Annotated in this window: 57 protein-coding genes (1 of these 57 running past the window's edge); 26 read left to right on the plus strand and 31 right to left on the minus strand. The window is 55.4% G+C overall.

What is annotated here, in order from left to right; translation table 11 throughout:
• Nucleotides 1-162: 162 nt before the first annotated feature.
• On the minus strand, nt 163-1,950 hold the full coding sequence (locus ACRZ91_RS12815; protein WP_480905912.1) for an adenylate/guanylate cyclase domain-containing protein: 1,788 nt from the start codon (nt 1,948-1,950) through the stop codon (nt 163-165).
• A 179-nt stretch (nt 1,951-2,129) separates the two neighbouring features.
• On the opposite strand from ACRZ91_RS12815, the gene ACRZ91_RS12820 reads away from it, so the two are divergent.
• Nucleotides 2,130-2,492 (plus strand): hypothetical protein, encoded by a 363-nt coding sequence (locus ACRZ91_RS12820; RefSeq protein WP_480905914.1) that lies wholly within the window; start codon nt 2,130-2,132, stop codon nt 2,490-2,492.
• Between the two features lie 394 nt (nt 2,493-2,886).
• On the opposite strand, the gene ACRZ91_RS12825 is transcribed toward ACRZ91_RS12820, so the two are convergent.
• Nucleotides 2,887-3,189, minus strand: coding sequence for a DUF1330 domain-containing protein (locus tag ACRZ91_RS12825; RefSeq protein WP_170771790.1), 303 nt, complete (start codon nt 3,187-3,189; stop codon nt 2,887-2,889).
• A 100-nt stretch (nt 3,190-3,289) separates the two neighbouring features.
• Here ACRZ91_RS12825 and ACRZ91_RS12830 point away from each other — a divergent pair, with 100 nt between their 5' ends.
• Nucleotides 3,290-3,661 (plus strand): winged helix-turn-helix transcriptional regulator, encoded by a 372-nt coding sequence (locus ACRZ91_RS12830; protein WP_480905917.1) that lies wholly within the window; start codon nt 3,290-3,292, stop codon nt 3,659-3,661.
• Nucleotides 3,662-3,795: 134 nt separating this feature from the next.
• Here the strand turns inward: ACRZ91_RS12830 and ACRZ91_RS12835 are convergent, their stop codons facing one another.
• Nucleotides 3,796-4,695, minus strand: coding sequence for a LysR family transcriptional regulator (locus ACRZ91_RS12835; protein WP_480905920.1), 900 nt, complete (start codon nt 4,693-4,695; stop codon nt 3,796-3,798).
• 101 nt (nt 4,696-4,796) lie between these two features.
• On the opposite strand from ACRZ91_RS12835, the gene ACRZ91_RS12840 reads away from it, so the two are divergent.
• From ACRZ91_RS12840 to ACRZ91_RS12850, 3 genes are all read left to right on the plus strand, one after another.
• On the plus strand, nt 4,797-5,993 hold the full coding sequence (locus tag ACRZ91_RS12840; RefSeq protein WP_480905923.1) for an NADH:flavin oxidoreductase/NADH oxidase family protein: 1,197 nt from the start codon (nt 4,797-4,799) through the stop codon (nt 5,991-5,993).
• A 118-nt stretch (nt 5,994-6,111) separates the two neighbouring features.
• Nucleotides 6,112-6,300, plus strand: coding sequence for a TOBE domain-containing protein (locus tag ACRZ91_RS12845; protein ID WP_480906342.1), 189 nt, complete (start codon nt 6,112-6,114; stop codon nt 6,298-6,300).
• A 55-nt stretch (nt 6,301-6,355) separates the two neighbouring features.
• Entirely contained in the window at nt 6,356-6,952 is a 597-nt protein-coding gene (locus ACRZ91_RS12850; protein WP_480905926.1) for an HAD family hydrolase, read from the plus strand.
• 373 nt (nt 6,953-7,325) lie between these two features.
• On the opposite strand, the gene ACRZ91_RS12855 is transcribed toward ACRZ91_RS12850, so the two are convergent.
• From ACRZ91_RS12855 to ACRZ91_RS12880, 6 genes are all read right to left on the minus strand, one after another.
• Nucleotides 7,326-10,910 (minus strand): hydantoinase B/oxoprolinase family protein, encoded by a 3,585-nt coding sequence (locus ACRZ91_RS12855; RefSeq protein WP_480905929.1) that lies wholly within the window; start codon nt 10,908-10,910, stop codon nt 7,326-7,328.
• Nucleotides 10,911-10,980: 70 nt separating this feature from the next.
• Complete coding sequence (locus tag ACRZ91_RS12860) at nt 10,981-12,264, minus strand: TRAP transporter large permease (RefSeq protein WP_480905932.1); 1,284 nt, start codon at nt 12,262-12,264, stop codon at nt 10,981-10,983.
• Between the two features lie 4 nt (nt 12,265-12,268).
• Entirely contained in the window at nt 12,269-12,832 is a 564-nt protein-coding gene (locus tag ACRZ91_RS12865; protein WP_480905936.1) for a TRAP transporter small permease subunit, read from the minus strand.
• 64 nt (nt 12,833-12,896) lie between these two features.
• Complete coding sequence (locus ACRZ91_RS12870) at nt 12,897-13,934, minus strand: TRAP transporter substrate-binding protein (protein WP_480905939.1); 1,038 nt, start codon at nt 13,932-13,934, stop codon at nt 12,897-12,899.
• Between the two features lie 20 nt (nt 13,935-13,954).
• Nucleotides 13,955-14,770: a putative hydro-lyase gene (locus ACRZ91_RS12875; protein ID WP_480905942.1), complete on the minus strand. Its 816-nt coding sequence runs from the start codon at nt 14,768-14,770 to the stop codon at nt 13,955-13,957.
• An 87-nt stretch (nt 14,771-14,857) separates the two neighbouring features.
• Complete coding sequence (locus ACRZ91_RS12880) at nt 14,858-15,739, minus strand: LysR family transcriptional regulator (protein ID WP_480905944.1); 882 nt, start codon at nt 15,737-15,739, stop codon at nt 14,858-14,860.
• Nucleotides 15,740-15,990: 251 nt separating this feature from the next.
• Between ACRZ91_RS12880 and ACRZ91_RS12885 the strand changes: the two genes are divergently transcribed.
• Nucleotides 15,991-17,634, plus strand: a complete 1,644-nt coding sequence (locus ACRZ91_RS12885; protein WP_480905947.1) for a hypothetical protein — start codon at nt 15,991-15,993, stop codon at nt 17,632-17,634.
• A 169-nt stretch (nt 17,635-17,803) separates the two neighbouring features.
• A complete protein-coding gene (locus tag ACRZ91_RS12890) occupies nt 17,804-19,693 on the plus strand; it encodes a PhoX family protein (RefSeq protein WP_480905950.1) in 1,890 nt (629 codons plus the stop codon).
• A gap of 60 nt (nt 19,694-19,753) precedes the next feature.
• On the opposite strand, the gene ACRZ91_RS12895 is transcribed toward ACRZ91_RS12890, so the two are convergent.
• Together ACRZ91_RS12895 and ACRZ91_RS12900 are read right to left on the minus strand one after the other, a co-directional pair.
• Nucleotides 19,754-20,311, minus strand: a complete 558-nt coding sequence (locus ACRZ91_RS12895; RefSeq protein ID WP_480905953.1) for a tetratricopeptide repeat protein — start codon at nt 20,309-20,311, stop codon at nt 19,754-19,756.
• 31 nt (nt 20,312-20,342) lie between these two features.
• Nucleotides 20,343-20,828, minus strand: coding sequence for an Lrp/AsnC family transcriptional regulator (locus tag ACRZ91_RS12900; RefSeq protein ID WP_260022948.1), 486 nt, complete (start codon nt 20,826-20,828; stop codon nt 20,343-20,345).
• Between the two features lie 103 nt (nt 20,829-20,931).
• Between ACRZ91_RS12900 and putA the strand changes: the two genes are divergently transcribed.
• Together putA and ACRZ91_RS12910 are read left to right on the plus strand one after the other, a co-directional pair.
• A complete protein-coding gene (gene putA / locus ACRZ91_RS12905) occupies nt 20,932-24,330 on the plus strand; it encodes a bifunctional proline dehydrogenase/L-glutamate gamma-semialdehyde dehydrogenase PutA (protein WP_480905956.1) in 3,399 nt (1,132 codons plus the stop codon).
• A gap of 42 nt (nt 24,331-24,372) precedes the next feature.
• Nucleotides 24,373-25,116 (plus strand): rhomboid family intramembrane serine protease, encoded by a 744-nt coding sequence (locus ACRZ91_RS12910; protein ID WP_480905959.1) that lies wholly within the window; start codon nt 24,373-24,375, stop codon nt 25,114-25,116.
• Nucleotides 25,117-25,123: 7 nt separating this feature from the next.
• Here ACRZ91_RS12910 and ACRZ91_RS12915 read toward each other — a convergent pair whose 3' ends face one another.
• Complete coding sequence (locus tag ACRZ91_RS12915; protein ID WP_170472781.1) at nt 25,124-25,945, minus strand: IclR family transcriptional regulator; 822 nt, start codon at nt 25,943-25,945, stop codon at nt 25,124-25,126.
• A 203-nt stretch (nt 25,946-26,148) separates the two neighbouring features.
• Between ACRZ91_RS12915 and bhcA the strand changes: the two genes are divergently transcribed.
• From bhcA to bhcD, 4 genes are all read left to right on the plus strand, one after another.
• On the plus strand, nt 26,149-27,339 hold the full coding sequence (gene bhcA / locus ACRZ91_RS12920) for an L-aspartate--glyoxylate aminotransferase BhcA (protein WP_480905962.1): 1,191 nt from the start codon (nt 26,149-26,151) through the stop codon (nt 27,337-27,339).
• 11 nt (nt 27,340-27,350) lie between these two features.
• Nucleotides 27,351-28,322, plus strand: coding sequence for a beta-hydroxyaspartate dehydratase BhcB (gene bhcB / locus ACRZ91_RS12925; RefSeq protein ID WP_480905965.1), 972 nt, complete (start codon nt 27,351-27,353; stop codon nt 28,320-28,322).
• Nucleotides 28,323-28,333: 11 nt separating this feature from the next.
• On the plus strand, nt 28,334-29,497 hold the full coding sequence (gene bhcC / locus ACRZ91_RS12930) for a 3-hydroxy-D-aspartate aldolase BhcC (RefSeq protein ID WP_319545027.1): 1,164 nt from the start codon (nt 28,334-28,336) through the stop codon (nt 29,495-29,497).
• A gap of 75 nt (nt 29,498-29,572) precedes the next feature.
• Nucleotides 29,573-30,538, plus strand: coding sequence for an iminosuccinate reductase BhcD (bhcD, locus tag ACRZ91_RS12935; protein ID WP_480905968.1), 966 nt, complete (start codon nt 29,573-29,575; stop codon nt 30,536-30,538).
• A gap of 56 nt (nt 30,539-30,594) precedes the next feature.
• Here the strand turns inward: bhcD and ACRZ91_RS12940 are convergent, their stop codons facing one another.
• Nucleotides 30,595-31,380 (minus strand): inositol monophosphatase family protein, encoded by a 786-nt coding sequence (locus ACRZ91_RS12940; protein WP_010441847.1) that lies wholly within the window; start codon nt 31,378-31,380, stop codon nt 30,595-30,597.
• Nucleotides 31,381-31,475: 95 nt separating this feature from the next.
• Nucleotides 31,476-32,381, minus strand: a complete 906-nt coding sequence (locus tag ACRZ91_RS12945; protein WP_170541201.1) for a LysR family transcriptional regulator — start codon at nt 32,379-32,381, stop codon at nt 31,476-31,478.
• A gap of 94 nt (nt 32,382-32,475) precedes the next feature.
• Between ACRZ91_RS12945 and metF the strand changes: the two genes are divergently transcribed.
• Nucleotides 32,476-33,342: a methylenetetrahydrofolate reductase [NAD(P)H] gene (gene metF / locus ACRZ91_RS12950; protein ID WP_480905972.1), complete on the plus strand. Its 867-nt coding sequence runs from the start codon at nt 32,476-32,478 to the stop codon at nt 33,340-33,342.
• A 203-nt stretch (nt 33,343-33,545) separates the two neighbouring features.
• Nucleotides 33,546-34,208 (plus strand): J domain-containing protein, encoded by a 663-nt coding sequence (locus ACRZ91_RS12955; protein WP_480906345.1) that lies wholly within the window; start codon nt 33,546-33,548, stop codon nt 34,206-34,208.
• A 60-nt stretch (nt 34,209-34,268) separates the two neighbouring features.
• Here the strand turns inward: ACRZ91_RS12955 and ACRZ91_RS12960 are convergent, their stop codons facing one another.
• The gene (locus tag ACRZ91_RS12960; protein ID WP_010441843.1) at nt 34,269-34,787 is read right to left on the minus strand and encodes a YHS domain-containing (seleno)protein; all 519 of its coding nucleotides are present in this window, start codon (nt 34,785-34,787) and stop codon (nt 34,269-34,271) included.
• A gap of 243 nt (nt 34,788-35,030) precedes the next feature.
• Here ACRZ91_RS12960 and yghU point away from each other — a divergent pair, with 243 nt between their 5' ends.
• A complete protein-coding gene (yghU, locus tag ACRZ91_RS12965; RefSeq protein WP_480905975.1) occupies nt 35,031-35,906 on the plus strand; it encodes a glutathione-dependent disulfide-bond oxidoreductase in 876 nt (291 codons plus the stop codon).
• A gap of 9 nt (nt 35,907-35,915) precedes the next feature.
• Here the strand turns inward: yghU and ACRZ91_RS12970 are convergent, their stop codons facing one another.
• Together ACRZ91_RS12970 and ACRZ91_RS12975 are read right to left on the minus strand one after the other, a co-directional pair.
• Nucleotides 35,916-36,704, minus strand: coding sequence for an SseB family protein (locus ACRZ91_RS12970; RefSeq protein WP_480905978.1), 789 nt, complete (start codon nt 36,702-36,704; stop codon nt 35,916-35,918).
• Complete coding sequence (locus ACRZ91_RS12975; protein WP_480905980.1) at nt 36,697-37,284, minus strand: uracil-DNA glycosylase family protein; 588 nt, start codon at nt 37,282-37,284, stop codon at nt 36,697-36,699. The genes ACRZ91_RS12970 and ACRZ91_RS12975 overlap by 8 nt, the downstream gene beginning before the upstream one ends.
• 209 nt (nt 37,285-37,493) lie before the next feature.
• Between ACRZ91_RS12975 and ACRZ91_RS12980 the strand changes: the two genes are divergently transcribed.
• From ACRZ91_RS12980 to ACRZ91_RS12995, 4 genes are read left to right on the plus strand one after another with little or no spacing between them, the layout of a single operon-like run.
• Nucleotides 37,494-38,153: an ABC transporter ATP-binding protein gene (locus ACRZ91_RS12980; protein WP_010441839.1), complete on the plus strand. Its 660-nt coding sequence runs from the start codon at nt 37,494-37,496 to the stop codon at nt 38,151-38,153.
• A complete protein-coding gene (locus ACRZ91_RS12985; RefSeq protein WP_480905984.1) occupies nt 38,131-39,717 on the plus strand; it encodes a KpsE/RkpR family capsule polysaccharide export protein in 1,587 nt (528 codons plus the stop codon). Before ACRZ91_RS12980 ends, ACRZ91_RS12985 begins: the two co-directional genes overlap by 23 nt.
• Nucleotides 39,718-39,722: 5 nt before the next feature.
• Nucleotides 39,723-40,556, plus strand: coding sequence for a 3-deoxy-8-phosphooctulonate synthase (gene kdsA, locus ACRZ91_RS12990; protein WP_480905986.1), 834 nt, complete (start codon nt 39,723-39,725; stop codon nt 40,554-40,556).
• 15 nt (nt 40,557-40,571) lie between these two features.
• Nucleotides 40,572-42,068, plus strand: a complete 1,497-nt coding sequence (locus ACRZ91_RS12995; protein WP_480905989.1) for a phosphomannomutase/phosphoglucomutase — start codon at nt 40,572-40,574, stop codon at nt 42,066-42,068.
• A gap of 45 nt (nt 42,069-42,113) precedes the next feature.
• Here ACRZ91_RS12995 and ACRZ91_RS13000 read toward each other — a convergent pair whose 3' ends face one another.
• The gene (locus ACRZ91_RS13000; protein WP_480905992.1) at nt 42,114-44,045 is read right to left on the minus strand and encodes an AsmA family protein; all 1,932 of its coding nucleotides are present in this window, start codon (nt 44,043-44,045) and stop codon (nt 42,114-42,116) included.
• 93 nt (nt 44,046-44,138) lie between these two features.
• Here ACRZ91_RS13000 and rimO point away from each other — a divergent pair, with 93 nt between their 5' ends.
• Complete coding sequence (gene rimO, locus ACRZ91_RS13005) at nt 44,139-45,536, plus strand: 30S ribosomal protein S12 methylthiotransferase RimO (protein WP_480905995.1); 1,398 nt, start codon at nt 44,139-44,141, stop codon at nt 45,534-45,536.
• Nucleotides 45,537-45,548: 12 nt separating this feature from the next.
• Here the strand turns inward: rimO and ACRZ91_RS13010 are convergent, their stop codons facing one another.
• Nucleotides 45,549-45,905, minus strand: coding sequence for a diacylglycerol kinase (locus ACRZ91_RS13010; protein WP_319545039.1), 357 nt, complete (start codon nt 45,903-45,905; stop codon nt 45,549-45,551).
• A gap of 134 nt (nt 45,906-46,039) precedes the next feature.
• Nucleotides 46,040-46,228, minus strand: a complete 189-nt coding sequence (locus ACRZ91_RS13015) for a hypothetical protein (RefSeq protein WP_010441832.1) — start codon at nt 46,226-46,228, stop codon at nt 46,040-46,042.
• A gap of 215 nt (nt 46,229-46,443) precedes the next feature.
• Between ACRZ91_RS13015 and ACRZ91_RS13020 the strand changes: the two genes are divergently transcribed.
• Nucleotides 46,444-46,686, plus strand: coding sequence for a CDGSH iron-sulfur domain-containing protein (locus tag ACRZ91_RS13020; RefSeq protein ID WP_480905999.1), 243 nt, complete (start codon nt 46,444-46,446; stop codon nt 46,684-46,686).
• 3 nt (nt 46,687-46,689) lie between these two features.
• On the opposite strand, the gene ACRZ91_RS13025 is transcribed toward ACRZ91_RS13020, so the two are convergent.
• From ACRZ91_RS13025 to ACRZ91_RS13045, 5 genes are all read right to left on the minus strand, one after another.
• Entirely contained in the window at nt 46,690-46,959 is a 270-nt protein-coding gene (locus ACRZ91_RS13025; protein WP_480906002.1) for a DUF6455 family protein, read from the minus strand.
• A complete protein-coding gene (locus ACRZ91_RS13030; protein WP_037321510.1) occupies nt 46,952-47,215 on the minus strand; it encodes a DUF6455 family protein in 264 nt (87 codons plus the stop codon). The genes ACRZ91_RS13025 and ACRZ91_RS13030 overlap by 8 nt, the downstream gene beginning before the upstream one ends.
• Nucleotides 47,216-47,230: 15 nt before the next feature.
• A complete protein-coding gene (locus ACRZ91_RS13035; RefSeq protein WP_170472838.1) occupies nt 47,231-47,482 on the minus strand; it encodes a DUF6455 family protein in 252 nt (83 codons plus the stop codon).
• Between the two features lie 67 nt (nt 47,483-47,549).
• Nucleotides 47,550-47,918, minus strand: a complete 369-nt coding sequence (locus ACRZ91_RS13040; protein WP_480906005.1) for a YigZ family protein — start codon at nt 47,916-47,918, stop codon at nt 47,550-47,552.
• Nucleotides 47,918-48,619 (minus strand): M48 family metallopeptidase, encoded by a 702-nt coding sequence (locus ACRZ91_RS13045; RefSeq protein ID WP_480906008.1) that lies wholly within the window; start codon nt 48,617-48,619, stop codon nt 47,918-47,920. Before ACRZ91_RS13045 ends, ACRZ91_RS13040 begins: the two co-directional genes overlap by 1 nt.
• 120 nt (nt 48,620-48,739) lie before the next feature.
• Between ACRZ91_RS13045 and ACRZ91_RS13050 the strand changes: the two genes are divergently transcribed.
• From ACRZ91_RS13050 to ACRZ91_RS13060, 3 genes are all read left to right on the plus strand, one after another.
• Entirely contained in the window at nt 48,740-48,988 is a 249-nt protein-coding gene (locus ACRZ91_RS13050; protein ID WP_170541244.1) for a hypothetical protein, read from the plus strand.
• 137 nt (nt 48,989-49,125) lie between these two features.
• Complete coding sequence (locus ACRZ91_RS13055; RefSeq protein WP_480906011.1) at nt 49,126-49,704, plus strand: nitroreductase family protein; 579 nt, start codon at nt 49,126-49,128, stop codon at nt 49,702-49,704.
• Complete coding sequence (locus ACRZ91_RS13060; protein ID WP_480906014.1) at nt 49,701-50,399, plus strand: EI24 domain-containing protein; 699 nt, start codon at nt 49,701-49,703, stop codon at nt 50,397-50,399. Before ACRZ91_RS13055 ends, ACRZ91_RS13060 begins: the two co-directional genes overlap by 4 nt.
• 1 nt (nt 50,400) lies before the next feature.
• Here ACRZ91_RS13060 and ACRZ91_RS13065 read toward each other — a convergent pair whose 3' ends face one another.
• Both ACRZ91_RS13065 and mce read right to left on the minus strand, forming a co-directional pair.
• The gene (locus tag ACRZ91_RS13065) at nt 50,401-50,676 is read right to left on the minus strand and encodes a DUF1467 family protein (RefSeq protein ID WP_170472854.1); all 276 of its coding nucleotides are present in this window, start codon (nt 50,674-50,676) and stop codon (nt 50,401-50,403) included.
• Between the two features lie 5 nt (nt 50,677-50,681).
• A complete protein-coding gene (gene mce / locus ACRZ91_RS13070; RefSeq protein WP_010441821.1) occupies nt 50,682-51,086 on the minus strand; it encodes a methylmalonyl-CoA epimerase in 405 nt (134 codons plus the stop codon).
• 135 nt (nt 51,087-51,221) lie between these two features.
• On the opposite strand from mce, the gene ACRZ91_RS13075 reads away from it, so the two are divergent.
• Entirely contained in the window at nt 51,222-51,938 is a 717-nt protein-coding gene (locus ACRZ91_RS13075) for a response regulator (RefSeq protein WP_480906019.1), read from the plus strand.
• Between the two features lie 232 nt (nt 51,939-52,170).
• Here ACRZ91_RS13075 and aspS read toward each other — a convergent pair whose 3' ends face one another.
• From aspS to ACRZ91_RS13095, 4 genes are all read right to left on the minus strand, one after another.
• Nucleotides 52,171-53,946 (minus strand): aspartate--tRNA ligase, encoded by a 1,776-nt coding sequence (gene aspS, locus ACRZ91_RS13080; RefSeq protein ID WP_480906022.1) that lies wholly within the window; start codon nt 53,944-53,946, stop codon nt 52,171-52,173.
• Between the two features lie 79 nt (nt 53,947-54,025).
• The gene (locus ACRZ91_RS13085) at nt 54,026-54,697 is read right to left on the minus strand and encodes a CPBP family intramembrane glutamic endopeptidase (protein ID WP_480906025.1); all 672 of its coding nucleotides are present in this window, start codon (nt 54,695-54,697) and stop codon (nt 54,026-54,028) included.
• Nucleotides 54,694-55,341: an aminotransferase class IV family protein gene (locus ACRZ91_RS13090; RefSeq protein ID WP_480906028.1), complete on the minus strand. Its 648-nt coding sequence runs from the start codon at nt 55,339-55,341 to the stop codon at nt 54,694-54,696. The genes ACRZ91_RS13085 and ACRZ91_RS13090 overlap by 4 nt, the downstream gene beginning before the upstream one ends.
• Nucleotides 55,296-55,646 carry the end of an aminodeoxychorismate synthase component I gene (locus ACRZ91_RS13095; protein WP_480906031.1) on the minus strand. Its footprint extends 777 nt past the window's final position, so only the last 351 of its 1,128 coding nucleotides appear in the window; its start codon lies beyond the right edge, outside the window; its stop codon occupies nt 55,296-55,298. The genes ACRZ91_RS13090 and ACRZ91_RS13095 overlap by 46 nt, the downstream gene beginning before the upstream one ends.

Raw genomic sequence — 55,646 nt, forward strand, 5'->3', positions numbered from 1 at the left:
CCGAAAACAGCAATTCTCAAGCGATAAGAATTCCGGCTTCCAGTTATTCGCCGAGATCGCAGGATAGGTGTATCCAGAAAGTCGCTGACTTTGGCCGTTCCAAATATTTGCGACACATCCAACGAAGCTTCCGGATTGGATCACTTTTTTGGTTTTGCTATCTCAGATTGGAAGGCCTGCATTTAACCATCCTTCCCGCCATTTCTCCGAGCATTCGGGAACGCTGAATATGGGCAGTCTCGTTTGCTCTTTGATGTCGAGATCTGGACGAAGTTCCTTCAGTTCAGCGACCGCAGCCGTTGCTGACTCAAGGTCTCCGTTTTGAGCCAGGGATGCGATGAGCATGAGATGCGTAATCACGAATTTCGCCCTAATGGCCAAGGCGTTTCGATTGGCATCTACAGCTTCGGCATAGCGCCCAAGTTGGAAAAATGAGGAGGCTTGCCCGACATAGGCTGCGTGCCGCATCGGATCTTTTGGACTGAGATTGATCGAGTGTGTAGCGTGTTCTAGGGCTTCTTCGGGTCTGTCGAGAAAATTCAGATTGATGCCAGCGAGCATATGAACGATCGCAGCGTTTGGATTTTCAGAGAGTGCTTGTTTGAAAACTGCGCGCGCGCGCGGCAGGTCTTGTGCAAGCATCGAGATCGAGTGTGCGGCGTAAGCCAACGCAATTCCATCCGCGCGATCACTTAATAATACACGTTCCGCTGCGGCGACGGCAGCCTTTGGCCCTTCGTCAATCGGTTTCAGCCCCTGCACCATCCTTTGGATATGCAACCACGCAAGCAATCCAGCTGCCGACGAATAATCAGGATCGCGCTCCAACGCCAGACGCGTAAGGCGAATGGCCTCACGGTTGTCTTCGTCCGTCAGCAGATGAAAGTGTGATTGAGCCTGAAGATAAAGTTCATAGGCATCCAGGTTTTCCGTCGGTTTCGCCCGAGCGCGGACCGTCTCGGCATGGCGAACGGACGGTTCGATCGCCGTGACAACTTCCTGTGTGACTTGATCTTGCAAGTCAAAAACATCGTCCAGCGTTCCATCGAAACGGTCAGCCCAAAGATGACTGCCATTCTCTGCATCAATTAACTGTCCTGTAATGCGAAGACGCTGGCCTGCTCGCCTTACCGACCCCTCGAGCACATATCTCACGCCGAGCGCCTGCCCGACTTCGCGAATGTCGGTACTCTTTCCTTTAAACGTGAAAGATGAGTTTCGCGCCACGACCATCAACCAACGAAATCGAGACAACTCTGTAATGATGTCCTCTGTAATTCCATCGGCAAAAAACTCTTGCTCAAGGTCGCCAGACATATTGTCAAACGGAAGCACAGCAATACCGGGTTTCTCAGATTTGACAGATGCACTTGTCATCGCCGAACCGACAGGCCACTGCCAGACACCAACGGGGCGAGTAATGTTTTTCAACTCAGTCTGCTGACCACCAGAGAACGACGCGGCGGCATTCCTGTCTAAGCTGTTATGTGCTGTGTCTGAAAGCAGTATCTGCCCCGGTTCTGCTAATGCCTCCAGGCGGGCAGCTATGTTGATACCGTCACCGAATATGTCCTCGCCTTCCGAAACGACTTCCCCGGTATGTATACCGATGCGGATTTGGATCTCCTTTGGTCGGTCAGCGAGCTGAACAGCAATCGCGAATTCTGTCGCGGCTGATGCGGAGCGAAACTCGACAATCCAGCCGTCACCCATGCTTTTGATCAGTTGTCCTTCATGAACTGCCAAAGCGGGTATCAGATGATCTTCACGGAAAATCTTCAGTGCTTTGAGCGTTCCGTCCCTGTCCTGATCCATCAACGCCGAGTATCCGGCGACATCAGCCGCCAGCACTGCAGCAAGCCTCTTTTCCATGTTTCTCCCCCCCGCTTGTTGGAAGCTAGCCAGAAGAAAGAGCACTGTCAGCCAGATATTTTGGCAAAGAGGTCCCATTGGGAAAGCGCAACCGCTTTTGGCTCGCTCCTACCTTAGGTGCATTGCAGCATCCGTATGCCAAGCTGATCCTTCGCAAACCCCCCACCAATAAACCGAATGACATGAACAACTAGCTGTAACACAATATGGTTGAGGAGAGTACTACGTGAGATGTATTTGACAGCATTTCAGACTGGTTGCAGAAGCTGGCCTTTTTCGATGGGGATATCGGTGGTTTAGTCCAGCAATTAAGCCATCGGTTGGTCGATGTTGGAGTTCCGGTCGCGCGTGTTTCACTTGGTCGTTTGATAATGCACCCCGTTATTGGACTGCTTGATGCGACTTGGGATGCTTCAAGCGATCGATTGGATTGGACTGTTATGCCATGGAGTTCGGTTACGGATGATCTTTTTGACAAAGCTCCATTTGGTGAAAACACCAAAGTAACAGAAAAACTCGCTAAGAAGATCATGAATACCGAGATTTGGGACTTGGTCGACAGCATGGATGGCGAATTTGAAATGATGCCGTCAATTCGCGCTGATCTCACTGATCCGTAGGTCTGGGAAAACTAACTAATATACCAAAAGCTTGCCGCATCGGGCATCACTGACTACCTCGTTTTTCTGCTCCGTTCGGAACACGCACGATGGTGCCTAAGTTAGCCGCTAAAACTAGGACACTCCGCCGAATGGCTCGGGCATTGCAGCCCGCAAAGCTGATAGGAACTTGGTTTGCGGAACCCATCAGGGCCAGAGGTCAAAACCGCTCAAACAGGCCGGACACATGACTGCTTCTGACGTATTCACAAATCGGATCAAAATTGTCTTGCTAAGCAGGAGCCACCCACACATGCCGTTCGCTGCGCCTGCGAGATATGCTGCAGAGCGAATTAACGCAAAGCGCAACAATGCTGGCCTTCGCTGCAGAAGCAGTGGAACGCCCAATGACGGTTTAGTTTGGCGCTGTTACACCTTCGAAAATGGCCAAATCACAGGATGCAACCCTGTCCAGTATTTCTTTGTATGGACGATGTTCCGGTCCAAGATAGTAGTCTTTGGCGACCTCTTTGCTGGGAAATTCCATCAAAATCAGGCGTCCTTTGGGCAGGTTTCCCTCGATCACTTCAAAATCCTCAGTAACAGCAAGAGGTTTACCGCCATATTTGAGCAAAATCGCGTGCGCCTCCGGAAGATAGTCTCGGGCGTGTGTTTCTGCATCTTTGACGCGGAGGAATGTCAGCATGTAGGCGGGCATGGTTTAATCCTTTGAAGGCCGGTGTATCTCTGGCTCACAAGCTGAACATTGGTTACAAAACATCAAGTAGGCACCTCGAGGTAACCATTGGAAAAGTGGAATGCGCCCGATCAGCAAAGAAGAATACGACCTGAAATGCTCCACGCGTCAGTTGTTTGAGCTAATGTCGGAGAAGTGGGTTCCAGGGTTGATATATACGCTGTCTCTTGGCCCCCAACGCCCCGGAAAGTTAGCAGGGCGGTTGCAGGGCATTTCAAAAAAGATGCTGACGCAAACCCTGCGCAATCTCGAAGACTGGGGTGTAGTTAAGCGTACGGTCTATGATGTGGTCCCGCCCCATGTGGAATACTCACTGACGTCGTTGGGGGAAAAGATGGTGGAGCCAATTGCGCTAATCCACGGCTGGGCTCAGCAAAACCGAGAAGACATTGCCAAAGTGTTTGCCCGACGGCAGGCTTCCAAGGAAACTTGAAGTCTATTCAGTCTTATCGTTGCTTATTAGCCGAGAACGTAGGCACATGCGGCCAATGTCCGGTCGCGCGCTATCCTGGATCAGTATTTCCCGTGTCTGAAGAAAATGGGTGAAGTTGTCAGGCATTCCCCGGTTCAGTCGGCTCGAATGCCAGGGAAGTGGTCCACCAGGAAATCGATCAAAACCCGCACCCGCCGCGGCAGGAAGGTTGTTTCCGGGCGTAGAATGAAGATCCCACCGCCAGCGTCTTGTTCAGTAAAATCAGTTAACACCGGCACCAGGTGGCCATTTGGCAGGTCTTGGGAGATGAGAAACTCTGGCAGCCAAGCAATGCCTCGCCCCGCGCAGCACGCTGCGTGGAGAGCTTCAAGACTGTTGCAAATGAAGCCGGGGCCAAGCCGCGCATGCCCGTGTGGTGCTCGGGCAAACCCCCAATCCGAAAGGTGCATCTCATGGCGCAGGCGCAGACATTTGTGTGTGGTAAGCTCTTCCGGTCGCTGAGGGGTGCCATACTGTTCGAGATAGGCAGTTGCAGCACATGGTACTCGCCGGTTGGTCATCAGTTTTCGCGAGACCAGGGACGAGTCGCGTAAGACACCGCTGCGGATCGCAAGGTCAAAACCTTCTCCGACCAAATCGACCGATTTGTCGGTCAGCAGCAATTCGATCTCAACCTCCGGATGTCGTTCCATGAATTCGATCGCAATGGGAACTACATGCAGGCGACCAAGAGCTGCGGCGCTTGTCACGCGGATTGTGCCGCGCAGCCTGTCGCCATCATCGGCAATATCCTCTTCAAGCGCTGTTAGGCGAGCAAGAAGACCCCGCGCTTCCTCCACATATCGCTGTCCTGCATCGGTTAAGGCCATGCGTCGGGTTGAGCGGACAAGAAGCGGCACCTTCAACCGCTCTTCCAGCTGGTGCACCCGTTTACCCACAGCGGACGGGGTGTATCCCAACACTCTAGCGGCGGCTGAGAAACTGCCGTGATCGACAACGGCCAGAAGGATCTCGATTTCTGTCTTATGTGTCATCTGTTCCAAAATCTATCAAGACGTGATCCAAATAGCCACCTTATCATGCAAAGTGATCCAAAGTATCTCAGGTTGAGATGAAAACTCCAAGGAAAACTGCTTTGAACACCGCTTCGAACTGTTCCCTTTTCTCGCCAATCACTTTGCCGAATGGGCGTTTATTGAAGAACCGGATCATCAAATCAGCGATGTCGGATTCGTTGGCGGATGGCCAGGGAAACCCAACTCCTTCTCAGATGCGGCTTTATGAACGCTGGGCTGAAGGAGGGCTTGCCGCGTCGATCATCGGCGAAGTGCAGGGTGATCCGAGGTACCCCGAGAAACCGGGCAATCTGGTTCTGGATGATGCAGCCGACCTGAAAGCGTTTCGCGACCTTGCGCGGCGCGGGTCGGCTAACGGAGCCCAATTGTGGTTGCAGCTTGGGCATGCTGGGGCAATGGCTCATCTTCCGATCAGCAAACCCAGAGGGCCAAGTGCCATCGACTTTCCTGATTTCCGCAGCGAAGCCATGTCAATCGCCGAGATAAGGGCCGTCCCAGATTGTTTTGCCCGCACCGCACTGCGTGCGGTGGAATTGGGATTTGGCGGCGTGCAAATCCATGCCGCACATGGCTTCCTCCTGAGCCAGTTTCTGTCGCCACTTTTTAATCGCCGAACTGATGCCTATGGCGGTTCGATAGAGGCGCGGATGCGGCTACTCATTGAAACAGTCGAAGCCGTTCGCGCGTCGGTCCCATCCGACTTTGTGGTAGCAGTAAAGCTGAATGCAACCGATCAACTCGACGGAGGTTTAACGGAAGACGAAGCACTCGAAGTCGTTGCAGGCCTTGAAGGCAAGGGTGTCGACCTTCTGGATATCAGCGGCGGAACCTATTTCCCCGGGGCACCTTCCAGCTCGGAACGCGCCACGAAGGGTCCCTACTTTGTCGAATTTGCACGCGCCGCGCGTCGACTGATTTCGGCTCCACTTATGGTCACCGGCGGCTTCAAACGCAAAGAGGAGGCTGAAGCTGCAGTCCGTTCAGGGGATGTGGATGTCGTGGGAGTGGCACGGGGTATTGTCCTCGATCCCTCCTTGCCCGCAAAATGGCGGACAGGTGAAAATGATCCCTCTTTCCCTCGCTTCGCCACCTTGCCGCCCGGAGGTATGACTGCTTGGTTTACCATGCGCATGACCGATCTCGGAGAAGATCGAGAGGATCAAGTTAACCGGGGCATCAGTGAAGCTATTACAGAATATGAGAAACGCGATGAATTGCGTGTCGTTCAGTGGAAGAGAAGGTTTTCTGTTCCGTAAGGTGTTCCAGCCCTGTAAGGGCGATTTTCCCCAAATCTGTCATTGACTCAATCTGCAGCGAAAGGCAGGCAACCACCCAATCTCAGGTGCTTCGACGGCCCATTCCTGCCGTTGGCCAATTGGTCAACCCGGCCTCAAAGGACAGATCAGCTATGCCGCTTATCTCGGAAAAGAGATGCAATACACGGTGGAAACATCGGTCGGATCTTTGTTTGTGATTGGTCCCGTCCAGGCACAGCCGTTTTTGCGCGGGGATAGCGTGTCTGTCGGCATCCTCGAAGATCAAGCGCGTTTGGTCTCCGCTTAACATGCGAATTCCGATTCTGCCGGCCATTCTTCACCACCGAGGGGACGCGCGCAGTGTGTCCAGCGATCAGTGGTTAAACCTCTTCGATGCACAGGAGTTTAGCGCAGCCATTTTTGATTGCGATGGCACATTGGTCGAAAGCGCGGAAGCGCATTTGGCTTCAATGCAATCCGCTGCGCAGGACCAAGGATTGGACATGCCCGCTAATTGGTATCACACACGCACCGGGCTGGACCGGCACAGCCTGTTCCGAGAGTTCCAAGCCACTACCGAAACCGCCTTCGACATCGACCGAGCATGTCACGTAAGCATTGCGTGTTTCTCGGACGCGGTTTCCCTTGTGAGACCCGTAACGCCGGTGTTGTGTTTTGCAAAAGCGCTGAGCAAACGAGGGATTTCATTAGCGGTCGCAACGAATGCGGAACGAAGCGTCGCTGAGCTGTCACTTGCAGCCGTAGGGATGAGGGATCTTTTCGACCATTTGATCAGTATCTCTGACGGCGTTCTGCCAAAACCTTCGCCAGAGTTATTCAAACTAGCGGCAAAACGTTTGGCGGTACCTCAAAACGACGTTTTGGTTATCGAGGATTCACCGCAAGGTGTTCAGGCAGCAATATACGCGGGCATGAGCGTCCTACAGCTTATCGATTGAAGCACGGGCATTTAATTGCCACCGTTGGTGTCAGGTATAGTCTATCTTCCACCAGTCCTTCGAAACGCAGCATTTTGCAGAATGGGTTCGATGCTGACCTCGGTGCCGGTGCAGCAAAGCCCCCTGCCCCGCAAATAACTGACACGGGGCGGCCCAGAGCGGCTTTTCAAACACCAATTCGACGCTTCAAAACCGAATCCCCAAAGCGGTCGTTCATAACACTAGCAATAGCCGATTGGCAGTGGGCCAGCGTCTCTGGACGAAGCTGGCCTCAGCTGTTTTTCCTGTCAAAAAAAACGTTTTCGCCACATCCCGAGCAAGTCAAGAGCACCCTTTTGCCACAACAGTCCCTATTTCATCATGTATCTCCAAATCACACCATTTTGTCTGGTTGGCCGAACCCACCTCCGCCTGGTGTCTCCATTACGAAAACATCTCCCGGAAGCAGTACTGACTGGTCGTTACCGCTAAGCTCTTGAACCAACCCGTTGCCGCGGACAATTGCGTTCTGTCCCGTCGCGCCCGGGGCGCCGCCAGAGGCACCGTGTGGATGGATATCCCGGTGGGACGAAAGGACGGTCACGGTTGTTTCTTCTAAGAACCGCAACCGCCTGCGGATACCATCGCCACCTTTGAACTCACCGGTCCCGCCCGAACCAGAGCGGATCGAAAACTCCTCCAACCGCACCGGGAACCGGCTTTCCAGTACCTCCGGGTCCGTCATGCGGGTGTTTGTCATGTGGCTGTGTACTGCACTGGTACCGTCAAAGCCCTTGCCAGCTCCGGTCCCTCCGCAGATGGTTTCGTAATTTTGATAGGTTGCATTGCCGTAGACAAAGTTGTTCATCGTGCCCTGGCTGCCTGCAACAACCCCAAGTGCACCATAAAGGGTGTCCGCAATGGCTTGCGAGACTTCAGTATTGCCGGAAATGACAGCCGCGGGCGCGTTGGGATTGATCATCGTTCCCGTCGGAACAATCAGATTCAGAGGTTTCATACAGCCTTCGTTCATCGGAATGTCGCTGCCGACCAACGTTCGGAACACGTACAAGACAACGGCACGGCAAATCGCCAGTGGCGCATTGTAGTTGAGCGGTGATTGGCCGGAAGTGCCCGAAAAATCGATGGTGGCGGTTCGGGATGCCTTGTCTACCGAAATTGCAACTTCGATTTTTGCCCCTCCGTCCAATGGGTAGGAAAAGCTGCAATCTCGCAGGACGTCGAGAACGCGTCGCACACTCTCCTCAGCGTTGTCCTGAACGTGCCCCATATAGGCGTGGACTGTTGGCAGACCAAACTGTGCCGATATCTTGCGCAGCTCGACCGCTCCGGTCTCGTTCGCGGCAATCTGCGCCGCAAGATCCGCCATGTTCTGATCGACATTGCGACACGGGTAACGCCCCGACGCCAACAGTTCGCGCGCCGCGACGTCACGCAATTCACCCCGATCGACCAACAAGAAGTTGTCGATCAACACGCCTTCCTCTTCTATGTGGTGACTATCAGGCGGAGCCGAGCCGGGGGTTTTACCGCCGATATCAGCGTGATGGCCGCGCGAGGCGACGGTGAACACAATTTTCTCACCCGCTTCGTCAAAAACTGGGGTGATAACGGTGACGTCGGGAAGGTGGGTGCCGCCGTTATAGGGGTTGTTCATCATGAATACGTCGCCTGGACGGATCTTACCCTTGTTTTGGCGCAGGATCGTTCGAACGCTTTCCGACATCGAGCCCAAGTGCACGGGCACATGCGGTGCGTTGGCAACCAGATCACCGTTTTGGTCAAATATCGCGCAGGAAAAGTCGTACCGTTCTTTGATATTCACTGAATACGCCGTATTGGCAAGGGTCGCCCCCATCTGTTCGGCGATAGACATGAAAAGGTTGTTGAACACTTCCAGCATAACCGGATCGACATTTGTGCCAACCGCCTCAACCCGCTGCAGTGGTATTTCGCGCGTCAGGACCAGGTTGCCACCGCTCAGACAGGTGGCGGTCCAGCCGGCTTCGACGACATTTGTCCCGGTGGGTTCGGTCAAGATCGCCGGACCTTTGATCGATTGGCCTATGCCAAGCTCCGTCCGATCGATAAGGGGAACCTGTTTGCGTTGCCCACTGCAATAAATCGTCACCGGAACCTGAGTGGCCTCGGCCGCGGTGTTGTCGGGCAAAGTGACCTGCTCACCCGTCTTTCCGATTGCCTCGGTCACCAGCATCTCGATGATCAGATCACTGGTATCCGGTGCAAATCCGAAGCGCTGCTTGTGCGCCTCAACGAAAGCATTGCGCATCGTATCCGGGTCGGAAAACGGCACCGACAGACTTTGCTGAGCGTCCGCGGGACGGATATGGGCAGTTGCTGAGATCGAAATATCGACCTCTGCCACACCCTGCGCTGCAACCTCAGCTGTAGCGGTCTGTGCCAGAGCATCACAGATATTCTGTGCCTCTGGATCCAGAATAGAGGACTGGAACTGGTGTTCCCGGATCGCAGTGATGTCCGCCAAACCCATTCCAAAAGCTGACAAAACGCCTGCATAAGGGTGTATGAAAATCCGTTCCATCCCCAACGCGTCGGCGACCAGACAGGCGTGCTGTCCCCCGGCGCCGCCAAAGCAATTCATAGTGTATTTAGTGACGTCGTAACCGCGTTGCACACTGATTTTCTTGATCGCATTTGCCATGTTCTCAACAGCGATGCGCAAGAACCCTTGGGCAAGTTCTTCAATCGACTTATCTGTGCCCATTTCAGCCGCCAGAGCTTCAAATTTTCTGCGCACAACTTCCTTATCCAACGGTTCGTTGCCTTCATGGCCGAAAACCGACGGAAAATGCTTGGGCTGCAGTTTACCAAGCAAGACATTGCAGTCGGTGACGGTCAGCGGGCCGCCGCGCCTATAGGCAGCAGGTCCGGGGTTGGCACCGGCACTTTCCGGCCCGACCTGCATCCTGCCATCGCGAAAGGACAGGATTGATCCGCCACCTGCAGCGACCGTATGGATCGACATCATCGGCGCACGCATCCTGACGCCAGCAACCTCGGTTTCAAAGGATCGTTCATATTCACCGGCATAGTGACACACGTCCGTAGACGTACCGCCCATGTCGAATCCAATCAGTTTGTCAAAGCCATGATCGGCTGCGGTGCGCACCATCCCGACCACGCCGCCGGCCGGACCGGACAAGATTGCATCACGGCCCTGGAAGAGATCAGCGTCAGTCAAGCCGCCGTTAGACTGCATGAACATCAATTGATTACACCCGCCTTCCTGCGCGCCCAGAGCTGTCGCTACCTGCGCTACATATCGGCGAAGAATGGGTGACAAATAGGCATCAACCACTGCGGTATCTCCGCGGCCGACCAGTTTGATCAGCGGGCTCACCACGTGGCTAAGCGAGATTTGTGGAAAGCCAACGGCACGCGCCAGCTCGCCAATCAGTTTTTCATGATTGGGATGCTGAAAGCCGTGCATAAGCGCGACAGCGACGGAACGATATCCTTCCGAATAGGCCTTTTCCAAAGCGGTTTTCGTTTTGTCGATATCCAGCTTTGTTACGACCTCGCCATCTGCCGCGATGCGTTCTTCGACTTCGACAACGTCTTCGTACAAAAGCTCGGGCAGTTGGATGTTCAGGTCGAACAGGCGCGGACGGTTCTGATATCCGATCCGCAAAAGATCGCGCAGCCCCTTCGTAATGAACAGAATGGTTCGGTCGCCTTTCCGTTCAAGCAGCGCGTTGGTCGCGACCGTGGTTCCCATCTTTACCGCACGAATTGACCCTTTTGGGATGTCCTGATCACTTTCCAAACCCAGTAATTCACGGACACCTTGTACGGCGGCGTCAGCATAACGCTCAGGATTCTCGGACAGCAACTTATGTGTCTGCAAACTCCCATCCGGCTTGCGTGCAACGATGTCGGTGAACGTGCCACCCCGATCTACCCAAAACTGCCACATGGACAAAACTCCTCTGTTTGCCGGTGAAACCGGCATTGAATTTCATGAAGGGGGAGGGAGCCTTGACGGTTTAGTACACCAGAGAAGGCAACCAGATTGCGAGCTTCGGGAAGACCAAAAGAAGCCCGAGCATGACGAACATGGTAACAACAAATGGCAATGCGCCGCGGATCACATCCATCATAGGTCCTGCTTTCCTGATCCCTTGTACCACATAAAGGTTGATCCCAATGGGCGGCGTGATCAGAGCGGTTTCCAGAAGTACCATCAACAAGATGCCGAACCACACTGGATCAAAGCCAAGCGCGACGACGATCGGAGTGACCAGCGGCGCCATGGTCAACAGCATGGACAGCGTCTCCATGAAGCAGCCGATCAGGATCAGCACCGCGACGATCATCAACATAGTTTGCATGGGGCTCCAGCCCAGCCCTGTGACAAAATCGGTCAGAGCTTGGGTCAGGCCGATGATTGAAAGGACAAAGTTCAGGAACACCGCAGCTATGATGATCAGCATGATCATGGCGGTCGTACGCATCGTGCCTTCGATCGCTTGACGCATGGTTTCCATCGACATCTTGCCGTTGAACGCCGCAAGCGCCATCGAGGCAACAACGCCCAATGCTGCGGCTTCGGTCGGCGTCGCCAGACCTGCGTAAATCGAGCCGACGACCACCATGAAGATGCCAAGAGGGGGGATCAGTGCGGGAAGTGCAGCAAGCCGCTCTGCCCAGCTGTGGCGTAATTGGTCCCCGCCCCATTCCGGCCTGATCATGCAGGCCACAACGACGGTTGCCATGAACAACAGTGCCAGCAGAAATCCGGGCAGAAAGCCCGCCAGATACAGTTCCGGCACGGACGTATTGGTCAACAAACCATACAGGATCAGGTTGATCGAAGGCGGGATGAGAATGCCGAGCGTTCCTCCGGCAGCCACGGTGCCGAGAAACAGCCGTTCGTTGTAACCCCGCTTTTTGATCTGCGGCACAGCCACCGTTCCGATGGTTGCGGCTGTGGCTACGGATGACCCAGACGTGGCCGCGAACAGGGCCGAGGATCCGATATTGGAATGCATCAACCCACCCGGCAACCATCCAAGCCATTTGACGATACCGTCGTACATCCGTTCGGTGATGCCAGCACGCAAAAGGATCTCTCCCATCATTACGAACATCGGGATTGCCACCAGCAGAAAGTCCGTGCTGGTCTGCCATGCCATATCCGATATTGCGCGGTGCAACGGCATCGGGCTGTCGGTCCATTGCAGGATCAGGCCCAGCCAACCCAACGAGGCGGCAATAGGTACGGCCAAACCGATGAGAGCAAGAAGGATCAGGAGTGTCTTGATCAGCATTGGTCTATACCGTCTCGTCTTCTATTTGTTCGTCCAGGGATTTCACGCCGATCAAGTCCTGTACTGCGGCCAGATCGCCTCGGAAGTACTGTCTGATCGCGGCCAGAGCGATCAGAACGCCTGAGCCGACAAAGAACATCCAACCCAAGAGCCACGGTATCTGGGGAATGGCCAGCGGAACGCGCATCGGTGTGATTGACCGGGAACCGTTAGCCAGCGTATCGGCCACCATTCCGCACACCATCACAACGATGACCAAGGCAAACCCTGTCAAAAGCACCAGGCCAAACAGGTTGATAAATGGGTGCAGGGCTTTGGGAATTGCTCCAAGCAGGGCATCAACTCGGATATGCGCGCGTTCAAACAGCGCAAAAGACAGCGCCAACGCGGTTGCCACACCGAAGGCATAGCCCGAGATTTCGTCCGCCCCGCCCAGAGAGATGTTGAAAACTTTACGCAGAAAAACTTCGAGAGTGATGAGGAAGGCCGAAAACACGATAAGTGTACCACCCAGCCACGTCATCCAAAGGCTCAGCCTTCGCGCGCCGCCTAAGAGCTTGTCTAACATTTTGATTACCTGATGTTTTGTGGTGGGGCGGCGGGAGTTCGACCGCCCCACTGAATAGGCCGGATTACTTGGCTTCGGCTTTCAGGCCAAGGATCGGGCCAACGGTTTCATTCCAGTTTGCAGCACAATCGGCGCCGCAGCGTTCCGCCCAACGGGCCAGCACGACATCGGTCGCGATCTTGTCCCGTGCGGTCAAATCGTCTGCCGTGGGTTCGACGAGCGTCATGGATCCGGCTTCTCCGATCTCACATGTGCCGCCGGTGATGCAGGAAATCGCAATATCATCTTCGGTTGCCGTCTCAACCCACATGGAGTCCGTTAGAACCGCGAGTTCGGTTTCCAAGAGTGCCTGTTGTTCGGGCGACAGGCTGTTCCATTTGTCCAGGTTCATGGCTCCGAATGCCAGACCCCAGCCGACACGTAAGGTATAGGCATGTGTGGCCACTTGGTTCCACTTGGCCGTATAGGCTGACATGGTCCCGGTGATCGCGCAGTCGACGACACCTTTCTCCAATGCTGGGATAACCTCAGAAAAAGCGACGGTCACGGATGTGCCCCCGACGCCCTCGACAAAATCACCCAAGGTCGTCGAATAAACACGGATTTTCTTGCCTTCCAGATCGGCAATTCCGTTCACTTCGGCGTTGCACCACAAGGTTTGGCTTGGGAACGGGTACAGCATCAACAGCTTGGCATTGTAGATTTCTTCGAACGCCGCGGACAGGGTGTCGAAATAGGCGTCGGCCACCTGTCGCTGAGTGTCGATATCCTGTGTCAGGGTAGACAAATCGGCACCCTCGAAAATCGCATTTTCAGCAGCAACGTAGCCGGGCAACCCAAATGCAAAATCAAAGACACCGTTCTTGACCATGCGCATGATCTCGAAGCCCTTTAGCCCCAAACCGGATTGCGATTGGATCTTTCCGACTATTTCTCCGCCCGATGCCGCATTAAGCCGCTGGTTAAAGAAAGGCTCTTCGTGTTTCTGGTAATTCGTGAGGCTGGACCAAGTTCCAACTGCGTTCAGAACCACGGGATTGTCGGCGATTGCAGCGGTTGCTGAAACAGCGAGCGCGCCGAGTGTTGTTGCGAGTTTCTTCATCTGGTTTCTCTCCTGTTGCATTATTTTGATGGGTAGATTGGTGTTTCGGCGTCATCAGCAATGTCGGTGATCAGCATGTGACCCGGCTTGTGTGTGATCGCGATTGAAGGTTTGGCATTCTTGATCGCAACCTGTGGCGTGACGCCACAAGCCCAGAACATAGGCGTGGTTCCGTCTGGGATCGGAGCCGGATCGCCCCAATCCGGGCTACTTACATCGGCGATCCCAATGATCGCCGGATCGCCCCAATGCACTGGACCGCCGTGTGCCAGAGGAAACTTGCGTGAGATTTCCACAACCTGGTCCAGCCTGACATCAGGGATCGCCCGCATACTGACAACCATTGGTCCCTCGAACGGACCAGATTTAACCGTTTGGATATTGGTCACGAACATCGGCACGGTACGGTCATTTTCGATGTGCCAGAGCGGTACTTTGGCCTGTTGCAATGAATGCTCGAAGGTAAATGAGCACCCCAATGCGAAAGCCACAAAATCATCGCGCCACAGGTTTCTGAGATCATGAACCGTGTCGGTGTGAACGCCATCGCGATAAATGTAGTAGGCCGGAGTATCGGTGCGGATATCGATATCACTGCCCAAGGTGTTCATGTTCGGATTACCTGTGTCGGAAACACCAACAATCGGACAGGGTTTTGGATTTCGCTGGCAGTAGCGCATGAAATCCAACGCGTAAGGTTCGGGCAATATCGCCAGGTTGGCCTGCAGGGTATTTCCGCCCAAACCGGCAGTGTGCCCGCGATAGGCCTGTGACCTGATCTGCGCGCGCACAGACCCTGTTGTCGCAGATTTTAGTGGCTCAAACAGATCGTTCATCACGACGCCTCCCTCATTTGGAATACGTTCGTGTGACCGAGGCATAAAATCAAATTGTATTATTTTTAGCTTCTACATAAAAAATTTTTATGCATGCTGAAGTGCTATTTCCTTGGCGATACCCGCTGCAGCCTCAAGCAGATGGTTGCGTGGATCACCCAGATAAGACGCAGAAAATTGAAGGGGTTCGGGAACCCATCCCGGGTTGAATTCGACCAGTTTTCCCTCTTGCACCAGTTTTTTTGCCAGCGAGATCGGGAGGGCGCCTACGCATAGCCCAGCCTCAACCATCCGAAAGCAAGATGACAATGAGGAGGACGGGAAAAGGGAGATTCCGGAACCGAACCGTTCGTACAGAGCGGCTCTCAATACCCGGTATGGCCGAGTGTTCTTGGCGTAGGTCGCGATAGGAATGCCGGCCAGATCGACATTTTGACCAACAGGTCCACCCGACGCCTGGAACCATGCCAGTGGCACATCCGGCAATACCACGTTGTCAACCGTGTAATCCGAGACCGGCCCAAGCAGGATACCCAGATCGATTTCACGCCCTAGCAACTGGTCCCGTAGGTTCAATGAAATGTCGACGCTGATCTCGATCTTGAGAGAGGGGTATTTTGCGCGCAACGCGCCGACGAATTCGGGCAACCAGCTTTGTGCGATGGTTTCGGACACGCCAAGGCGGATCAACCTGTCAACCGCGCTCGTGTCCACAACGTGCTCTTCGACCAGATCGGAAAGGTGCTGAAATTGCTCGGCATAGTGGATCAGCATATCCCCACGCTTGGTCAGGCGCATTCCGGCGCTTTCACGTTCAAACAACGACGTTCCCAAGACGTCTTCAAGGGACTTGATGCGCGTTGTCACGGCAGGTTGCGTAAGGTTGAGCACATCGGCTGCTTTGCTGACACTGCCGAAGCGCACGACAGCAAGAAATGTTTGTAGATGATCGAGTTTGAGCCGAGACACGCTGATCGCTTTCTGCTGAGAACGGTCCTGATCTTACTATCGTATTACCACTACACAACGCCCTCTCAGCACGGACGCTGAGTATTCCATGCACTCATGATCATCAAAAAGCGAAATCATTCCGATACACGCTTTTTCAGACGCTATTCTTAGTGCCCCCAAAGCCCCGCTCAAAATGTGCTATCCTTCAGACATCCGCCGACAGGCGCTGCTCGCTATTCCTCGGCGGATATCACACGGGGGATTGATTGATGACCGAATTTGACCTCGGCACGTATAGTCGTGCCATAACAACTTCATCCGATAAAGCTCAGGAACTTTTCGACCAGGGTCTGGTCTGGTTGTTCGGATATAATCATGAGGCCGCAGCCGCCTGCTTCGAACAAGCACTCACATATGACCCGAAATGTGGCATGGCACATTGGGGCGTCGCCTATGCCATTGGCCCCAATTACAACAAGCCGTGGGAGTTTTTTGAGCCCGATGAAAAAGTCGCAACGCTCGAGAAAGCCCAACAGTCAATCGAGGCGGCTATGGCGTTACGCAAAACATCTACGCAGGTCGAGGCCGCTTTGATCGAAGCGATATCACATCGTTTTCCTTCGGACCCCGAGATCGAGGATTACACACCTTGGAATGACGCGTTCGCGGATTCAATGCGTGAGGTCTATTCAAACAATCCAGATGATCTTGAGGTCTCATCCGTATTTGCCGAGGCTTTGATGAACCGCACCCCATGGCAGCTTTGGGATTTGAAGAAAGGGATTCCTGCCGAAGGGGCTTCGACCAAAGAGGCACAGACCGTATTGGAAACAGCGTTTGATACGCTTCATGGCGCTTGGGACCACCCAGGACTGCTGCATATGTATATCCATCTGATGGAGATGTCGCCTACACCCGAAAAGGCCCTGCGACACGGGGACCGGCTGGTCGATTTGGTCCCAGATAGCGGACACCTAGTGCATATGGCCACGCATATCGATGTTCTTTGTGGTGACTATCAGAATGTCGTCTGGCGCAATCATCGAGCCGCAGCCGTTGATCAGAAGTACGAATTGATGGCAGGGGGCGAGAATTTTTATACCGTCTATCGTATCCACAATGTGCATTTCGAAGCCTACGGCGCCATGTTCCTCGGGCAACCTGAAAAGGCACTCGCTGCATCGGAAGAGCTGATGCGGATGCTGCCTGACAATGTGATCCGGTTCTTCCCAGACCTGTTTGAATCTTTCTATGGCAAGAAGGTGCATGTCATGGTCCGATTTGGCATGTGGCAGGATATTCTGGATGAACCACTGCCCGAAGATGCCGAACTATACAGCTACACTACGGCCGCGATTCAACAGGCACGCGCGGTCGCACTTGCAAACCTGGGACAGCTGGACGCCGCCAAACAAGCACGTGAAGCGGCTGTTGAGGCGCGCAAGGCGGTGCCGGAAAGCCGTCTGGTCTTCAACAATACAGCCGAGGATGTTTTGATGATTGGCGAAGCCATGATGGATGGTGAGATCGCTTTCAAATCCGGAGACCAGGAAGGCGGACTAACCCATCTACGTCGGTCGGTCGAACTGGATGACGCCTTGGTCTATGATGAACCTTGGGGGTGGATGCAGCCAACGCGCCACGCGTTGGGCGCGTTGTTGATGGAGGCTGGTCAATTTGACGAGGCTGAAGCGGTCTACCGCGCCGATCTGGGCCTAGACGATACGCTGGCGCGCGCCTGCCAGCATCCGCGCAATATCTGGAGTCTTCATGGCTTGCACGAATGTCTGGTGCAGCGCGGCGAAGAGACTGAAGCGCGGCATATCAAACTCTTGCTGGATCAGGCGGCGGCGCGCGCGACGGTTCCGGTTCACGCATCCTGCTATTGCCGCAGCAAGGTGAGAGCTGCCTAGCCGTCCTCACCTATGTAGCGGTTGTAATTTGTTCAGACCCGTGGGCAAATCAGTACTGGTTTGCCCCCAACGACGTGTAAAAATTATTTGATAAAACTATTATATTTCTGTCATGTGAGCGCCCTACACCCGCTGAACGAAATTGCATTCCGACAGCCAGGAGCTATCCATGAAAGACTTCGATCCTACAAACATGTCCGCCGATGATTGGGATGAGCTGCACTTCCCTCGCCCCGAGGAAAACGATTTTGATCGCGTCGTCGAAAGTGCCATCTCTCGCCGCGGATTTCTGGCGGGTGTTGTAGCATTCGGATCGGGTGCTGCAGCCATGGGTGCAGGCCTATTGACCTCAACCGCAGCACAGGCTGTTGGAGCTTCGCGCTTTGCCTTCACCCCGATCCCTGCGCAGACCGATGGCACCGTCCACGTGCCCGAAGGCTATGAGTGGAAGATGCTAATGCGCTGGGGTGATCCGCTGTTTTCGGAAGCGGACGGTTATGATCTGACCGATGGCGGTTCTGTTGAGAACTCTGACAAGATCTTTGGTGAGAACACCGATGGGATAGAAACTTTTTCATTCCAGGGTCACGAGTTGATCGCGATCAACCACGAATATCCGAACCGAAAGATAAACCTGCCTGCCGCACAGGAGGGAGTGCCTGCCAGCGCAGATGACGTTCTGAAACTCCAGAACATTCAGGGCGTGACCGTGATGGAGATCAAGGAAGGCCCTGAGGGCTGGGTGGCCGTAAAGGACAGTCCTTTCAACCGCCGGATCCACCACAATACGCCGATGAGGATCGCCGGCCCTGCTGCGGGGCACGAGTTGCTGAAGACCGAAGCTGATCCCACCGGCACCGCGGCGCTGGGTACGATGAACAACTGTGGTTCGGGTAAGACGCCTTGGGGCACCTACTTGACCTGCGAAGAGAATTTCAACGGTTATTTCGGCTCCTCTGATGAAAATGCCCGCTACGACCAGAGGGTTGCAGATGGCATGAAGCGCTATGGCATCAAGGCCGAAAGCTGGAATGGATACGAGTTGTTTGATCCACGCTTTGACACCTCGAAAAACCCTAACGAACCACATCGCGCAGGTTGGATCGTTGAAATCGACCCGACCAAGCCCGACAGCACCCCGGTCAAGCACACCGGTCTGGGCCGCTTCAAGCACGAAAATGCCGAGGTGGCGCTGGCGGCCGACGGTCGTGTCGTGGTCTATATGGGCGACGATGAGCGCGGCGAGTACCTTTACAAATTCGTCTCGAACGCTGCCTACGCTCCCGGTGTCGACACCGAAAATCTGCTGAACGACGGAACACTTTTTGTCGCCAAATTTAACGACGACATGAGCGGTGAGTGGCTGCCTTTGACGCCCGATTCTACAGGTATGGATGCGGCCGAGATCCTGATCTTTACCCGTATGGCCGCTTCGGCAGTGGGCGGCACCACCATGGACCGCCCGGAATGGGTGGCCTCAAGCCCTGTTGCGGTTGAGGCCTATTGCTGTTTGACCAACAACAAGAACCGCGGCGTGAAGCCAAATGCCGGTGGGGATGACACCTCGGCCAACGGTCCAAACTCGCGCGACGCCAACAAATACGGTCAAATCGTGCGCTGGCGCCCTGCGAATGAGGATCACGCGGCCACAGGCTTTGATTGGGACCTATATGTCATGGCCGGAAACCCGACCGTACATTCGGACGACCGCGCTGGGTCAGCGAACGTGAATGAGGGCAACCTGTTCAACTCGCCAGACGGTATGGTGATCGACTCGACAGGTCTGGTCTGGATTCAGACGGATGGCAAAGATAACAACGAAGAAGATTTCGCTGGCAATGGCAATAACCAGATGTTGGTTGGTGATCCGGTCACCGGCGAGATCGTGCGCTTTATGACCGGTCCTAATGGCTGCGAGGTCACCGGCCTGGCTTGGTCTACCGATCTGCGTACCATGTTCGTGGGCATCCAGCACCCCGGCAGCAATTGGCCCGATGGCGGTACGCCACGCTCATCGGTGATCGCGATCAAACGTACCGATAACGGGCTTGTTGGCTAAACCGGTCCAATGAGTGAGATCGCCCTCGAACTCGGGTTCGGGGGCGTTTTCTGCTTTGGTTCAGATATCCTCGCCCGGCGGGTCAAGCAGGCCACCCGGGGCAAGCAGCGCACGTTCGGATAGCCAGGGGTTCAATTCCAGTGCATGGTTCAGCGCCGCGCGTGCCTCATCCAAGCGCTTCAGCCCCAACAGCGACAATGCCCGCCCGCTGAGCGCCGCAATATGGTTCGGCGAGAGCGCTATGGCCCGGTCCAGATCAATCAGAGCCGCCCCATAGTTTTGCTGCAAGTAATTGACAAAGGCGCGCTGGTTGTACCCTTCGGCATATTCAGGACAGTAAGCAACGAGAGCATCGAACTCTGCCAACGCTCCAGCCAAATTCCAGGCCTCACGCATGGACATTCCACGATCCAACAAGGTTTGCGACCTCGCATCGGGAGCATCGGTCCAGAGCTGCCACATCTGGCTGGAGATGCCTCGCGCTTCTTGCTCGGTCGAAGCATCTTGAGCCTGCGCGATCAGAGAGTCGATCCCAGAGGTATGGTCGGGTGCGACCGGGCAGTCAGCGGTGGCCTGCACAGCAGAGACGGCAAGGAAAACGGCAAATGCGAGTTTCATCCCCTCTAACCTGACCCCCAGAACCCATAGGTCAACCGTTTTCTAGCGGGGCGAGTAACCCCGTTTCTTTCACCGCCTCCATCGCCACGAAAGTAGAGGTATTCGCAACATGCGGCAGGGATGAGATTTTTTCGGCCAGAACAGTGCGGTATTCCGACATCGAACGGGTACGTATTTTGAGCAGGTAATCGAAGTTTGACGCGATCATGTGGGCCTGTTCAATCTCGGCAACCTTACGCACAGCCGCGTTAAACTCAGCCAGCGCCTTTTCGCGTGTATCCGTCAGACGCACTTCGACAAAGGCAACATGATCAAGGCCCAAACGGATCGGATCAAGCATGGCCCGGTATCCTGTGATGATCCCGTCCGCCTCAAGCCGCTTGAGTCGTGCTTGTGTCGGGGACTTCGATAGGCCGATCTTGCGCGCAAGATCTGTTACCGAAATGCGACCATCCTCGGCCAGCGCCGTGAGGATGGCCTGATCGAACTGATCAAGACCGGACAAGTCGTTTCGCATCATCTGCCCCCGTAAATTCGGTCTATTCGACTATCAGAATAAAAAATTCAGTCCATTCTCCCGCTCAGGGCCAGTTATATTAGACAAAAGCCCCGGAGTACACATGTCACATAGCCTGCGCACCAAAATCGATACCCAAACCTACGTCGAGCAATCCACCGTGCTGGACGCTTTGATCGCTCAAGCCGACCTGTCACAAACTGACCGCGCCGACATCTGTAAGGCGGCAGCGCAGCTCGTGCGCGACATTCGCTCCAGCACGTCGCCCGGTATGATGGAGGTGTTTCTAGCCGAATACGGCCTGTCCACCGATGAAGGCGTCGCGCTAATGTGTCTTGCCGAGGCACTGCTGCGTGTCCCCGACGCGGACACTATCGACGCATTGATCGAAGACAAGATCGCGCCATCGGACTGGGGCAAGCACTTGGGACAATCATCCTCGTCGCTGGTGAACGCCTCAACATGGGCGCTGATGCTGACCGGGCGCGTTCTGGATGAGGACAAAACTTCGCCGGTGGGCGCTTTGCGCGGGGCAATCAAACGTTTGGGCGAGCCGGTAATCAGAACTGCCGTGGGTCGCGCGATGAAAGAAATGGGGCGCCAATTTGTTCTGGGCGAGACCATTCAGTCCGCCATGAAGCGCGCTGCGGGGATGGAGGACAAAGGATACACCTATTCCTACGACATGCTGGGCGAAGCCGCACGGACCGAAGCCGACGCCGCCCGCTATCATCTGTCCTATTCCCGTGCCATCGCCGCCATTGCCGAAGCCTGCACCCACAAAGACATCCGCGAAAACCCCGGTATCTCGGTCAAGCTGTCCGCGCTGCACCCCCGCTATGAACTGGCGCAAGAACAGCGGGTCATGGAGGAGTTGGTTCCCCGCCTTCGGGCTCTGGCACTGCTTGCAAAGGCCGCGGGCATGGGGCTGAATGTCGACGCAGAGGAGGCCGATCGCCTCTCTCTGTCGCTGCAGGTCATCGAAGAAGTCATGGCCGAGCCTGCACTGGCAGGCTGGGACGGGTTCGGCATTGTCGTACAAGCCTACGGCCCCCGCGCCGGTCTCGTGTTGGATACGCTCTACGAGATGGCCGAACGTCATGACCGCAAGCTGATGGTGCGGTTGGTGAAGGGCGCGTATTGGGACACCGAAATCAAGCGCGCCCAGGTCGAAGGCGTCGATGGGTTTCCGGTCTTCACCCAGAAGGCAGCGACCGATGTGTCCTACATCGCCAATGCTCGCAAGTTGCTGGATATGACCGACCGCATCTATCCGCAATTTGCCACCCATAACGCCCATACGGTCAGTGCAATCCTGCATATGGCTGACGACCAACCGTTCGAATTCCAGCGCCTGCACGGAATGGGAGAGACCCTGCATCAGATCGTGCGCGACAAGCAGAGCGCCCGCTGCCGTATCTACGCACCTGTCGGCGCGCACCGTGACCTGTTGGCCTATCTGGTGCGGCGTCTGCTGGAGAACGGGGCGAATTCGTCCTTCGTCAACCAGATTGTTGATGAAGATGTCGAACCGGAAATTGTTGCGGCAGACCCGTTCCAAGCCGTTCAGAAACCTGCAAAACCACTGCCGACCGGACCAGAATTGTTTGCACCCGAGCGTCCGAACTCGAAAGGGTTCGATTTGCATCATACGCCAACACTGGACCGGGTCGACATTGCGCGCGATGCTTACCGCGCCCATCACTGGTACGCCCGGCCATTGCTTTCGGACGACGCTCAGCCCCAGTCAGAATTGCCTGTTATCAACCCGGCCCGGCCGCAGGACCGCCCGGGCTCAGTCGCTGTTGCCAGTCCGACCGATGTCGAGCTGGCGCTTGCCAGTGCCTGCCCATGGCAGGCCACGGCAGCCACCCGCGCTGAAATCCTGAACAAAGCCGCCGACCTCTACGAGGCGCACTACGGCGAGCTATTCGCCCTGCTCGCTCGCGAAGCCGGGAAATCTGTACCCGATGCGGTTGCCGAGCTACGCGAGGCAGTCGACTTCCTACGTTATTACGCCGCCAATATTCCGGCGGCCAAGCCAGCCGGGATTTTCACCTGTATCAGCCCTTGGAATTTCCCTCTGGCGATCTTCACGGGGCAAATTTCGGCCGCGCTGGTAACTGGCAACGCCGTGCTCGCCGCCCCTGCCCCGCAAACGCCCCTCATAGCACATCGCGCTGTTCAGTTGATGCACGAAGCAGGCGTCCCGCGCGATGTTCTGCAATTGTTGCCCGGAGGACCAAAAGTGGGTGCAGCGCTGACGTCGGACGAACGCGTCTCGGGTGTGGCCTTTACCGGTTCGACCGCAACCGCATTGAAAATTCGGTCTGCAATGGCCCAGCATATGCGTCCCGGCACACCTCTGATCGCCGAGACCGGCGGCCTGAACGCTATGATCGTGGACAGCACCGCCTTGCCGGAGCAAGCCGTGCAATCGATCATCGAAAGCGCTTTCCAGTCAGCGGGACAACGGTGTTCCGCCCTACGCTGTCTCTATCTGCAGGAGGATATCGCCGAGGATGTTCTGACAATGCTGCAAGGGGCAATGGACGCTCTGCAAATTGGCGACCCTTGGCTGATCTCAACCGATTGTGGCCCAGTCATTGACGAGCAGGCTCGTCAGGGTATCGCAGATCACGTCGCCAAAGCGCGCGCAGAGGGGCGGGTTCTGAAAGAACTCTCTACCCCACCCGAAGGTACGTTCATCGCACCAACTCTGATCGAAATCCCCGGCATCTCAGCCTTAGAACGTGAAATATTCGGGCCGGTGTTGCATGTCGCCCGTTTCAAGGCACAAGAGATCGACAAGGTTATCGCAGAAATCAACGCCACAGGATATGGCCTGACTTTCGGCTTACACACACGGATCGACGATCGCGTGCAGCATGTGACCGAAGCGATCCACGCCGGCAATATCTATGTCAACCGCAACCAGATCGGCGCAATCGTGGGCTCACAACCGTTCGGTGGTGAGGGCCTTTCGGGCACAGGGCCCAAAGCAGGCGGACCGAATTATATGGCGCGGTTCTGCGCCACGGATCGGCAGAATTCTTCGGGACACTGGGACAGTGCGGCAGAGATGAACGCACCCGAAGGACAACCTGCCCCACCTCGCACGCAATCGCTGCCCGGCCCAACTGGCGAATCAAACCGATTGACCGAATATGCGCGTGATCCACTCTTGTGTATGGGCCCTGGACCCGATGCAGCCGAGGCACAGGCGCAGGCTGTTATAGGCTTGGGCGGAACGGCAGTCCGGATGGCCGGAGCGCTGGATCTACACCGGCTTGAAAACCTGACCGGTTTCTCGGGCGTTCTGTGGTGGGGCGACGACGACACCGCCCGCCAGATCGAGCAGCATCTAGCCCGACGCAATGGTCCGATTATCCCGCTGATACCCGGTCATCCTGACCGTGCGCGTGTTCTTGGCGAACGCCATGTCTGCGTCGACACGACCGCTGCTGGAGGTAATGCCGCCCTACTCGGAGGTGCGGCATAACCGGGCCTTGACGCTGGGCGGTGAAAAGCCCAGCGTCGCGCCATGTTTCCGATCCGCGATCATAACCCTTCGGGGCGTACTCCGTATGTCGTCTATGCCCTTCTGGCGGCAAATATCCTGATCTTCCTCGGCTATGTAGGGATCATGGGCGATGCGCGGGCCATGAATCGGCTCTACTTCGACTACGCCGTCATTCCTGCACGGATCACCGACGGCTATGGGCTCGAGACGCTTGTGACTTCAATGTTCCTGCACGGGGGCTGGATGCATTTGGCCGGGAACATGCTGTTTCTATGGATCTTCGGCGATAATCTCGAAGATGAAATGGGGCATGTTCTGTTTCTTGTATTCTATCTGCTGGCGGGAATCGGCGCGGGGCTTATTCACGTTGTCTCGGCACCTGGCTCTTTGGTGCCGACAATCGGCGCTTCCGGCGCAATTGCCGGGGTCATGGGCGGTTATCTTCTGCTTTTCCCAAAGGCGCGCGTCGATATCCTTTTGATCCTGATTGTCTATATTCGGATATTCACCATCCCGGCTTTTGTCATGCTTGGGGTCTGGCTGGGCCTTCAGTTCTTTGGAAGCCTGTCCAGCAATCCTGATGAGGGTGGCGTTGCCTATTGGGCCCATACCGGAGGGTTCTTTGTTGGCCTGATCCTGTGTGTCCCTCTTTGGCTCAAGCGCGGAGGCCCTGGATTCTGGGACCGCACCCATGGCCATCCTCCACACCCGGGACACAAGTATAAGCTGTCGCAATCACGTATTCCCAAAGTGCCGCGTAAGTAATCGCGGATCACTGGCTGGGCGATCTACCTCCACTCAGATGGGTAATCTCCTGTGCCGCGTTTCGTACCAGCATACCCAGCTCAGGCGCGCGATCGAGGCTGAACCGCACAGTTGGGCCGGACACTGAGATGCCTGCGCAGGGTTCGGCGCGATCATTGAAGATCGCCGCGCCAATGCAGGACATGCCCTCATATCGCTCTTCATGATCGTAAGACCAGCCGCGCCTACGGGTCTCCGCCAGATCGTCATGCAGACCTGCTTGGGGGAGATTGGTGTTCTCGGTAAAGGCAATCAAGTCAGTCCGAGCCAACACCTTGTTTAAACCATCCTCGCTCAGAGCAGCCAGAATCGCCTTTCCCGTACCCGAAGCATACATTGGAGTTCGCGCACCTGGCGGAAAGAAGGCCCGGATCGGATTTTGTGTTTCAACCTGCCCGACAAAGACAACTTCTGGCCCATCAGGCACCGCCAGATTAGCGGTCTCACCACTGTCCAGCATCAGACGACGAAGGATCGGCCTACCAATCTCGAGAACGTTATTGCGTCGAAGGAAAGATGCACCAGTCCGGTAGGCTTCGATACCGACCATCCACTCTTGCCGCTCTTCGTCGAAACTGACGAACCCGTGCTTCTGCAATGTCACCAGAATACGGTGCGTGGTGGCAGTTGGTACATCGACCTTGCGCGCCAGGTCACTTAGCGCGACACGTTCCAGCCCGGCGACGGTTGTAAGTACGCCCAGCGCTCGGTCCAGCGACTGCATGGTTCCGGCTGAGCTTTCCTTGAACATCGATTTCGGCCGACCACGAGGCCTTTTCTGAGACTCCATTTTTTAGCTCACCTTCCGATATTAGTGTCCGTACTGGTTCAATTTTTTCAGATCGCAATTCCATGGCAATAAAATTGAGAAACTAAATTCCCATCCATTTCAGCGCCTTATATATTTAATGAATAAAATGAAAATATTTTTCAAGAAAATTGCAACCTAAGCCCGTTTTAGCGACACTTATTTCCAAAGCAGAGGATTGAGTCATGTCGAACCAAAACCCGGTCTTTATCCCGGGCCCAACCAACATACCTGATCGCTTGCGCCTTGCCATGCAGGTGCAGACACAAGATCACCGCGCCCCGGATTTCGTTGAAACTTTCGCCCCGGTGCTGGAGGATACAAAGAAAGTCTTCGGCACGACCGAGGGTCAGATCATCACCTTCCCCGCCAGCGGCACCGGGGGTTGGGAGGCAGCGATCACTAATACGCTCAGCCCAGGAGACAAGGTTTTGGTCGCGCGTTACGGCGTTTTCAGTCACCGCTGGATTGACCTATGCGAACGGCATGGGCTGGACGTTCAGATCGTTGAATGCAAGTGGGGGACTGGTGCACCTGCAGACCGCTTTGAAGCGATCCTGACAGCTGACAAAGCGCACGACATCAAGGCCGTTTTGATAACCCACAATGAAACAGCAACCGGAGTGCGTTCTGACATCAGCGCCGTACGGCACGCTATGAACGCGGCAAATCATCCAGCGATGATGTTTGTGGATTGCGTCAGCTCGCTGGCCTCGATGCCATTTGAATTCGATCAGTGGGGCGTCGATATCGCTGTCTCGGGATCGCAAAAAGGGTTCATGCTGGCGACCGGCATGGCAATCCTGTGTGTTAGCCCCAAGGCGCTGGCAGCAATGGAAACTGCGAACCTGCCCCGGACATTCTTTGATTTTCGTGACATGATGGCGGCCAATGCCTCGGGTGGATTTCCTTACACGCCTCCGTTGCAACTGATCTACGGTATGCGCGAAAGCCTGAAGATGTTGTTCGAGGAAGGACTGGACAATGTTTATGCCCGCCACACGCGCCTGGCCGAAGGGGTTCGACGCGCGGCCAACGCATGGGGGCTGAAACTCGTCGCGCAGACTCCGGACCTATATTCTGATACTGTCAGCGCGATCTATGTGCCCGAAGGGTTCGACAGTAACGAACTGACCGACCATGCCTTTAACTCCTACGGCGTCTCGTTCGGCATCGGGTTGGGAGAGTTGAATGGCAAAGCCTTCCGCATCGGCCATCTGGGCAGTCTGACGGATGTGATGGTTCTGTCAGGTTTGGCCACGATAGAAATGGCGATGGCCGATCTGAATTATCCAATTGAGCTGGGCAGCGGCGTCGCGGCGGCACAAGAATTTTATCGCGCTGGAACATCCGGCCACGCCAAAGCTGCAGCCTGAGGAGGACCCTAATGTTGGATCAAATCCCAGTTGCTGACCTGACTATCGAAGATATGCGGGTAGCGCATGAAAGGATCAGGCCACATATTCGGCGCACACCGGTTATGACTTCTGACTACCTAAATGACCTGACTGGCGCACAGCTGTTCTTCAAGTGTGAGAACTTTCAAGAGGCCGGCGCTTTCAAAGTGCGCGGAGCCAGCAACGCTGTCTTTGGTTTAAGCGATGAGATGGCAACCAAGGGCGTTTGCACCCATTCCAGCGGAAACCACGCACTGTCTCTGTCATATGCTGCGGGTCGCCGCGGTATTCCTTGTAATGTGGTCATGCCGCGAACAGCTCCGCAAGCCAAGAAAGATGCCGTACGTCGCTATGGTGGTACGATCACCGAATGCGAGCCTTCAACCTCTTCCCGCGAAGCAACGTTCGCCGAGATTCAGGCCAGAACCGGGGGCGAATTCGTACACCCTTATAATGACCCGCGCGTCATCACTGGTCAGGCGACCTGTTCGGCCGAGTTGCTGGAGCAAACGGATGGTGTGGATGCGGTAATCGCACCGATCGGGGGCGGAGGCATGGTCTCGGGCACTTGCCTGACTGTGTCAAACCTGGCGCCGGAAACCGCAATCTACGCGGCTGAACCCGAGCAGGCGGACGATGCGTACCGTTCATTCAAAGCAGGTCACATTATCGCGGATGATGCCCCGAAAACGGTGGCCGATGGTCTGTTGGTGCCGCTCAAGGAAAACACCTGGCACTTCGTTTCAAACTACGTGACCGACATCTTCACCGCCTCCGAACAAGAAATCATCGACGCGATGAAGCTCACCTGGAAATACCTGCGGGTAGTGATGGAGCCATCTTCAGCTGTCCCGCTTGCGACCATTATCAAGAACCCTGACACATTCCGAGGCAAGCGGGTCGGAGTGATCATCACAGGTGGCAACGTGGATTTGGACAAACTGCCCTGGCTCAACGGGTAAGGAGAAACAGGATGAATAAACCGATGAACATTGATCAGCTTGAAGTTGGCTACGACATCCCTGCCGCAATCGGTATGGATGAAAGTGAAATTCAGACGCCCTGCCTGATCCTCGATCTGGACGCGCTTGAGCGGAACATCAAAAAGATGGGCGATTACGCCAAGGCCCATGGGATGCGCCATCGGGTGCATGGCAAGATGCACAAATCGGTAGATGTGGCGAAGCTGCAGGAAAAGCTGGGCGGTGCCGTTGGCGTTTGCTGCCAGAAAGTGTCCGAAGCCGAAGTGTTCGCACGTGGTGGTATCAAAGACATTTTGGTGTCCAACCAAGTGCGCGATCCGGCCAAGATCGATCGTTTGGCACGCTTGCCTCAGTTGGGTGCGCGTACGATTGTGTGCGTCGATGACATCGAGAATATCTCCGACCTGTCCGAAGCGGCGCAACGCCACGGCACCGATCTGGAAGTATTCGTTGAAATCGACTGCGGTGCCGGTCGGTGTGGGGTAACAACGACCGAGGATGTCGTTGCCATCGCCAAGGCTGCCGAAGCTGCGCCAAACCTGAAATTCACTGGCATTCAGGCCTATCAGGGCGCGATGCAGCACCTTGATACCTATGAGGCCCGAAAAGAGAAACTGGATGCCGCCATCGCTATGGTCGAAGACGCATATGACGGCCTAAAGAGCGCTGGTATCGACTGCGAGCTGGTCTCGGGCGGTGGGACAGGATCGTATTACTTTGAGGCCAACTCAGGCGTGTATAATGAACTGCAATGTGGGTCCTACGCCTTCATGGATGCCGATTATGGCCGAATTCTGGATAAGGATGGCAACCGGATTGACCAAGGTGAATGGGAAAACGCTCTGTTCATTCTGACCAGCGTGATGAGCCATGCCAAAGCGGACAAGGCGATCTGTGATGCAGGTCTTAAGGCGCAATCAGTCGATAGCGGCCTGCCCTTCATATTTGGACGCGACGATGTGGAATACCTCAAATGTTCGGACGAGCACGGGGTCATCGGTGATCCAAACGGCGCGTTGAAGGTAAACGACAGATTACGGCTTGTACCGGGGCATTGCGACCCGACCTGCAATGTCCATGACTGGTACGTTGGTGTGCGGAACGGAAAAGTCGAAGCGCTTTGGCCAGTCTCGGCACGCGGCAAGGCCTATTGATCATAACAGGAAAGGCAGGCGGCTCAGGTCGCCTGTCTAACCGTGGATCATCAGAACTATCGAAAGGCAAAATAGATGATCATCGTTCCTGAAAAGGAAATCGGCGCTCTGCTGGGCCGCAACGAAAGCTACGAGGCGATCGAACAGGTATTTGCCGCAATGGCGGCAGGAGATGCCTATAATTTTCCAGTCGTGCGCGAAGCCATTGGCCATGCAGACGCGCTTTATGGCTTCAAGGGCGGATTTGATCGGGCGGGCATGACGCTTGGCCTCAAGGCCGGTGGATATTGGCCCAACAATCTGGAAACGCACGGGCTGATCAATCATCAATCCACCGTATTCCTGTTTGATCCTGATACGGGCCGGGTGAGGGCGATTGTCGGAGGCAATTTGCTGACGGCCCTGCGCACGGCGGCTGCCTCATCCGTATCCATCGACCATCTGGCACGTAAGGACGCCAAGGTGATCGGCATGGTCGGTGCGGGTCATCAGGCCAAGTTCCAATTGCGTGCTGCGTTGGAGCAAAGAGAGTTTGAGAAGGTCATCGGCTGGAATCTGCACGCCGATATGTTGCCCAACATCGAAGAAGTCGCTTCTGAGGCTGGCCTGCCCTTTGAAGCTGTTGAATTGCCCGGCATGGTCGAGGCGGATGTGATCATCACGATTACATCGTCATTTGCGCCTACCCTGATGTCGGATCATGTATCAGACGGCACACATGTCGCCTGCATGGGCACCGATACGGTCGGCAAACAAGAAGTCGGGGTCGACCTGATCAACCGCGCCACTGTCTTTACGGATGAGGTCGCTCAGTCCATCACACTGGGCGAATGTCAGCACGCAGTCGCCAGTGGATCGAAAACCGAAACCGATATCCGGCAGATTGGTGAAGTCATCAATGGCACACATCCCGGACGACAATCCGATCAAGAAGTTACACTATTCGATGGAACGGGCGTCGGGTTGCAGGACTTGGCCGTCGCAAGCGCTGTGGTCGAGCTTGCTGTTGAGCAAGGGATCGCGATCGAAGTGGATTTCTAGACAAATACGCGCGCTCCAATCGGGCGCGCGTTCATCTATTACGCTGGAAGAGCCGTTCAGCCCCGGATCACTTTGGCAAAGTTGTCAAAGATCGGCTCATTCGCACAAATTACTTCGCCATCTTCAAGCACGCTGCCTTCGGGGTTCAGCGCCTGAACGAACCCGCCTGCTTCTTTCACGATGATGATGCCCGCTGCCACGTCCCACGCGTTGAGCCGGCGTTCCCAGAAGCCCTCATAACGACCTGCGGCAACATAAGCCATGTCCAGAGCAGCCGCACCCCAGCGGCGCACACCAGCACAGGCTGGCATCAAACGGGCGAGATCCTGAAGGGTCGCAGGCAGGTCCGAACGGCCGCCGAATGGCAAACCGGTTGAAAAGATCGACTCGATCATGCGGTGCCGTCCCGAGACACGAATGCGCATGTCGTTCATCCACGCACCCTCGCCTTTCTCGGCAAAGAACATCTCGTCCTTGGCTGGGTCATAGATCACACCGGAGACGATCTTGCCCTTGTGTTCGAGAGCGATCGAGACTGCCCAATGCGGCAGGCCGTGCAGGAAGTTGGTGGTCCCGTCCAGCGGGTCAACAATCCAGCGGCGGGTCGGGTCTTCGCCATCGATCGAACCGCCCTCTTCGGCCAGCCAGCCATAGGTCGGGCGGGCACCCAGCAGTTCCTCTTTCAAAATTGCTTCGGCCGCAATGTCGGCCTTGGACACAAAGTCGCCTGCGCCCTTCATCGACACCTGCAGGTTCTCGACTTCACGAAAATCCTTGACCAGAGAACGCCCCGCTTTCCGCGCGGCTTTGATCATGATGTTGAGATTTGCACTGCCAACCATTTTAAATAGGCTCCTGTCCGGTCAAGCCGCGCGTATACTGGGGCAACGCGCCCTTGCCAAGAGGAATGATGCGCATGGCTGATCTGCGTCTGGCGCTATTGCGTCTGCAGCTTGCGCGCCTCAGTCCGGGCCAGTTTTACCAGCTCTTGCACAAAGGGTTTTTCAAGGTCCTCACTGCGTACTGCAGCATAAAGCCTGCGGGTGATCCCATCTTTGGTCAGTGGGCGGGTTACATAGTCTGAATTGTACTTTACCTCACGCACGACCCAATCCGGCAGAACAGAAATACCTCGGTTCGACGCAACCAACAAAAGGATCACAGCTGTCAGTTCAACCTGACGGATTGAGGCTGGTTCAACACGAGCCGGGATTAGTAACTGGCTGAATACGTCCAGACGTGTCCGTTCGACCGGATAGGTGATCAGTGTCTGACCGCGAAAGTCTTCGGCATCTATGAATGGTTTATCAGCCAGCGGGTGCGAGGACGCCGCAACAAACACGGCTTGATAGTCAAAGAGTTCTATAAACTCGACACCCGGCAAATCTTCAGGGTCGGAAGAGACCACAAGATCAACCTCTTCCTTCTGCAACGCAGGCAGCGCGTCGAACGCGAGACCTGGGCGAATGTCTACATCGACATCAGACCAGGATTTTCGGAAGGCTTCGAGCACAGGGAACAGCCATTCGAAACAAGCGTGACATTCGATCGCAATATGCATACGCCCGGTGCGACCGTCGCGCAGCGATGAAAACTCATCCTGCATTGCCTCGACCTGCGGCAGAATTTGCTCTGCCAGCCGCAACAGTCGCAGACCGGCCGCAGACAGTTTCATTGGCTTAGACCGGCGCAGGAACAATTCAACCCCGGCTTGATCTTCCAAGCCCTTGATCTGATGGCTCAATGCTGACTGGGTAATGTTTAATTGATCAGCAGCACGCGCCAGACCACCACATTCGTGGATGGCTTTGATCGTCCGCAGATGTCGGAACTCAATATGCATATGCTGCGTGACTCATGTTGTTGTTGAATAATATGAGTTTGTCTCACAACGCCTCAGGTGGCACAAGGGCGTAAATGACAGTTACGAGGCCATTATGACCAAGCCTGAGATCTCATTCGAATTTTTCCCACCCCAGACGCTGGAGGCCTCGTTTCGCCTGTGGGATACGGTGCAGACGCTGGCTCCGTTGAACCCTCGCTTTGTATCCGTCACCTATGGCGCAGGGGGCACGACGCGCGAACTGACACGCGATGCGGTTGCAACCCTGCACAAATCTTCAGGCCTGCCCGTTGCCGCGCATCTGACCTGTGTAGATGCCTCGCGTCAAGAAACCCTTGAGATTGCCGATACGTTCGCACGCGCAGGCGTTCAGGATATCGTCGCGCTTCGCGGCGATCCTCCTAAGGGACAGGACCGGTTTCAGCCACATCCGGAAGGATTTGCCAATTCGGTCGAATTGATATCCGCGCTGGCAGAAACGGAGATGTTCAGTATTCGCGTCGGTGCCTATCCTGACATCCACCCCGAGGCACAGAACGCCCGAACCGATGTGGATTGGCTAAAGGCAAAACTGGACGCGGGTGCGGACGAAGCGCTAACCCAGTTCTTTTTCGAAGCCGAGACTTTTTTCCGGTTCCGGGATGCTTGCGAAAAAGCAGGCATTGATAAACCAATCGTGCCCGGAATTCTTCCAATCGAAAACTGGAAAGGGGCACGCAACTTCGCAAAACGCTGTGGAACCCGAGTACCCGAGTGGATCGAAAATGCATTTGAGAAGGCGATCCGCGACGATCGCGAAGACCTTCTTGCCACTGCGCTTTGCACCGAACTCTGCTCGGACCTGATCGAAGGTGGTGTGGACAAGTTGCATTTCTACACGCTCAATCGCCCTGAACTGACCCGCGATGCGTGTTTCGCATTGGGTATTACACCTCAGACCGAATTGCAGAACGTCGCTTGAACTTGTGGCCTGTCCGGTGGCAAATCTGTCGCTGGGCACACCCACCACTACCGATGTGCGGCACGCCGATTAGAGCGCGGGCGACAATCCAGAATTGATTCCAGAAACTGTTGCTGGGATTAACGCTAATATCTAAGAAAATTTGACAATAATGTGATCGATGGCACTCTGAGCTCAGTGTAGTTTTAATGAGTGTTATCAGTATGGAGCCAGTGAGCAAAGTTAAGGCTCGGGCAGAAGCGTTGCAGGTTCTTGGCCTGCCTATCCACGCCAACGCAAACGACATCAGAGACGCCTGGCGCAATATCGCCTTTCATGATCACCCTGATCATACAGATGGTGACCATTCGGTTTTTTCCAAAGCCAAGTCGGCTTACGATTTTCTGCGTAGCGAGGGTCTGACCCGAAAGGGCGTGACGAGTTCGTCGACACCACGTCGTCCACGCCTAAAGAAACGTGTGATCGAACTGGACGCCGATGAGATCAAAGCTTGCCGTGATTTGCTGAATCCCGAATACGTGCTTTCAGATATGTCTGCGATTGACCACGCCGCGACAAGCGACGACCAAGACCAGTCATATGACCATGTGCCAGATGCAATCGGCTGTTTCGGACGTGACCTGACTTACTTCGTCGCGTCTTCTGTCTGTGAGGGTGAAAACCGAGTCGCCTTGCCAACATCGGTTCTGGCAAGTTGCAGAAAAACTGAAACCGAGATTTTGACATTTAAATCCAAAGTTGCGGGTTCGGGTGAAATTGTCATTCCCGACCCTATACGCGAACGGAAGTTTCCCGGTGCCCGAAACGTTAGGATTCGGTTTGAAGCAGACCAGCAAATGCGGGATTTGTTTGAGTTGGCAGGCTGAGAGAACCTGCCAGAAAAAAAGCCCGGCTGTTAAGGCCGGGCTTATTTTTTTCCACCAATATCAGTTGGACACTGGACCTTCCGAAGTAAATTTCGGGATCACGCTGGTAGACGCCGCGTCGGGTTCGATACCCGGCCAGTTGCCTTCTGCCAAATTGATATTGCCGGGTACGTCCTCTTCCCAAAAGCCGACGACTACATCGGTGATGTTCAGATACAGTTTGTCATCGACGATCCGCCACAGGTTCGGGTTGGCCGGAACCTTGCCGCCACGCGACACGCCATAGGCGCAGTGTCCATCATATTGCGGCGCATAATAGGCCGGATTTTCGAGAAACTTGTCGCGGTTTTCTTCAGTCGAAAATGCCCAGGTCGCACCGTTATAATCGGCAGTGATGTCAGACCGGCCGCGAACTGCCTCGGGCTGCGATTGACCCACGGCAACTTGATCCAAGTCGCGATAGGCAACGACGTCATACCCTGACACCGCAAATCCGGTACCATCGACATATTGATCTCCTGCGAATGCAGGCATGGCGAAAGCCATCGTCGCTGCAAGGGTCAGTGCAAAGCGTTTCATGTGAATTGTCCTCATGTCCTATCGGTTTCTGGGCACCCGTGCTACGGGGCTGCTCAGACAATAGGTGTTTTTGGCCTCGCGCGAAGACCCACTCGCGCCGCTGTGAAAACGAATTGGGAATTGTGAGGTGTATCCGGGGGATTGTTACAAAATTCCCGCGGTGTTTGGGGTTGGACTCTGAGTTCTGCAATATTAGCTGTTGATTTAGCGGTCCATTGGCCAGCAACGCAGGAAAGGCATGATATGAGCGAACAATCCACCTATACCCCTCCTAAGGTCTGGACGTGGGACAGTGAAAGCGGCGGACAATTTGCCAATATCAACCGGCCAATTGCTGGGGCCACACATGATAAGGACCTTCCGGTCGGAAAGCACCCTCTGCAGCTTTATTCGCTCGCCACACCCAACGGCGTCAAAGTCACTGTAATGCTCGAAGAGCTGCTGGCTCTGGGCCACAGTGGGGCAGAGTACAATGCCTGGCTGGTCAATATTGGCGAAGGCGACCAGTTTAGTTCGGGCTTTGTCGGAGCCAACCCCAACTCGAAAATTCCCGCGCTTTGGGATCATTCGGATGAAACACCTGTGCGCGTGTTCGAAAGTGCCTCAATTCTTATGCATCTGGCAGAGAAGTTCGGTGAGTTTCTACCCGCGAGTGGTGCGAAACGGACTGAGGTTATGAACTGGTTATTCTGGCAGATGGGCAGCGCACCCTATCTGGGTGGCGGCTTTGGCCACTTCTACGCCTACGCCCCTGAGAAGTGGCAATACCCGATTGACCGTTTCGCCATGGAAGCCAAACGCCAGTTGGACGTATTGGATCGGGAACTTGCTGAAAAGACCTATATCGCTGGCGAAGAATATACGATCGCCGATATGGCTATCTGGCCTTGGTACGGACAACTGGTTCTGGGCCGTCTATACGATGCGGCGGAATTCCTTGATGTCGAAAGCTACAAGAACGTAATGCGGTGGGCCAAAGCAATCGATGCGCGCCCAGCGGTTCAGCGTGGTCGGATGGTCAATCGCCCATTTGGCGAACCACACACTCAATTGCACGAACGTCACGACGCAAGCGACTTTGAGACGCGTACACAGGATAAACTGGAAACGGCAGACTAACGCGCTTTGTTATTTCAGGATCGGGGGCCGCTCGGGGTTACTGCCCGGGGCGGCCCTTTCAACTTTCGGAGCCTGTGGCTGGGGTAAATCGAACCTAAGCCCGACCTTTGCCAGCGCGGCGGCTGCCGGATCCTCTGCTTCAAAGAACCCGACATCCAATGCACCCGCCTCAATCCCCGAAAATGTCAGCGCCTCAGAAACGGCGCGCGCCAGAGCAGGCTGCGCGTTTTCAACTGCCGAGACAAATCCCAAAAGATGGCCCCGACCGCCATCATCCGTCTTCGTTCCCACTAGAAAAGCCGCAGTGGCGAGGCCTGCTGCAGTCGCCAGCTTGGTATCAAGTGCAGTCAGCAATTTATCTGGCAGACCGGCGGGCGGGCGAAATTCAGTAAGCCTCTGCTGCACTTCTTGCGGGCCGTGCTGCAGCGTGCTTTCCAACCAGCCCAATGCCTCGGTCGGGATCAACATCGATGACGGCGCGGTCTCAAGGTTCAGGCCCAAACCAATTCCTTGCCCTGACAGCATTCCGGATAAGACACGCCCGGACAGAGCAACATACGGAACCGGATGCCCTGCGAACTCTGCCAAACGTTCCTCAAGATCAAAGGCCAGCACGAAACGGCCATCAGCCACATCGAAGAGTTCAGGCGAAATATGCTCGTCCCTGGCCTCTTCCGACAGCATCAGGAACAGCTCGCTGTCGGCTAACCTTTCAAAGAAACGCAGCCGTGCTGAATCGTCTTCTGGCGCTGCAAGCATAGCGGCATGTGCAGCATCTAAAGCTGTGGTTTCAGTCATTCAGAACCTCTTGCACCCGTTGCCGAAGAACCGGCAAAAGCTCGGCCTCAAACCAGGGGTTTTTCTTCAGCCAAGCCGTATTGCGCCAAGACGGGTGAGGCAAGGCAAAGACCTGCGGCGCATGGTCTCTCCAACGGCTGACGGTCTCGGTGACCGGCGTTTTCACACCCAGATGGTATTTGTGCGCGTGACCGCCAACGAGGATTGTCAGCGGCACCTCTCCCAGCGCATTCATCACTTTTTCATGCCATGTGCGCCCACATATCGGCGGTGGTGGCAGGTCGGCCTTACGCTCATTATATCCAGGAAAACAAAATGCCATCGGCACAATCGATACCCGCGAGCGGTCATAAAAGCCTTGTTCGTCCAGTCCCAACCAATCCCTTAGGCGATCACCCGAAGGATCGGTAAAGGGCTTTCCCGACAGGTGCACCCGAGCCCCCGGTGCCTGACCCGCGATCAGAATTCGTGCACCGGAATGGAACCAGACAACCGGGCGCGGCTTGTGCGCGGTAGCCGTCTGCGCAAACCTGTCCGCGCAAAGTCGGCACTCTGCGATATCCTTAATTAGCGACTTCATCGGATTGAATCGTTCCCGCATTGAACACTCGATTAAGATAGGAATGAACACGGTCGGAGCCAACAGCACCTAACTTGGCAACACTTCAATGTCATATCGCGGGATCCGCATTGATCATTTGTTTCATATTTCGACATAATGTGGCCAACATGGACCCGTAGCACACACACCTTCGAGCCATAACAAAACAGTACGATGACAGGCCGCAAATGCTGGAATTCGAAAATGTCAGCAAGTCATTCTGGACCGGAACCCGCCGCAAAGTGATTCTGGATCAGGTGTCGTTCCGTGTCGAACTGGGCACCTCCCTTGGGGTCCTGGCCCCGAACGGAACAGGCAAAACCACATTGATCAATATGATGGCGGGGTTGGAAAAACCGGACGAAGGTGTAATTCGACGGGATTGCCGTGTGTCTTTCCCCATGGGCTTCACCGGGGGCGTCGCCAAACGCCTGTCAGCGCTCGAGAATGCGCGCTCGATCGCCAAGATCTACGGCATGGACCCTGATTATGTCGAAGCCTATTGTAAATGGCTGTGCAATCTGGGTGAGTATTTTGACCAGCCGCTTGGCACCTACTCGTCCGGTATGCGCGCTAGATTTACCTTTGCGCTAATGTTGGCTTTGGATTTCGACATGTATCTGATTGACGAAGGGATGCCCTCGACCACAGATGTGGAATTCAACAAGAAAGCCGGCGATATCCTGAAAGAGAAGCTTCGGACAACAACCTTGGTAATCGTGTCACACAATCCATCAACCCTCGAGAAATTCGCGCGCCAAGCTGCTGTTTTGGTGGATGGTCAGCTTTATATGTTTGAAACCTTGGAAGAGGCGAAGCAGCTCTATGACTACCAAGCCCAAGGCTAGAAAATACAACCCTGACCGCGCAGCGCGCGGAGCTGGCACTGCTGAGGCGCGCTCGGATGCGATCGATCGTATTCGCAAGGCGACTCAGGCCTCTGGTTCCGGCACAGACGCGCAGCAGCCGGGGACCGAATTGGACGCAATCAAGCGCGAAGGGTTAACCGGGCGGCAATTGCGGGTCGCCAGACGGCTTGCCCACAAGAATGGGTTGGCGGCAACCTCTGATTATGACGCAGTGCGACTGTTGCGTAAGAAAGGGATTGATCCGTTTCAGCGTTCCAATCTGCTAGATCTTGCAGCTTACGATCAACGCAATTCAACCGACGACAAAGCGACGCAAGATAACATTAAAATTCACTTGCCTCAGACAGCCAAAGAAACTCAAAAAAACCTGCCAGGTCCAGAGCTCAGCCCGGCCCAACGCCGCGAATATGAGATCGGGCAAATCCAGAAAGACATCGCCCGCAGACGGCGCCGCAAACTTGTTGCATTATTTACGCGGCTAACGGCCTTTGTGATCCTGCCTACATTCATTGTGGGATACTATTTCTATCGGGTCGCAACGCCGATGTACGCCAGCGATTCCGTGTTTTCGATTTTGCAAGCCGACGGCGGAGGGGCCTCTTTCGGTGGCTTCCTCGCGGGGACACAGTTTGCAACGGCACAGGATTCGGTATCCACTCAGGAGTTTTTGGAATCCAAGGACGCGCTGGAACGCCTTGAACGGGATGTCGGGTTTGCTGAGTTCTTTCAGCAAGACAATATTGATCCGATCCAACGTTTGCCCTCTGATGCGACGCTTGAAGAAACTTACAAGCTTTTTAAGCGAATGATCACGATCGGGTACGACCCTAGTGATGGTGTCATTCGCATGGAGGTCGCTGCGCCCAGCCCTGAAATCTCGGTCGATCTATCCAATCGTCTGATCTCTTACGCTGAGGAGAGGATTAATGGTCTGACCGAGCTGAAACGCGAAGATCAAATGCGTGATGCATTGGCGGGCTTTGAAGCCGCGCAAGAAGCGCGCAGGCAGGCACAGGAAGACCTGATCGAATTGCAGTTGCAGGGTGCCATACTGGATCCGCAAAGCGTGATCGCCAGCTTGCGTGCCAGAATCGATCAGTTTGAAATTGAGCTGCAGGATAAAGAATTGCAACTGGCCGCCCTTCTCGACAATGCACGGCCCAACAAAGCTAAAGTGGACGGCACGCGTGCAGATATTAAACGGCTGGAGGCAGTGCTGTCAGAATTGAATGCTGAGATGCTGGATGCTTCAGCAGGCGAAAATTCGCTGGCGCGTCTGAGCGTACGTATTCAGATGGCACAGGCCGATCTAGCGGCCCGAGACATGATGCTGCAAACGGCAATGCAGCAAATGGAAGCCACACGGACCGAGGCCAACCGGAAAGTGCGGTATCTGACCGTCTCGGTGAACCCTGTTGCCAGCCAGGAACCCAGCTATCCGCGCAAGTTCGAAAATACGATTTTGGCTTTCCTGTTATTTGCTGGTATCTACCTGATGATCTCGCTTACCGCGTCGGTCCTTCGTGAACAGGTATCCTCGTAAGACTCATGAAACATGTAAAAATCGCCGACCTCATGGTTGGCAACGACCTTCCGCTGACCATCATCGCTGGCCCTTGCCAGCTTGAAACCGCCGATCACGCCCAGATGATCGCGGGCACCATGAAAGAGGCATGCGACGCTGCCGGGGCGCAGTATGTATTCAAGGCCTCGTATGACAAAGCCAACCGGACCTCGCTGTCCGGCAAGCGTGGTATGGGCATTGATGCTGGGCTGAAGGTGTTGGACGACATTCGCAAAACCATGGGCATTCCGGTTTTGACCGATGTTCATACCGAAGCCCAATGCGCGATTGCAGCCGAGGCTGTCGATATCCTGCAAATCCCTGCGTTTCTGTGTCGTCAGACGGACATGCTGCTGGCGGCAGGCAATACTGAAAAAGCGGTCAACGTGAAGAAGGGACAGTTTCTCGCCCCGTGGGAAATGCCCAATATCGTTACTAAGATCGAAAGCACTGGCAATCAGAACATCCTGCTGACCGAGCGCGGAACTTCGTTTGGCTACAATACGCTGGTCGCGGACATGCGGTCGCTGCCGCAGATGGCACAAACCGGATATCCGGTCGTCATGGACGCAACCCATTCGGTGCAACAGCCCGGCGGCCAAGGCGGTTCCTCAGGAGGACAGCGTGAGTTTGCGCCAGTGATGGCGCGTGCCGCTGTGTCTCTGGGCGTCGGAGCCGTTTTCATAGAAACCCATCAGGATCCTGACACCGCACCCTCAGATGGGCCGAACATGATCCCTCTGGATCAGATGGGCCATCTGGTTGACACATTGATGCGATTTGATGCGCTGGCCAAAGAAAACCCAATTCAGATTTAACGATTGAGATTTGTAATGACCAAACCCTTCAGTGAGGTGACCCCAAACACCTGGAGCTATCTGCGCGACCCGATGATCAAGCCCACGGGCTTTCGCGAGTATGACGCGCGGTGGAAATACCCCGATGAGATCAATCTGCCAGGTATGACCGCCCTGGGCTTGGGTCTGGGCACTCAGATGCACAAACGCGGGATCGAACCCGTGATTGCGGTGGGCAATGATTATCGCGATTATTCCCTGTCGATCAAAAACGCGCTGATCGTTGGGCTTATGCAGGCGGGCATTCAGGTGAAGGATATCGGCCCGGCGCTCAGCCCGATGGCTTATTTTGCACAGTTTCATCTGGACGTACCGGCGGTTGCGATGGTCACGGCAAGTCACAACCCGAACGGCTGGACCGGTGTCAAAATGGGCTTTGATCGCCCCCTGACCCACGGCCCTGACGAAATGTCGGAACTACGCGACATCGTCCTGAACGGTGATGGTGATGCGCGCCCCGGCGGGTCATATGAATTCGTCGACGGTGTGAAAGAGGCCTATATCGACGATCTGGTTGGTGACTTCAAAATGTCCCGTCCGCTGAAGGTGGTCTGCGCCACCGGCAATGGAACTGCCGCTGCCTTTGCGCCCGAGATCTTCGAACGGATCGGTGTTGAAGTTGTGCCAAGCCACAACGATCTGGATTATACGTTCCCCAACTACAACCCAAACCCCGAAGCGATGGAAATGCTGCATGACATGTCCGATACAGTCAAAGCCAGCGGCGCCGATCTGGCGCTTGGTTTTGATGGCGATGGGGATCGTTGCGGCGTTGTAGATGACGAAGGCGAAGAGATATTTGCCGACAAGGTTGGCGTCATCATGGCCCGCGATCTGGCCAAGATTTATCCGAATTCGACCTTTGTGGCCGATGTGAAATCTACCGGACTTTTCGCCAGCGACCCTGAACTGCAAGCTCATGGTGTAAAAGCCGACTATTGGAAAACCGGCCACAGCCACATGAAGCGCCGGGTCAAGGAAATCGGTGCGCTGGCCGGGTTTGAAAAATCGGGCCACTATTTCTTGGCTGAGCCGGTCGGGCGCGGATATGACTGCGGGATGCGCGTGGCGGTGGAAATCTGCAAGCTGATGGACCGCAACCCAGATCAGAGCATGTCGGACCTGCGCAAGGCGCTGCCCAAGACGTGGTCAACACCCACCATGTCACCTTATGCAGCGGATACCGAGAAATATGATATCTTGCAGCGCCTCGTCGATAAGTTGGTCGCAATGGCCGATGCTGGCGAAACCTTTGCGGGCCGAGCGATCAAAGAGGTTGTGACCGTCAATGGCGCGCGCGTCATTCTGGACAATGGCAGCTGGGGGCTGGTGCGCGCCTCGTCGAATACTCCGAACCTCGTGGTGGTTTGCGAAAGCAGCGAAAGCGAAGACGAATTGCGGGCGATTTTCGCCGATATTGATGCCGTTATTCGCACCGAGCCCGGCGTTGGCGAGTACGATCAAACCATCTAGCCCACCTAACAAGGGCGCTGGTTTCAGCGCCCTTGATCGGCGCAATCAATCCCCGCCCAGCAGTTTGAGAAGGCTTTTCTTGGCCTCGTCCTCCAGCTTGTCTTTAAGGGCATCCTCGATCTGACCGGTGTCCGTTACTGTGGTATCAAGTTCCTTCCCGACCTTTTCAAATACCTTTTGCTTGGCGTCATCTTCCAGTGCTTTGACTTTGCCCTCTGCTGCGGCCTCAATGACTTTGGTGAGGTCCGGCTTGATCGACGGGTCACTCCATGGCCCCACGATTCGAACGGGTACCGATATCCCCTCGCCTGCATTGGCGCGTAGAGCCACCGGCGTAAACAGATAGTCGATATCGCGAGCACCAAGACCAATTCGGCCCGTGCCATCCGCCCGAAAATTATCCAGTTTCATCAATAAGTCGTCGTTGTTCAGATCACCATCTTTCATCGTGAAGCTGGCTGTGAGGCTATTGAAAACCGTTGTGCCGCCTGAACCCCCTCCGCGCCCCATAAGGCGGTCCAGATCCACCCCGGAAATGACCCCTTTCCCGACTTCAATATTCCCTTTGCCTCTCAGCGACCGCATGATCTGATCTTCACTCTGCCCCACACCCAGAAACTCTAGATGCCCTGACCCGGTTCCCGACAGGCGCTTGATATCCCCAAGCGTTACAAGGGCTTCATTGATATCGATATTATCGGCCTTCAGATTTCCACCGACCGACAGACCATTGCGATTGTTGGCAACCAGCTGGCCATTCAGATGCCCTGAAAAAAGCGACGCGGGATGCATTTTCAACACAGCCCTCGAACGATCAAGGCTGAGCGTCAGATCACTTTTGCCAAAGCGCATGCCTGGCACCGAAATCGAATTCGCTTGCAGTCGGATCGTCCCGTTTGCGAGTGCCAACGATGACGCATCTATTGTGGCTTTGGACCAACCGTCAGCCTCGGAACCACTGCTTGATGTGCCATCATCCCCACTTGCATTGGACAAATCGAGGTCGCCCGCGTTCAGGCGCGCCGTGATTTTTGGCGGATCAGAGATCTGAATATCCGCTTCACCCTCAAGCCGATTATTGTCGAGGACAGCAACCATTTTCCGCAGTGAAATCCGCCCGTCTCGGGTATAGGTCATCTGCCCGGATACATTCGCAACCCGGCCCAAGCCTTCGGGAACGGTGACACCTCCCTGACCAAATGCAGCCAACATCTTGTGTGTATTTTTTGCGGTGACAGTAGTCTTGCCGTCCATTTCTCCGGCCAGATTCACCCGGCCGGAAAACTGAATCCCTCCACCGGGTGCAGTCAGACTTAGTTCCAACGGGGTCACCACCCCGCTCGAGAACGCAGGCAGGTCAGGAATGTTCAGGTTAACCTTAACGTTGCCTCCGGGCACGGGCATGCTGGCCTGCATTTCCATCGGGGCAGTCACGTCGGGCCAACGGGCAGAAAGATCAACATCGGCGAACTCCATGCTGACCGCGCCATTCTCAATGTAGATCAACCGCGCGTTCTGCAGTTCCAACTGTTCCAGAGTCACCGGCCGACTTTCAACCGCTTGCGCCGACGCACCGGTGTCAGATGAATTTCCGGGTTGGTGCAACTCCCAATTCCCGCGCCCATCCGAACGTTCCAAACGCAGTGTTGGATGATCGGCTAGCACTCTCTTGATCCGGATATCACCCGACAGCAGCGCCGAGGCATCGACCCCTACAGCCAGACTTTGAGCGCTCAGCATCGGCTCGGACCCGGCCCAGGGCGCATTGCCAAAGGTTACGCGACCGGTTTCCATGCCCAAAACGGGCCAGAAGGATAGTTTGACATCCCCAGACAGTTTTAATTCGCGACCAGTTTGTGCCTTGACTTGCTCAGCCAGGATCGTGGCAAGTTTGTCTCCTGGCATCAGCAGCAAGGCACCAATCACCAGCCCGAAGGCCGCAACCACAAGAAAGAGAATACGAATGAGCCACTTCATGAGTTTGCCTTTCCGGCTTATCTGCTCTGGTACAAGTCAGCCCTGTGTGGGCAGGGTTTGCAAGGGGAAGCATTCCCCTCTATATGCCCGGCCATGAGCACGAACCCACCGAACCTCCGCCCCGATCTGGCCCCCGAGGCCCGCATCGCCGAGACACCACGCCGCGGTCAGCCAACACTTGGAATGGTGTCGCTGGGCTGTCCTAAAGCGCTGGTTGATAGCGAACGTATTCTGACCCGTTTGCGTGCCGAAGGTTACGGTATCTCGCCGGACTATGCCGGAGCCGATGCCGTAATTGTGAACACCTGCGGTTTCTTAGATAGCGCTAAGGCCGAGTCTCTGGATGCCATCGGCGAGGCGCTGGTCGAAAATGGCAAAGTCATCGTGACGGGCTGTCTGGGGGCCGAACCCGATTATATCCGCGAGCATCATCCACGTATTCTGGCGGTGACCGGACCGCATCAATACGAACAGGTACTGGATGCGGTTCATGCCGCGGTTCCCCCGGATCCAAACCCCTATGTCGATCTGCTTCCGGCTTCGGGCGTGAAGCTGACGCCGCGCCACTACAGTTACCTCAAGATTTCCGAGGGTTGTAATCATAAGTGCAAGTTTTGCATCATCCCGGACATGCGCGGAAAGCTGGCCAGCCGCCCGGCGCATGCAGTGCTGCGCGAGGCAGAGAAGCTGGTCGACAATGGCGTGCGCGAGTTGCTGGTGATCTCGCAGGATACCTCGGCCTATGGCTTGGATCGCAAATATGATCTGAATCCGTGGAAAGATCGCGAGGTGCGCAGCCATATCACCGATCTGGCGCGTGAGCTGGGCCAATTCGATGCTTGGGTGCGGTTGCATTATGTCTACCCCTACCCCCATGTGCGCGATCTGATTCCGCTTATGGCGGAAGCGGGCTGTAACGTACTGCCCTATCTAGACATTCCGTTCCAGCACGCGCACCCGGACGTGTTAAAGCGCATGGCCCGACCGGCCGCAGGGGCAAAAACTCTGGAAGAGATCTCGGCATGGCGCAAGACCTGCCCCGATATCACTCTGCGTTCGACATTCATTGTCGGATATCCTGGAGAAACCGAAGACGAATTCCAAACATTGCTCGACTGGATGGACGAAGCGCAATTGGATCGTGTCGGTTGCTTCCAATACGAAAATGTAGATGGTGCCCGTTCAAACGACCTGCCAGATCATGTTCCAGCTGACGTGAAACAAGATCGGTGGGAGCGCTTCATGGAGAAGGCGCAAGCCGTTTCCGAGGCTAAGCTGATGGCCAAAGTCGGGCAAACGATCAAGGTCATTGTAGATGACATCGATGATGAAGCCGCGACCTGCCGCACCAAGTCCGACGCGCCCGAGATCGACGGAAATCTGTTTATTGATGAGGGCTTCGAAAACCTGAATCCGGGCGATATCGTCACTGTCGAGGTTGACGAGGCCGGAGAATACGATCTTTGGGGACGTTTGTGTTCGTCGGTGTGACCGGGACCCGGACTACAACAGCCCAAACAGAATCACGACCCAAGCAACACCAGCGGCAACAGCAGTAAGTGCCACTGCTGCACTTGCCGCGTCCTTGGCCTGCCCCGCCAGCACATGGTGGTCGGTCGAGGTATGATCGACTGTTCGTTCGATGGCTGTATTGAACAGTTCAGCCACCAATACCAGTATCCCTAGCGCAAGGATCAACGCTTTTTCAGCGGAATCGAGCGGAAGCAGGAATGCCAAAGCGCCTGAAACAAGATTTGCCCAGCCCCAGGCCCGAAACGAATATTCTTCGCGCCAAGTAGCTGATAGGCCCTGCCAACTCCAGCGAGTGCGATCTTTCAGGTGATCAAATAATTTTCGCATAGGCCTTTCCGATCAATTCCACCTGAACCGACGTTCGCGACCTGCGGCAGAAAGGCAAGAAAAAACCGCCTTTCGGCGGCGGCAGCGGCTTGAATGTGCAGGCGGTCCGAATATATGGACCGCCTGCGAAACGCTTATTGCGTGACCGGATTACACACGGTCTGACCCGCCTCGGTCGTGGCCAGTTCGTAGCCTGCCGAACAGCTGGGCGTGCCATACTTGTCATAGTCGGGTTGGATATAGACCGGGGTCGGTTCCTCTTGCTGCGAACACGCAGTCAGTACAACGGCCGTGGCGCAGATAGCAGCAAATTTCAGTTTCATGTCCATCAATCCTCTATTACTTTTCTGATATTGCCCAGTTTTTCGGGGCCGGTATCAGAATAGGACCAAGAATTTCATATGGCAACCGAATCGATAACGCTTTCGTGAATTAAGGCGAATCCACGCTGGAAGGCGGGTTTTCATTCGCAGACTACCTTTTTTGACAAAGAACCCTAAACTCTGACTTCGACGTTAGCTAAAGACGGAGTAGCCACATGTCAGACGCCCCGATCATCGCCCAGAAATCGCCCTATCCGGTCGAAGTGACCGAAGGAAAAACCTATTTCTGGTGTGCCTGTGGCAAGTCCAAGCGGCAACCATTTTGCGACGGTTCGCACAAAGACACGTCGTTCGAACCAGTAAAATACACGGCTGAGGCCAGCAAGAAGGTGTTCTTTTGTGGCTGTAAGCGCTGCGCCAATCCGCCGTTATGCGACGGGACGCACAATAAGCTCTGACGGTCAGGCCAGATCGTTCAGAGCACTGGCATTGGCGCAAAATCGCGGTGCGGCAGATGCTTTTTTCTGCTGATCAGCAAGCCAAAACTGGCATTGCTCGCTGCATCCAGCACTACGGCAACGGGTCACCATCAGGGCGTATTCTTGAGGCGTGATCCTTCCCTCGGCCATTCCTTCGGTCAGGGATATCCCCATGCAACGCGCCACCGATCGTGTCAGCCAAAAGTGTTTTTCGATCTCACCCAGTCGGGTTCGAGGATCGTACTCAACCATTGCTTCCTACCTTAATGGCCGCAAACATTGCCCGATTTGGGCAGGCGACTGGTGCCTTCTCTACATTTTCGTTCTTATGCAACCAGTCAGTACAGGCGTGCGCCCATTCGCAACCACGGCATGCGTGGATCATCTGAGCCCAGTCTTGCTGCTCCAGACGCCCATTCCGATGTGCTGCCACAACATCTGCGCCAATTGCCCGCGCCATTCTCTGAACTAGATGGAAATGCGGCATAATCCGCCCAAGTTGCGGCATGAACATGCTCCTCCTTTATGGCGCTAGCCTGTTCAACAATTCCTGGTTACGGCAGTATTCCGGTGCACTGCCCAAGTCGGTGCCCTGGTCCAAAAGGGCCGCGCAATGCCCCGGATTTGGGCATTGGGCACAGCGCAGTACTGCGTCCGAGATTTCATCAAATCGCAAGGCACCGTCAATCGCGGCCTCCTGCAGATCAACCCCGAGCGTTGTAGCCATCTCATCCATCAGACCTGCGTGATATCGCAGTGTTGCTCGGTCAGACATGCGTTTCCCTTTCTTTGCTCGCTGAAGAAAAGGTAGCCCATGCATCAAACGATGCCTTTGACTCAGGTCAATGCCCGGCTTCTAACTGGTCCAGATACACTCGGGTGGCATCTTGTACCCGGCGGAACCTGTCTCCACCCAGTTTCTTGCCGCCATACCAACGCGTCACGATTATGACGTGATCCGAAAGATCCGCGCGCTCCATCATCCGCAAAATGACCATCGCGGCACCGGATTCTCCGTCGTCGGCCTTAAGCGCTCCGGTTGGCAACATCGCGGCCCAGGTGTTGTGCGTTGCCTTGGCATAAGCCTTGTCGGATTTAAGCTCTGCTAGCGCTGCATCCACGTCGGAACGGCTGGTAACCTTTGCACCGGTAACTGCATATTTCGACCCGCGATCGCTGAGCACCACGCCCAATCGGTCTAGCTGAATCATTATCGCAATCCCAACTGGCGGGCCGTTTGCAGAACCGCCTCGACCCGTTCAGCATTTGGCGGGTGTGTCGCCAAGAAGCGGTCACCCGGATCTGGAATTCGCTGGAAAAAGACCATTCCAACCATTGGATCATATCCTGCCGCATGGGTGATTTTTGTCCCCAAACGATCCGCCTCAAGCTCGAACACGCGCGTATAGTTCTGCACCCCGACCTCGGCACCCAAAGCCTGTGCACGCTCAATTCCCGCATCATCTGCACCTTGCTTGCGGGCGAGTTCGCCAAAAATGCGCGCGCTCTCCTTGGCATTTTTCGTTTGCTGGGCGATGTGACCCAGAATGTGATGGGCGGCTTCATGCCCCATGACAAAGGCCATCTCTTCCGCATTCTCTGTTGAATCAATCATCGGCCGCGTGAATATGATCAACGGTCGCCCGTCCTCGTCCAGCGTCTGGAATGCATTTGCTGGCGCTTTTGATGACAGATCAACCAGTATGGCAAAATCACAATTGGCAGAACGAGCCTGGCGGCGGCATTCCTTTTCAGCCGACGCTGCAACCGCGCGGCTGACCTGCTCGAATTCCCGTGCCTTCTCGCGAAGAGCCGGTGATGAAGGTTGCCATTCCGCTGCCGGAATCGCGATTACGGACGAAGAGCCGCAAGCCGCCAACAGCAAAACCAGCGAAAAGGCAAAACCGCGCATTCCTATTCCTTTCAGTCAACCTGTCGGCAGACAAGCATAACGCGCCCAACTTGCCTGGGCTACTGCCGAATGCCGCTGCAACGGGTTGCATTGCGATCTCTGGCTAGGCACTGTGCCGATATGTTTTCAATTGAACACGAATTCGACTCGACGGTCATTACTCTGGTGGACGAAGGTGCCAAACCATTGCAAGAGGACGTCGTCATCAACAACTTTGCCGAGTGCGTCACGCTTGAGCAGTTGGACCCCCGAACTGATCAGATACAAAAAATCACCCTGTCACCTGAGCAGGTACGCGATCTGGCGGCGGCTTTGGATTTGCCCGAAGGCGTCTATCAGATTCGTGAGAGCGACGATTTCATTAAATAGCGGTTCCCTTCCGTCTCTTTATCTGATCTCAGGCTGCCTTTCCGATTGAATTAGTCACCTTTTAGGGGGCAATTTGCCCTTGAAAGAAGATGGCATGCCTCCGACATAAGCACTGCCCATGTGAAGGAAGTTAACATATGTCCCTGAAAAACCAAGCTGCGTTGGATTTTCTGCAGGTGCGCCGATCGCGCCCAGCTAAGACGCTTTTGGCACCAGCCCCGACGCGGGAAGAGTTGATGCCTTTGCTCATCGCTGCCGCGCGCAGCCCCGACCACGGAAAGCTTGAGCCCTGGCGCTTTGTCGTCATCGAACATGGGGCCATGCAACGTCTTGCGGCGCTGACCGAAACCTGCGGTCTGGCCATGGGCAAAAGCGCCGAAGATATCGCTAAGGCACGCAGCCAGTTCGACATGGGCCATCTGGCCGTAGCTGTCATCGAAGTGCAGAAACCTTCCGAAAAGATCCCGGCAATTGAACAGACCTATTCGGCAGGCGCCGTTTGTCTGGCATTGTTGAACGCGGCATTGGCTGCCGGTTGGGGCGCGAACTGGCTTTCAGGCTGGCAGTCCCATAACCGCAGCTTTTGCGAGCAAGGACTGGCGTTGTCCAAAAATGAGAAAATAGCAGGCTTCATCCACATTGCGACTGAAGGGACTGCCCCACCTGAGCGGCCACGCCCGGATGTAACTACACTGACGCAATGGGTCTCAGAATGATCATCGTTCAGTCATTTCTGCAGGCTCTGGGTCAGATCGGCGACCCAAGATTTCGCAAGGTTCTTCTGTTGGGTGTTGGCCTGACCTTCGCGCTGTTGGTGGCTGCCTATGCCGGCTTTTTGTGGCTGATAAACGCACTGGTCGGCGATCAGGCCACCCTGCCGATATTGGGTGAGGTGACATGGCTGAACGATCTGCTCAGTGTCTCCTCGTTCTTGTTGATGATGGTGTTATCGGTATTCCTGATGGTCCCCGTCGCCTCGGCCATTACCTCGATGTTTCTGGATGAGGTCGCGCAGGCGGTTGAGGACAAGCACTATCCCACTCTACCCCCTGCCACTCGCATCCCATTCGGCGACGCCCTGCGGGATACGCTCAGCTTTTTGGGGGTTTTGATCGTCGCCAACCTGCTGGCGCTGATCCTCTATGCATTCTTCACCCCATTTGCGTTGTTCATTTTCTGGGGCATGAACGGGTTTCTATTGGGGCGAGAGTATTTCACGTTGGCCGCCATGCGTCGACTGGGGCGCGAAGGTGCACGGAAACTGCGGGCAAAACATGCATCAACGATTTGGGTCGCGGGCGTCCTTATGGCAGTTCCGCTCTCGGTTCCGCTGGTCAATCTGCTGATCCCGATACTTGGTGCCGCAACCTTCACCCATATCTACCACGGCTTGTCGGATGACCGACGCTAATTTAGCCGCGTGGTTCCAGTTGGTTCAGCCAATCAAAATCCCTTACGCTGATCAGTCCCGATATGATGATGCCTGCAATGATCGCCCACAGAACCACTGAAATCCCGGTCGTGATCCACAGCTTCTTCTTCATGTGATGAACTTCTGGCGCACCGGCATGGGTTCCCGGAACAATATCGCCCAGATCACCCTGTGTTTTGATGCGAATCGGCAGGACCACAAGCAGGGTCATAAACCAGATAACTGCGAATAGAACAAAAGCTGCAGTGATGGTCATAGGCGTTAAACCTGTTCCAGCTCGACCAGGCAGCCGTTGAAGTCTTTTGGATGCAGGAAAAGAACTGGTTTGCCGTGCGCACCGATTTTGGGCTCACCCGAGCCTAAAACCCGCGCCCCTGTCTCTTTCAGATGATCGCGGGCCGCGATAATGTCTTCGACCTCGTAGCAGACATGATGGATACCACCTGAAGGGTTCTTTTCCAAAAACCCATTGATAGGGCTGTTCTCACCCAATGGATACAAGAGTTCAATCTTGGTGTTGGGCAATTCGATGAACACCACGGTGACCCCATGATCTGGTTCATCTTGAGGTGCGCCGACCTTGGCACCCAGCGCATTGCGATACTGGGCCGAGGCAGCCTCGAGGTCGGGAACAGCGATGGCAACGTGGTTCAGGCGACCGATCATGGGACTCTCCTTCATTCTGCGCTGCGGCGGTTATGGGGGTTGTCCGGCTAAAGGGCAAGTGCGCCAAAACGCGCGTTAACCCTGTATTAGCCAGAAGTTCCTAGCGTGAGATATCTGCTAATCAGGAGTTCTGCCATGGACGATTCGGAACCTTTCGCTTCTCCGGCGTTGCCAACCAAGATTCGGCCACTACTGGGCCAAACCATCCTAGTGGTCGAAGACAGCCGCTATGCTTGCGACGCGATACGCTTGATGTGCTTGCACAGCGGAGCGCGTATTCGGCGGGCGGATTGCCTGAAATCGGCGCGGCGGCATTTGCAGATCTACCGACCTTCGGTCCTGATTGTTGATATGGGTCTTCCCGATGGTTCGGGCGCAGATCTGATTGCCGAGTTGACCCATGCAGTTCCCCGAATCGGCGTCATTCTGGGGTTGTCCGGCGATGACAACGCCCAATCACTTGCCCTGAGTGCAGGGGCGGATGGCTTTCTGGCCAAACCCCTCAAATCGGTTGCTTATTTCCAGAAAACTATTCTTGAGCTTTTGCCGGAAGACCGGCGCCCCAGTGACCTCGGCACGGTCAAAGACGAAATCATTCACCCGGACCCGTTGGCGTATCAGGACGACATGGCCCATATCGCCGATGTGCTCACCGGGCCGACGGACCAACGCACGCTAAACTATGCCACGCAGTTTCTGCAAAGCGTTGCGCGAGATGCGAATGACACAACGCTTGCGGAGGCGGTGCATGAGCTTACCCGGTCGCAATCCAAAGGTGCCCCGATGACAGCACAGACGGCAAGAGTCGCAGGCCTTGTGCAAGACCGCCTGGAACGACAGGAGGCAATCTGACGTGCTGACTGCCTACTTCTTAACGGCCTCGATCCTGAGTGTATGGTTCTATCGCCGGACACGATTTACCGCTAAAACCATCCGCCGCAAGCGGCGAAACCATGGGAGCCCGTTTGACTGAACCGTGGCAGGTACTTCTACAATACGCGACCAATCTCGCAATCATCGCTGCGTGTTTGGGTCTTTGCCACCAGCAAGACAAAAGCTGCCCGCTCAAGGCGAGCGGTTGGCTTTAGTCCTGTGGAATGATCCTTAGACCCAACTCCATCAGCTGATCCGATGTCGGATCAGAGGGTGCATCCATCATCAGGTCTTCGGCGCGCTGGTTCATCGGGAACATCATCACCTCGCGGATGTTAGCCTCATCCGCCAACAGCATCACGATCCGGTCGATACCAGCGGCGCAGCCACCGTGCGGCGGCGCGCCGTAGTGGAATGCGTTGAACAATGCGCCAAAGCGGGATTTGACTTCGTCTTCGCCGTAACCTGCTAGTTCAAAGGCCTTCAACATGATCTCGGGCTTGTGGTTCCGGATCGCACCCGACACCAACTCGTAGCCGTTGCAAGCCAGATCATACTGATACCCACGTACGCCCAGAGGGTCGCCCTGCAAAGCTTCCATTCCGCCCTGCGGCATCGAGAACGGGTTGTGTTCGAAATCAATCGCGCCGGTTTCTTCATCCTGCTCGTAGATCGGGAAGTCCACGATCCAGGCAAAGGCAAAACGGTCTTTTTCAGTCAGACCTAGCTCTTCGCCAATCACATCCCGCGCTTTGCCAGCGACCTTTTCAAAGGCCTTCGGTTTACCGCCCAAGAAGAACGCCGCATCACCGACGCCCAGACCCAATTGCTGACGGATTGCCTCGGTGCGTTCGGGGCCGATGTTTTTGGCCAGCGGACCTGCGGCTTCCATACCTTCGCCCTGATCCCGCCAGAAAATGTAACCCATGCCGGGCAAACCTTCTTTCTGGGCAAAGGCGTTCATACGGTCACAGAACTTGCGGCTGCCACCGCTCGGCGCAGGGATGGTGCGGATTTCGGTGCCGTCCTGCTCCAACAGCTTCGCGAATATCGCGAAGCCAGACCCACGGAAGTGGTCAGAGACCACTTGCATTTTAATAGGATTGCGTAGGTCGGGCTTGTCGGTGCCGTACCACAGGGCCGAGTCCTTGTAGGAGATTTGCGGCCACTCCTGATCGACCTTGCGACCACCGCCGAACTCTTCGAACACGCCGGTCAGAACGGGCTGGATGGTGTCGAACACGTCCTGCTGCTCGACAAACGACATCTCGAGGTCAAGCTGGTAAAAATCGGTCGGCGAACGGTCAGCGCGCGGGTCTTCGTCGCGGAAGCAGGGCGCGATCTGGAAATATTTGTCGAAACCCGACACCATGATCAGCTGTTTGAACTGCTGCGGCGCCTGCGGCAACGCGTAGAATTTGCCCGGGTGCAGACGCGATGGCACGAGGAAATCGCGAGCCCCTTCGGGCGACGAGGCGGTAATGATCGGTGTCTGATACTCGCGGAACCCCTGATCCCACATGCGGCGGCGCATGGATGCAACAACATCCGAGCGCAGGGTCATGTTCTGCTGCATCGCCTCGCGACGCAGGTCGAGGTAGCGATAGCGCAGACGGGTTTCCTCGGGGTATTCCTGATCGCCGAACACCATCAACGGCAGTTCATCGGCAGCGCCCAGAACTTCCAGCTCGCGCACGTAAACCTCGATTTCGCCTGTTGGCAATTTCGGGTTAACGAGATCAGCGTCGCGGGCTTTGACAGTACCGTCGATGCGGATACACCATTCGGACCGCACCTTCTCAAGCTCAGCAAATGCCGCACTGTCGCCATCGCACAGAATCTGAGTCACACCGAAATGGTCGCGCAGGTCGATAAACAGCACGCCGCCGTGATCTCGGACACGATGCACCCAGCCAGACAGGCGGACGGTTTCACCGACATTGGCGGCGGTCAGAGCGGCGCAGGTGTGGCTGCGATAGGCGTGCATGGATCATATCCCTTCGGGCGCAGAATTCGTCGCGCCGATACACCCCTTTGGGCTAGGAAAGTCAAGGCGGGTCGCACCGTCAAAACGGCCTTTGCACGTTGCCCGAGTAGAAATAGACGCCAAGCCCAGCCGCAAAGATAATATTGCCGGCAATTGCATGCAGAAGAACAGCGTAGAAGAATGACCCTCGCTTGCGATAGCCCCAGGTGAAAAGAAGGCCCCCGGCGAAGGTCATGATCGCGACGACCCAGCTCCAATACATCAGGTGCGCAAGCGAAAACAGCCCGGCGTTCAGCAGATAGGCCGTGGGGCCTTGGGGCAGGATCGCGTGGTAGCGTCGGAAAAAGAGAGAGCGGAACAGCAGCTCTTGCGGCAGAGCGGACAACAACGGGTAGCCGATCCAAATGAATATCAGCATCTCCGGGCGATACAGCAGCAGAGCAAAGGCTGCATCGGGTCGTGCCCACAATACTAGGGCGGAACAGAAGGCCGCCATGAACAGGGCAAATGCAACGACTTCCGTCCACGACCAGTTTCGCCAACCATATCGAAGCTCGGCCCAAGAGAAACCGGTCGTATCCTGCAGCAGCAAAATGCCGAGGCCGGTAAACGCAAAGAGAGAAGGAAACATCCAGCTCGGCGGGAACAAAGTCGCGATCAGGACCGGGACGGCGACATAGAATAGTATGAACTCGATCCTGAGGCGTTGGTTGGTTGCTGGGGTATCCACCCACTCGGTGTTTTTGCTCAATGTGCTACAAGCTCCGCCCGGATCAGCCCCCGCAGGGAATTTCCAAAGTAGATAGATTGTGCGTTTTGAAGATCGGTCAAGGTCAGAACAGCTTCGGTAACTTGTTTATTATCCAGTAATTCCTCACGCAGAATACCCGGAAGCAAACCGCAATACAGAGAAGGCGTCAGTTGTCTTCCATCGGGCATGGTCAGGAACAGGTTCGTGATTGTACCTTCGCAAAGCTCCTCCCGTTCGTTGAGAAACAGCAGTTCGTCAACACCCTGCGGCAGCTCTGCCCGCGCCATGTCATAAACGGCCCTGCGGGTCGTTTTGTGGCGCAGCCAGATATCCGATGAAGAGAGCCTCTGTTTGGCCAGATCCACGCGCCAGACGGGGGGATTGGCGGCCAGTCCTCCGGTTGTCAGGTCAAATTTACCATCCGTGTCCAGGGTCAAACGGCAGCGCAATGCAATCTCACCCGAACTCGCGTCCAGAATCATCCGCGCGGCGGTTCGGTCAAACGCAATCCCCAGCTTCTCAGCTGTGCGGGCCATGCGGGACAGATGTCGATCGAGGCGAACAAACCCCTGACCCGGCCTGTAGGCCAAAGTTTCGATCAGACGGAAATCAGGCTCAGTTGGTGGGCGAAGCGGGCTTTCCATAGCGCCTCCTCATATTCTGAAGGGGCAGTGCTGTCCCAGACCAGCCCACCGCCGACGTTCAGGGTCGCTTTGTCGTCTTCAACCATAAGAGTGCGGATGGCCACGTTGAATTCAGATCGCCCATCCGGTGCTGCCCAGCCAATGGTGCCGCAATAGGCATCGCGGGGCCACGGCTCAAGATCAGACAGGATTTCCATCGCCCTGATCTTAGGTGCCCCGGTGATCGAGCCGCACGGGAAGAGGGCCGTCAGAATATCCGACAACCCGACGCCGACATGCAATTGCGCCTGCACCAGCGAGACCAT

It is taken from the genome of Ruegeria sp. O11 (assembly GCF_056535285.1).

Bases quoted from the DNA above. Each gene is read 5' to 3' on its own strand.
- ACRZ91_RS12815 (WP_480905912.1), bottom strand. From the start codon at position 1,950: ATGGGACCTCTTTGCCAAAATATCTGGCTGACAGTGCTCTTTCTTCTG.
- ACRZ91_RS12825 (WP_170771790.1), bottom strand. From the start codon at position 3,189: ATGCCCGCCTACATGCTGACATTCCTCCGCGTCAAAGATGCAGAAACA.
- ACRZ91_RS12830 (WP_480905917.1), top strand. From the start codon at position 3,290: ATGCGCCCGATCAGCAAAGAAGAATACGACCTGAAATGCTCCACGCGT.
- ACRZ91_RS12835 (WP_480905920.1), bottom strand. From the start codon at position 4,695: ATGACACATAAGACAGAAATCGAGATCCTTCTGGCCGTTGTCGATCAC.
- ACRZ91_RS12855 (WP_480905929.1), bottom strand. From the start codon at position 10,910: ATGTGGCAGTTTTGGGTAGATCGGGGTGGCACGTTCACCGACATCGTT.
- ACRZ91_RS12860 (WP_480905932.1), bottom strand. From the start codon at position 12,264: ATGCTGATCAAGACACTCCTGATCCTTCTTGCTCTCATCGGTTTGGCC.
- ACRZ91_RS12865 (WP_480905936.1), bottom strand. From the start codon at position 12,832: ATGTTAGACAAGCTCTTAGGCGGCGCGCGAAGGCTGAGCCTTTGGATG.
- ACRZ91_RS12870 (WP_480905939.1), bottom strand. From the start codon at position 13,934: ATGAAGAAACTCGCAACAACACTCGGCGCGCTCGCTGTTTCAGCAACC.
- ACRZ91_RS12875 (WP_480905942.1), bottom strand. From the start codon at position 14,770: ATGAACGATCTGTTTGAGCCACTAAAATCTGCGACAACAGGGTCTGTG.
- ACRZ91_RS12885 (WP_480905947.1), top strand. From the start codon at position 15,991: ATGACCGAATTTGACCTCGGCACGTATAGTCGTGCCATAACAACTTCA.
- ACRZ91_RS12890 (WP_480905950.1), top strand. From the start codon at position 17,804: ATGAAAGACTTCGATCCTACAAACATGTCCGCCGATGATTGGGATGAG.
- ACRZ91_RS12895 (WP_480905953.1), bottom strand. From the start codon at position 20,311: ATGAAACTCGCATTTGCCGTTTTCCTTGCCGTCTCTGCTGTGCAGGCC.
- ACRZ91_RS12900 (WP_260022948.1), bottom strand. From the start codon at position 20,828: ATGCGAAACGACTTGTCCGGTCTTGATCAGTTCGATCAGGCCATCCTC.
- putA (WP_480905956.1), top strand. From the start codon at position 20,932: ATGTCACATAGCCTGCGCACCAAAATCGATACCCAAACCTACGTCGAG.
- ACRZ91_RS12910 (WP_480905959.1), top strand. From the start codon at position 24,373: ATGTTTCCGATCCGCGATCATAACCCTTCGGGGCGTACTCCGTATGTC.
- ACRZ91_RS12915 (WP_170472781.1), bottom strand. From the start codon at position 25,945: ATGGAGTCTCAGAAAAGGCCTCGTGGTCGGCCGAAATCGATGTTCAAG.
- bhcA (WP_480905962.1), top strand. From the start codon at position 26,149: ATGTCGAACCAAAACCCGGTCTTTATCCCGGGCCCAACCAACATACCT.
- bhcB (WP_480905965.1), top strand. From the start codon at position 27,351: ATGTTGGATCAAATCCCAGTTGCTGACCTGACTATCGAAGATATGCGG.
- bhcC (WP_319545027.1), top strand. From the start codon at position 28,334: ATGAATAAACCGATGAACATTGATCAGCTTGAAGTTGGCTACGACATC.
- bhcD (WP_480905968.1), top strand. From the start codon at position 29,573: ATGATCATCGTTCCTGAAAAGGAAATCGGCGCTCTGCTGGGCCGCAAC.
- ACRZ91_RS12940 (WP_010441847.1), bottom strand. From the start codon at position 31,380: ATGGTTGGCAGTGCAAATCTCAACATCATGATCAAAGCCGCGCGGAAA.
- ACRZ91_RS12945 (WP_170541201.1), bottom strand. From the start codon at position 32,381: ATGCATATTGAGTTCCGACATCTGCGGACGATCAAAGCCATCCACGAA.
- metF (WP_480905972.1), top strand. From the start codon at position 32,476: ATGACCAAGCCTGAGATCTCATTCGAATTTTTCCCACCCCAGACGCTG.
- ACRZ91_RS12955 (WP_480906345.1), top strand. From the start codon at position 33,546: ATGGAGCCAGTGAGCAAAGTTAAGGCTCGGGCAGAAGCGTTGCAGGTT.
- ACRZ91_RS12960 (WP_010441843.1), bottom strand. From the start codon at position 34,787: ATGAAACGCTTTGCACTGACCCTTGCAGCGACGATGGCTTTCGCCATG.
- yghU (WP_480905975.1), top strand. From the start codon at position 35,031: ATGAGCGAACAATCCACCTATACCCCTCCTAAGGTCTGGACGTGGGAC.
- ACRZ91_RS12970 (WP_480905978.1), bottom strand. From the start codon at position 36,704: ATGACTGAAACCACAGCTTTAGATGCTGCACATGCCGCTATGCTTGCA.
- ACRZ91_RS12975 (WP_480905980.1), bottom strand. From the start codon at position 37,284: ATGAAGTCGCTAATTAAGGATATCGCAGAGTGCCGACTTTGCGCGGAC.
- ACRZ91_RS12980 (WP_010441839.1), top strand. From the start codon at position 37,494: ATGCTGGAATTCGAAAATGTCAGCAAGTCATTCTGGACCGGAACCCGC.
- ACRZ91_RS12985 (WP_480905984.1), top strand. From the start codon at position 38,131: ATGACTACCAAGCCCAAGGCTAGAAAATACAACCCTGACCGCGCAGCG.
- kdsA (WP_480905986.1), top strand. From the start codon at position 39,723: ATGAAACATGTAAAAATCGCCGACCTCATGGTTGGCAACGACCTTCCG.
- ACRZ91_RS12995 (WP_480905989.1), top strand. From the start codon at position 40,572: ATGACCAAACCCTTCAGTGAGGTGACCCCAAACACCTGGAGCTATCTG.
- ACRZ91_RS13000 (WP_480905992.1), bottom strand. From the start codon at position 44,045: ATGAAGTGGCTCATTCGTATTCTCTTTCTTGTGGTTGCGGCCTTCGGG.
- rimO (WP_480905995.1), top strand. From the start codon at position 44,139: ATGAGCACGAACCCACCGAACCTCCGCCCCGATCTGGCCCCCGAGGCC.
- ACRZ91_RS13010 (WP_319545039.1), bottom strand. From the start codon at position 45,905: ATGCGAAAATTATTTGATCACCTGAAAGATCGCACTCGCTGGAGTTGG.
- ACRZ91_RS13015 (WP_010441832.1), bottom strand. From the start codon at position 46,228: ATGAAACTGAAATTTGCTGCTATCTGCGCCACGGCCGTTGTACTGACT.
- ACRZ91_RS13020 (WP_480905999.1), top strand. From the start codon at position 46,444: ATGTCAGACGCCCCGATCATCGCCCAGAAATCGCCCTATCCGGTCGAA.
- ACRZ91_RS13025 (WP_480906002.1), bottom strand. From the start codon at position 46,959: ATGGTTGAGTACGATCCTCGAACCCGACTGGGTGAGATCGAAAAACAC.
- ACRZ91_RS13030 (WP_037321510.1), bottom strand. From the start codon at position 47,215: ATGCCGCAACTTGGGCGGATTATGCCGCATTTCCATCTAGTTCAGAGA.
- ACRZ91_RS13035 (WP_170472838.1), bottom strand. From the start codon at position 47,482: ATGTCTGACCGAGCAACACTGCGATATCACGCAGGTCTGATGGATGAG.
- ACRZ91_RS13040 (WP_480906005.1), bottom strand. From the start codon at position 47,918: ATGATTCAGCTAGACCGATTGGGCGTGGTGCTCAGCGATCGCGGGTCG.
- ACRZ91_RS13045 (WP_480906008.1), bottom strand. From the start codon at position 48,619: ATGCGCGGTTTTGCCTTTTCGCTGGTTTTGCTGTTGGCGGCTTGCGGC.
- ACRZ91_RS13050 (WP_170541244.1), top strand. From the start codon at position 48,740: ATGTTTTCAATTGAACACGAATTCGACTCGACGGTCATTACTCTGGTG.
- ACRZ91_RS13055 (WP_480906011.1), top strand. From the start codon at position 49,126: ATGTCCCTGAAAAACCAAGCTGCGTTGGATTTTCTGCAGGTGCGCCGA.
- ACRZ91_RS13060 (WP_480906014.1), top strand. From the start codon at position 49,701: ATGATCATCGTTCAGTCATTTCTGCAGGCTCTGGGTCAGATCGGCGAC.
- ACRZ91_RS13065 (WP_170472854.1), bottom strand. From the start codon at position 50,676: ATGACCATCACTGCAGCTTTTGTTCTATTCGCAGTTATCTGGTTTATG.
- mce (WP_010441821.1), bottom strand. From the start codon at position 51,086: ATGATCGGTCGCCTGAACCACGTTGCCATCGCTGTTCCCGACCTCGAG.
- ACRZ91_RS13075 (WP_480906019.1), top strand. From the start codon at position 51,222: ATGGACGATTCGGAACCTTTCGCTTCTCCGGCGTTGCCAACCAAGATT.
- aspS (WP_480906022.1), bottom strand. From the start codon at position 53,946: ATGCACGCCTATCGCAGCCACACCTGCGCCGCTCTGACCGCCGCCAAT.
- ACRZ91_RS13090 (WP_480906028.1), bottom strand. From the start codon at position 55,341: ATGGAAAGCCCGCTTCGCCCACCAACTGAGCCTGATTTCCGTCTGATC.